Here is a 53,492-nt window from a genome sequence, read left to right as displayed (position 1 = left end):
GCTGGACTGCTCGCATCCTGTCTTCGTACGAATACATGAACTACCTCCTGGTAGTCCAAGTTTTCGTCCGCATCCCCACTGGGTCAGTTTTCAGTGGAAGACAACACTCGTGGCCGATGAGTGCTATCGTAGCCGAGGCTCGAAATGGGCCCAGAGCTACCATCCGTATGCCGAGATCGGCCGCCGCGAAGCCGTCGTTGCGAGCCGCGGCATCCGCTCTGACACACATGCGGCGCAACTGATTCTGGCCCATTTCCTCAGAGACTCCGAGCGCGATGCGGTTGTGCACCGGCCGCCTCGAACATTTCGGGCATTGGTACAGGCGGAACTTTGCCGAACGCTCTGTTCAGGGCGACCCAAGCGCGCTGCTCCATATCGCGCAGTTGGTCCAGAAACTCCTCGTCGTCACGAGGTAAATTCAACTCAGCGCGCAGCGCACCAACTAGAGTGCACAGCGAGCGTTGCACAGTCCGCATCTCACCGAAGGTTGCCCGGTACGCCTCAAAGGCGGCAGGCATTGCCTCAGAGCGAGCGACTTGCTGTACCCGCTTCAATTTATCGATGAATTCTTGGGTTTCCTGGAGAAGTTCACCCAGCCGACGTCGCTCGGCCTCGGGGGCATTCTTCATTCTTGCGTCGTTGAATTGGGCATAGATGCGCAGCGCTTCTGACTCGTTGTGCTCGATCATCTTTGACCTAACTCGTATAGGCTCCATCGCAAGTCGAGCAGGCATGCTTGCAGCCACCGAAAGCAGGAACAACTCGGAGATCTGGCTGGCGAAATCGCGCGAGAGGTGTGCGGCTTCGGACTCTGCGACTAACCAGACCTTTGCGTTCGCTTTCAAGAAGGCTTGTAACGGTTCGGCATCGGTCGAGGTGTCGAGGCCCCTTTGGGTAAGGCCTCCAATCGCCCCCAGTAGCGCATGAGCCTGTTCCACTGCCGCCAAATACACCTCTCTGCGGATGCTCAGCTTACGGTCTTCACGCTTTTCGGATGCGTCGTGCTTCAGCTGTTCAGTCTGCCGCCGGAAGTTCTGCCAATTCGAAATCACGAGCGTGGCGATTGCGACTGAAGCGGTGATGCCGCTGCCGATCAAGCCTGACCAAAAAATCCAAGGTGCGCCTAGCCAGCCATCCGACACGGCATGTACGACTGTGCCCATGATTCCTCCCGAAAATCGTTATTGACTGGAAAACGCGAAAGTGCTCTGAGATTTGGAGCGAATACCCGCCAATAAGCAGTCGTTCATGACCGGCGGCTTCTGGCCGAGGACCGTCATGCGAGGTGCTGTGTCACTTGGCAGATTTTTTTGGTGGTCTCAAGTCGGTCACGGTTTGCGCACTGACATGAAGCGACGTACGGTGAGGATGTCGGTCTGTAGGGTAGTCGCCGCAGTGAGCAAAAATCTCGATGTGGTCCACGAATCCGTTTAAATCGAAGAATAGTGTCGTTGAGGCGCCCGCTTCCAGCTCAATTGAGCGAATCTCCGGGCCGTCGATTGCGACATATCCACTGGCAATCAAGCCCTCCAAAGGAGCCTTTCGGGCAGCGGGCTTGAGCTCAACGAACACGCCGCCTCCGTTCGTGAACTCCCGGTGCGAGACCTTCGCCCCCAGAAGTTGCGACCTCAAGGACTCGACGTATTCAGAAGAGTGCCCCACAAACCACTCGCAGATTGCGCGCTCAAGGTCTTCCAAGACGTCTCCCAATGTCGGCTACTGGCCGATGACCGCCATGCGAGCTGAGGCAGTGGTGGGCCATGAACGAACATCGTCAGGGTTAACTTCTACAAGCTGATCGAATGGCCTGCTCCCGCGAGCTCTTCTTGGTAGTGGGTCAAGGCGTTCAAGAAGAAGCCTCGTCGCTCCTGCGGGACAAAGAGGATCAGCGCGCGCAATGCCTGTCCATCGCGCTCCAGCACTTTGATCGGCGCAAGCAGGCTGTCTGGCAGATGATGGCAAGCAAAGTCGATTCCTTCCAAGTAATCTTCTGCCAACCGCTCAGCAATGAATGCGTTGGTCGGATCGAGCCGCAACGCACTCAGCAAGAGATTTCTCGGGTCGGAAACTTCTTGGGCGGCACGTACGGGAGGAAGCAACGCCAGCCACACATGGGGCCAAGGATCGTCGGGAAAATCCTTGCGCCGTTGCATTAGCGACCTGTAGACAATGGATTCAAGGTAGTCGAACGGCAACCCTGGAACTGGGGATGAGCCGTGTGCTCGGCCTCGCCAGTTGACTGAACGGCACTGAGCATCAATGAGCTCGGCCAGCTCAACTGGCGTTGCATCCCTCAACTGGGCAAGGAAGGGGCGGAGGAATTGATGCACAGCCACCGTCCTTTGCTCCGCTGCAAGTGCTTCCAGGTAGCAGCCATAAAGTGGAAAGCGCACACATAGGTCGGCGTGCTGGTTCCATTGCGCCAGCAGCCTTTGGGCTTCGAGTACTCGTTCAGGATTCATTTTGACTTTGTAGCTCGTGGCGTGAAGGCGATTGCGACGATGTCCGCTTCTGGCCGATGACCGTCATGCTAGCCGAGACTGGCGCGGGCCCCAAGCGGTTCACCGGAACACCTGCGACTGGACCTTAAGAAGATGCCTTCCGACACTGCCAAACGACCACCGATGCAGTCGTCCTGGCGTCCACAACAAGCGCGAGTTGTCGCAACCAAGTTTGAGTGCGCTGCGGACGCGGATACCCCCGGCTCCTGCGATTCGATCGGCGTCACCTCCACTTCCGTTGACTTGCGGCAGTAGAGGAAGTAACGCATTGGGCCGCATCATCCGTTCCACGCTGCGGTCGACGCAGCAACTTGCGCATCGCGTCGATGCACCAAACACCTAGGAGTGCCGCACCCGGCGATACGCCCCGGATGTGCGCAGTTGCCCTAGGGACACTGACCCGATCCGTTTTTCCACTCCGGAACTCGCCTTCCCCGCACTATTTCAGAAGGTTGTAGATGAATACGCAATCCCAATGCACACCGGTCTTCCACTTTTCCTCAACCTCTGTGTTCTGCCAAGCCCAATCCTCATTGGCAGTCTGACCACCAAGCATGATGGAACACTTCTCGCGCGCCGCATCAAACACGCGCTTGTCTTTGCCCAAGTGCAGATAGAGATAGAAAGGGTTCTTCGGCTGGCGACTAGCCAAAACTGCCGCCGCCTTGTCGAGCGCGACGTGCTTCACATCGAGGCGACGAGCAAGCAGGATCTGAATCCCGGTCAGGTGCAAGCGATAGCCCGCCGGGTTCATTGCGGCTTGCCAGTAAATTGCGTCAGGACCGAAACCGTAGCGAGTGGGTACATCACGTTCGGCCGCGGGCACTAGGTCGAGTAGATTTAGCTTTCTCGCGAGGAGGTTCATCCAATACCAATCGGGCCCGCCAGCGTAGCAGGTCATCTGCCCGTCGTCGCAGAACCTGTACACGGTATCGAGAGGTTTTTCTCTCGAGGGTACTGGTTTCGAGTGCCGTGTGAGGTAGTGGAGGTACGCCTTGAGTGACTCCGCGTCTCCCGCCTTGAGCAGGTAGGCCACGTAGCCGTTCATTTGATCTCCCGAAAACGAATCCTTTTGACCCTTCCGCTGCTCGGGAGGGAGAAGGTCTCCTCGGAGGTCTGGAGACCGCCACATGCGCCCTCCGGTGAAGAGAGTCTCAGGACCCGTATGAGGTGTCTGAGCCCTCTTTACAGCTTCACAGCCTTGCTGTTCTCCAGACAAGCACAGCAAGCCTGCATAGATGACCACATCACGGTCACGCCAACCACCCTTTTCATCCTTCGCCGCAGGGAAGACGAATCCCGAGTGGAGCGTGCTCGGCTTGCGCACCGCTTGTGCGGCCTCGAGCGACCGCTTGCGTTCGGCTTCAAGTTCTCGTGACGAGATCCGCCCGGCCTTTGTCGGCACCGCCTTCAGGAGTTTGTGGACATGCGCACGCCACGCCTCCTTGAAATCCCATGAGAGTTCGACACATAGGGACGGCCTTCCCATAGAGTCGCAATAGCGACCTTGAACATGGCCAGTGTTCATGAAAGCCGCCCATTGCGGATCCTTCCGCGCCCAGTCATCAAATTTGTCAGAGCCGACGCCGGACCCCTCAAACGACTTTTCAATCATGTCGACAAGTGCATCGCTGATACCTTTGCCGATGGCGTTCTGCGCCCCACCGACTGAGGCAAGCACTGAACGATCGTCGCAATCAGGATCTACTTTTCCGATTTGCGCTTGGAACTCGAGGGGTCGAGCATGCGGAATCCAGAAGCGAACCTTTGAATTGCATCGCACAGCAAACGAATCGATCCCAATGATCAGACCAAGTGAGGGTGAGTCGTTCGCATAGTCTAGGAAGTCGAGCCGAGTTAACCGGCCAAACCCCATCGCCTTGTTCAGCGAAGATCGAATCGACTCTGCCGCTACTTCCTCAACACTCTCCAAGGGAAGTACCAATCGAATCGGCGTGAGCGCATCCGGGTCAAACTCCACGTGATAGAGGCCAGGCGTTGTGGCCTTGAACTTGGGGAGAGACTTCTCGACCGGTGACGTCCCGTCGTAGCGCAAAAGGCTCGATTCGGCCGTTGTGACGAGGAATGCGCCGTCCACCTTCGCGTTCTTCCTGCGATTGGTGTAGCCGGACTTGCTCCGGACAAATACGGAGTTGCACGCCGTACGGGGTTCCTTCACCCCAGGTTGTATGTCCACGAAGTCGGAGAAGTCGATCCAGCATTGCGCAAACTGTTCACCTGATGTCGTGCAACCGCTGACCTTGCTCAGCGACTGAGCTATGAAGTCCCCCTCTGAGGCAGTGGTGCACGACCTCACGCCTTTCGACTTGCTGTCGCCCCCACTGCCGGTGCGCTTGTTGGCACCAAGGGCTGAGGGGTACGCCTCAGTGTTCACGTACCACTCTTCAGACTCTCCTGGCTGCTCCTCAACGAGTGGCGGCATTGGATCGGGGTTCGCCGAGCCATTGGCATACGCACAACCAATACTTGACGTCATAGCGGCGAGGACATAGAGCCACGCTCGAAGGCGGCCCGGCATTGAAGGCGTCGAGCGAGGCGTCATACTTCCCTCTCGCAAAGTTGCTTTTGGCGGCGGCGAGTCGGTGTCAACGCCGCGACCAACCGTCCCTGATCTTCGGACTTTGCCGCGCGGCGAGTCCACGATCGCCAGAGTGTAGGATTTTGCGAAGAGTGCCGCAACAGGGAGCGGCACTAGGGGGTGGCAGGCGACGGGGCATCAACACGCGCGAGTATGAACAGCCGTCACGGCTACCGTTGGAGCCCGCAAACTGGTCGTCGTTGATTCCTTCCATTCTCTACGACTTGGACTTCCCTTGCTACTGCGGCGGGGAGGGCGCGCTACCGCAAATGGCAGGATTCGGGTACGTCGCGGAAGGTTTGTTACTGGCCGAGGCTGTGTGGAAACGCCTTCGGAGCACCAGTATGCCGAACTGGCGCGCCGTGAGTGCCTGGTAGACCTCAAGGCATCCATTGGTCGTGATCGCGGCTTTGAGGGGTTTGAGACCCGCAACGATGCCGTTGCACGCCGGTTTGGCTGCGTAAAGAGGCTCACGCCCCCACCTGCCGCACCGCCTTCATCGCTATTGTCATGCCCAGGATGGCGATCACCCGCTTGAGGTTGTAAGCCAGCACGTGCAGGCTCATCTCGGTGCTCACATGCGCCAGCGTCTTGGTCAGGAAGTGCGTCGAGCCCATCCAGTGCTTCAACGTACCGAAGACATGCTCCACAGTGCGCCGTCGCAATGTCATGGCATCGGGCTTGTGGTCCAGCCGCTGCTGCGCGCGCTCGATCACCTCTTCGTGTTCCCAGCGCCGGATGCGCCGGAAGCTACTGGTCGTGCACTGCGCCTTCATCGCGCAGCCCGGGCAGGCGCTGCTCCAGTAGAGATGGACATTGAGCCCGTTCTTCTCCAGCGTGCTGAACCGGCAGATGGCCCGTTCGCCCGCTGGGCACAGGTATTCGTCGTCCTTGGCGATGTAGATGAAGTCGCTCTTGTCGAAGCGTCCCTCGGCCTTCGCATTCGATGTCATCGGCTTGGGTACGAAGGCCGTGATGCCCGCGTCCTCGCAGGCCTTGATCTCCGGTCCGTTGAAGTAGCCGCGATCGGCAAAGGCCTGCAGCCTCTTCGTACCCATGGCCTCGCGGGCCGCTCGGGCCATCTTGCTCAGTTGCGCCCGGTCGTTGCCGACGTTCGTCACCTCATGCGCCACGATGAGATGATTTTGAGCATCCACTGCCGTCTGCACGTTGTAGCCCACCAGCCCTGAGCCCTTGGCCTGCGAGACCATGGAGCGCGCGTCGGGGTCGGTGGTGGAGTGCTGCCCATCGGGCTCGCGCTTCAACTGCTCCTGGGTCTCGTCGAGCTGACGCATCTGTGCGCGCAGAGCCCGAATCTTGTCTTGCAGCCGTTCGGTCTTCGCTTCGGCTTCGGCGGGCTGTGTGCGATCAGCCGTCTCCAGCGCGTCCAGGTAACGCTGGATGCTCTGCTCGATCTGGCGCTGGCGGGCTTCAATCTTGCCAGGCGTGAAGTTGCGGTCGCGGCTGTTGACCGCCTTGAACTTGCTGCCATCGATGGCGACGATGGCCTGGGAGAAGAGCTTGAGCTCGCGGCATAAACCAATGAAGCGCTTGCAGACGTTGCGGATGCCTGCGCCGTTGTGGTGACGGAAGTCGGCAATGGTCTTGAAGTCGGGCGACAGGCGACCGGTGAGCCACATGAGCTCGACGTTGCGCTGCGCCTCACGCTCCAGGCGGCGGCTGGACTGGATGCGGTTCAGATACCCGTAGATGTAGAGCTTGAGCAGAACGCTCGGATGGTACGCCGGGCGACCTGTGGCGGCCGGATCCGCACCCTCGAAACCCAATGCGAGCAAATCCAGTTCCTCGACGAAGGCATCGACAACCCGCACCGGGTTGTCCTCTCCGATATAGTCATCAAGACATTCGGGCAGCAAGGTCACTTGCTGGCGGGACTCGCCTTCGATGAATCTCTTCATGGGCCACCTCGCTCCAAACGGATGGCCTGATTTTATTTTTTGAACGGCAAACGCGGAAGTGTTTTCACACAGCCTCGGCCGAATACTGTCGTCTTAAGTTGGTTCGCGTTACACAGTCAGGTCACATTGAAAAACCTTGACCATAGAGCCATTGCAACAAACGCGCAGCCGGAAACCTGTGCGACCGTGTGGCCAAACTTTGTCCACTTCACCCACCTTGCCTCAAATTCACTTTCTGAAACGTGATCTTTTAAATGCAAAAAAACTACCGTCTTCTTTTCGTGCTTCGAAACGACGTACGACGCGAAGAGCGGAAAGATGCTTATCCCGATCACTGTAAGAGCGAGAGTAAAAACCATAGCAAAGTACATGAGCACCCCTTCGCAAAAGTTGCCACCAATCAAAACCGACGTCCGTTTCTGGCCGATGGGTGTCATCGTAGCTGAGGCTCGAAACTGGCCCAAAGCGGCCGTACAGCGGGCCTGGTAGCGGTCACTTCCGTCGATAGTCAAAGGGTGTGGAGAAGACGATTCGCTGAATTCCTGGAGGGAAGGCCAGAATACACACTAGATTTCGGTATGCTTTGGACGTAGTGAAAATGAAACTCGCACCCCACCTTTCAATTTGGTTGATGGCCGGCTTTTTAGCCGCGGGTGCCGCTAACGCTCAAGCGCCGGCGACGCGGTATCTGACTCTGCCTGATGGATCTTCGTATCCGATGCTGGAAGGGGAGACGCCAGAGCACGCCACGGCTGCAGCGTTGGAAAAGTACCCTGAAGCCTTTGGCCTCAAGCCCGCCCTTGCTCTTTTTGATGCCGACTACTTCAACTCTTGTGTACTCAAGGTGATCAATGGTGCCAAGACCACGTTTGCGGCTGCCCAGATACGTGAGGCGTGCAAGCACAAAGCCACTCCTAAGAAATGCCGCTCAGTTGCTACCGTGACTGAACGTGTTAGCTGTGTCCAGTCCTGCAAGGATGCTGGGTACCTTTCCAGTTCGCTTGGCGACTGCAGCAAGGGCTAGGTGTCGCAAGAATCTAGCGAATGATGACTAAGCCGCCATTGCAGCGGAATGCCTTCGGCAGCCGCTGAACTTCAACATTAAGCGTCACCAGAACAACCGCTCCTCGCCGTAACCTTGAATCCAATGTCATCCTCCGCAGAAGAAATTGCCGAGTCCATCTTCAGCGCCTCGACCCCAGTACTACAGATTCATCGCCTCGAAGCCCCGCTTTGGAAGCGGAGGATCGACAAGAACCCTAAGGACGCGCGCATTGGTCCTTGGCTCCAAGCTCAGTACGAGGTGGTCAACGAGAAGGCGTGGAGGGAAAAAGGTGCCTGCTTGTATTTAGCCAAACAGAAGAACGGGCCGGTGCGTTACGTCGGGATCTCGCGCAATGGTGTCAAGCATCGCTGGCGTACGTCGCCCGCGTACGATGCAAACTCAATGAGCCGTCTATCCCAAGATCAGCTCTTCCACAGTCAATGCTGGCGTCACATGCAGGCAGCAGCGTCGGCGAACCCGGCGATTGATGTGGAAGTGCGCACCATCATGCATGGTGCCCTCGCTGCCAAACTTGCAGTTTTGGGGCCGCCGCTCTCTGGCCTTCTTGCTCTGGGCGAGGATGGTGAAGGCATGTGTGCCGCTGTCGAGCGATGGCTCTGCAATCGCAGCAGTGGCGCATTCTTGTCATGGAACACAGCAATGACGGGTCGTACCGCCGGGTGACGCCTCCCTCAAACATTGAACGTCCGCTTCGGAAGTACCCCACCGGCTACTCCTGGCCGATTGCAGCAGTCTAGTCGTGACCGCAGCAATCACCCCCAGTCGCCAACTCCTGAATGTCTGCAACTTGGTGCAGATCGCACGTTCGGAGCGTTAGCTCAGCCGACAGCACCCAGTCTGAAACAGCCCTTGCGGGCGAGGCACTACGCTGACGTGCCGTTGAACGGGATCAACCCGCCTGATGCGCAGGCCAACAGTTCGCCTTACGCGGGCTTGATTGCGACCGCACCCTTGGCATCGATCACCACCTGTTTCTCAGCGGCTAACCGTTCGGTTTTATGCTCGCAGCGGCAGGCGCTACTGCGTTTGCGATCGCTAAACCCTTCACCCCAAATTGCCCTATAGCCCTGCGAATGCCTATCCCCGACTACGAGTACCAAGCTCGCCGTGCCGCCAAAGTGCTCGGCTCGCGCCTCATTCGCGCTGCACTCAACGAAGACACCACGCTGTACGGCTGGGTTGAGTTCGCGCAATGGAGCGCTGCGTCACCGGACCGGCTCGACCGTCAGCACTGGTATGAGGTGCGCTTTAAACCACTGGGCACGCGTGGGAAAGACGTTTGGAGGTCGATGTCACCAAGCTCAGACACGCAACTCAATCGCCTGCACTTCAGCGTGCTGGAACGCACCGCGGCGCACCCCGAAGGCGCAGTCAGTGTGGCCAAGCTCGGGCCCATCGGCCACATCCGCACGGAGCCGAAATCGATAGGCCTGGGGACGTATCTGCGCGACCAGCTAGTTGACTGGGTCGCGAGTCTTCATCCGGACGCGTCCGTCGCGAAAGGTTCTCTGTCATCTGTCGACGGAGGCGCCGACAACCTCGAACGTCGCAACCGCTTCTACTTGAGCGGCAAGTTTCAATTCAGCGTGCAAGTCGACGGCTCGGGAGCATTCTGGGCGGATCGCCTCGACGGCCTGCGGCGGCACACAGAGAACGGCAACGTGGTCGAGCTCGAAAAAGACGATGTGCATCGACTGCTGCAACGGGTGCTCGAGCAGGAGAAGGCCGAGCTGCGGGCAGCCTGCCTCGAGGACAGGTGCGGGCAGCTGCAAATCACGTCGGTTAAGGCCCAGGCGCACATTTTCTGGGCCAAGCTGTGCGCAGTCGCGCTGTTAATGATGCTACTGTTCGCGACCGCGAAGGGCAAGCTCAGTTGGCATCTGTTCTGAGTGACTCTCGATTTGTCGCGTCCAATATGCTGCCTCGATCAGGGCACACCGGGCGGCGATTGGAGCGCGCCGGTGAGCACGTCCCAAGCGCAGGAGGGCATTAAAGTCCTCCCCAACCTGCTGAGGCCAGCCATTCGTTTGCCCTGCTCGACCGCCGACCGGAGGTACTGCTGCGAGCCCTGCGCACCTTGCAGCGATTCCAACCGAAGGAGGCTGACCAGTATCTTCCTGTCATCGCCACACTTAAGGAAGCCGCCACCGACATCGAGATCAACAAGACGAGGAACTGGGCACCCTCGCTCGCGCCGTATTCCACCGCGTTGCCCAACGCGGAAGGAGACGCCAGTGGCCCATCCTCCGCCGCAGCACTCGGCTCTTACTCTGACGCGGTCGGTCGCGAAGTCACCGCCGATCAGGTACAGCGCATTGCACAGCTGCTGCAGGACTACGACATCACCGTCCGCAGGGGATACGGGCGGTATGCCGTCACCGACCCGTTCGTTCAGCAGAATTGGCACCAGCGCGCTGCTGCACCGGCGCCATTCATCCGCAACAGATCTAATGAAAATCCTGCGGCCAGCCTAGAAGGGACCGATGCGCAAGAGCACCATAGTAACCGCTAGGAATCGTCAACCGCCTGACGTCTCGAATTCGAAGTTCCGAAATCGCTCTGCCCCAACATTCCTTTAGAACTAGACGACCCGGTTCCAGCTCTCGAATATGTGGTCCCTATGTACTGACCGCAGCGGTGCAGAAGGCCCTACTACTACCATGCATAAACCCTCCCTATTCGATGAATGATCGCCAAGGCGTCTGGGGGAATAAGAAATCCATTCATGGTGGTGTGAATCACACCGCTCCCTTCGAGGGCTACCTCAACATCCTCGGCCGAAGACTTGATGTTCCTGTCCGTGTAGGTTAATGATTCGAGGGCGACGCCAGTTCCGCGGAACTCGCGCGCCATCTCAACGGTCAGTTCTTTCGGCTGCTGAGCTGTGATGGTACGAACGACGATGTTGACAAACGTCTGGCGCATGGATGTCGGCATCCACTGGATACAGGAGATCGTTTTTACCAGCTCGCATATGGTTGGAACAATCAGCCGGTAAGTGACCACGTCGCAATAGCAATAGGCTTGACGCGAAAGCAGCATCAGCGAAAGCAAGGCGTCCAGACTTCCTTCTTCGTGGAGAGCTTGAAGCATGTCTGGCACTGGGTGCTGCCAGAAATCTGGAGATCCAGAGGACTGCTTAAAAACCAGCTCCAAGACCGCAGGCCTCATCGCCAGTAAGTCCAGAAAGACTTGTTCCAGCATGTAGCTCGGGAAAAGCCCGAGTGCCCTCCAGATTGGGTGGGCCAACCATATCAAGGTGCCTGGGTAGGCTCTTTCGATCCGAACGGCTTCCCCTGGCGTTCCATCAGCACCCTCAATTTCCGGCCAAGGTCGCCCTTCAGCCAAGCACTTGTTAAACAAGGTTGACTCCCGACCTGTCTTCGATGGATCAAAGAGTTTTCGCGCGTGAGTGCTCTTCCCTCCACAGCGAGTGACAACTGCGGTGGCCCAAACGATCACGCGAAAGCGATCGAGATCCGAATACTGATCAACCCCCATCGTCGGCACTCCTTCTCACCATCTGGCTTTCTGTTGGTGAGATTTTTGACCTCACGCTTCTTCCCAAGCAACAGCAAGCGTTCCAGAATCAAAGTCTTCAGCAATCAACTGACGTGTTGTGACTACGTGTGATGATGAAAGAAGAAGTTGAGACTGTGGCGGCCATGACACGGCAGTACGGCAAGGTTTTGTCGGCGGAGGAAGCGCGCACGCTGCTGAAATTCAAGAGCGCCAGCGCGTTTTGGACGGCGCGCAGAAGAGGCCACTTACAGCTTCAACCGATCAGGGTCCCTGGTCGGAAACAGTTCATGTACGCCACAGAGGATGTGGCGCGCCTTCTAGTGCTCTGGAAGGCGAGCTCTCAGGACCCTCCTGGAAAGGAGTCGCCTATGGCCTGAAAGAAAACGGCGAGAGCCCATTGCTGAGCAGCTCGCCGGAAGTTCCAGGAAAACTATTCCAAGAACTGAGTGCCTTAAGTATCTAAGCCTGGAACTCCCGTGTCAAGGCCGCCTTTCGCCAGCGGCTGGGTCTGCTCGCCCTTACTGACGCAATTGAGTCCTCTTCAGGACTCAGAGGAGATTCTCATGCCTTTCAAATCTGAAAAAGTCGACTGGTACACATTGCCATCCGCCGATGAAGTTGAGCAACGCATCGCGGAGATCTTGTCACCCAGGAAGGTGCGCCCCGTCATTACTCGAAGCGGCCACAGGTCCCGTGGTCGGTTTGCATCCAGCCGGTTCAGTCAGACGCGCTACGAGTCTTTGGTGGAGGAGGACGCCCTGCGCATCATGGAGATCGCGTCCGCTGTCCTTGAATGCAGAAGTCACCCATTTGTGCTTGAGCTCATGGATCCAAGCACCGGGCAACAGTTTCACTACACCCCGGATCTGCACGTTGGGCTGCCACACACATCCCTCGTCATTGAAGTGAAAGGCGACTGGCTTCTCAAGCTCGAGAAGCCGCGCGCTTCATTGCTTCGCACGTGCAGGGCGCTTAAGGATTGCGGTGTTCCTTTCGCCGTCATGGCCGAGGAAGACATCAAGCCAAATGGCCTGCAGGAACGGCTCAAAGAACTGTTGCGCAAACGCCCGGTTGGCGCCAAGCGGCAAACAGGTATCGACAAAACGGTGTGGGATCCGATGAGCAGCACCACTCCTACGGCCAACGACCTTCGTCTCTGGCGAGAGGCTCAAGAGGAGTGCAACGCCTTACTGCGGCGCGTGATGGGTCGAGACCCGGAAGAGTTTGTCGAATGCTTCCAAGAGTGAGGTTGTCATGCTCACCCTGCTCAAGAACCAAACCGTCTACCTTGATGACATTGAATATTGCGTCATCAATGGCTCGCCCACCGAAGATACGCTGCTCGAAAACCGAAAGACCGGCGAACGCGTTCGCATCTCAACATACGGCCTGGTCACGAAGTACCTCTCCGGAGATTTCAAAACTGCTGCGCAGCGCAAGGCCTCACTTCGCAAAGTCTTGGCAACGCTACCTGATTCCAGCCGGTTTCAAATGCTGTCCGAACTATCCCGGACGGAGACACACCGCCGAGTCGACTACATCACTCGCCTTGAACGAGCAGGTGCATTTTTCTTGTCGAAGGAAAAGCTCGCGATAGAGATCACCAAGGTCGCCGCTGAGCGAGGTGAGTATCGCGTGCCCTCAACGTCCACGATCTATCGTTGGCAGCGCAAGTACCTTGGGGCGATGAGTGACGTGCGGGCGCTGATTGCCGGCTTTGACTCACAGGGCGGGAAAGGTGAGAGCCGCATCGACCCGATCATTGAACGGTTCATCGATGACGCCATTGAGACGATTGCGCTCGGCCAACGGAGGTCTTCAGCTCAGCACGTTTTTGACGCGGTCCGGCTTGAAGTTGACCGCGCAAACCAAACGCGGGAGGAGGGGCACAAGCTCGCCCCACCTTCGCTTCGAACTGTTCAGCGCCGAGTCTCTCTGGTCTCAGCGCTCGATCTTGAGATCGCTGAAACGTCGCCAGAGTTCGCGAAACGGAAATTCAAGCATCTGCAACTTTCTCGACGGGTGACGAGGATTCTGGAGTTGGTCGAGATCGACCACACGCCAGCCGACATCATCGTCGTGAATGAGGACTTCGAGACCGTGGGCCGTCCAGACATGACGATCGTTCTCGATCGCCGTTCCAGGTGCGTCCTGGGTTTTCATCTCAGCTTGGCAGGCCATGGCGTGCCAGCCGTCTTTGAAGCTCTCAGACACGCACTGCTTCCCAAGGCGTATCTCAAAGATACGTACGCCGAACTGGGTCTGACATGGCCATGCTTTGGGTGGTTTGAACGGGTGTTGATGGACAACGGCCCGGAGTTCCATGCCGAGGCAGTTGCAGATGCGCTGTTGAGCTTGGGAATCGCGACCGAATTCGCACCTAGCCGCGAACCAAATGCCAAGCCATTCGTGGAGCGGTTTAACCGACGGATCAACTACGAGCTCATTCACACCCTGCCAGGTTCAACACTGGATCATCACCACAAGAGAGTGGGATTTGACCCTTACAAGGAAGCAGCTTTCACTCTCGAAGAGCTTGATCGTGCCTGTCACAAATGGATCTGCGAGAAATACCACCGAAGGCCACACAGAGGCCTGGGAGGCCGATCGCCGCTGGAGGTCTGGGAGGAAGGCGCAAAGATCTGCCCACCCCTGCTCAAGATGAACATGGAGGACATCGACATCGAGTTCTGCGAGGTGACGACCAGCAGGGTTCAACACTACGGTATCGATCTCAACAATTTCCGGTACGACTCCAGCCAGCTGCAGAACCTTCGCGCGTGCCTTCCGCGCGATTCAAAGGTCACCGTCAAGTGGGCACGCCGAGACGTCGGTGTCGTTTCGATCTGGGACCCGATCAACCAAGAGTTCTTCAAAGCCCTGAATCGCGAGCCCGACTACAACGGCGTGACGATTGAGCAAGCCAAAGCCCATCGTTCGAACGTCGCATCCGACGGCGCCAAGGCCGATCTCAGCCCCGCCAGGGCCGATGAGGCGGTGCGTGAAATGGCGAACCAAGCCATGAAGGCCACCAAGCATGCGCAGCGGCGCAAGGGCGCGCGCATGGCCAACAAGACCTCCAAGGATTCTCGCGAGCCCTCTTCAGAAACGCAACCTGTGGCCCGCCCGGTACGCACCCGCGATGCGCGCATGTCGACCGTAGATTCTGTGGGCCTGCATCGCGAGGACATTCCCGACGTGGAGGTTGAACTTCCCGCCGACCTGGAGGAGTCGTCCCATGAACACTGATGTGCACGTTGAGGACATTGCACCCACCATCCGCAAACTCAGGGGCTTCTACGGGAGGTTTCCACAGGTGATCAGGATTGAGAAGGGTCTGAAAGGACTGGTGGACTTTCGATGTGTGGAGGAGGAGCCAGCCGGGATGGCCATCATCGGGGAAACTGGCACGGGCAAGAGTACGGTACTTGCCAAGTTCGCCAGTCGGTATCCCAGGATCGAACACCAAGAGTTCACCGAGATCCCGGTGCTTCTGGTCCCAGTACCTGCGAAGTGCACGATCAAGCTGCTCTGCTCACGAATCCTACGCATCATGGGGTCACCCTTTGCAGGCAGGGGGAACGAGGAGGACTTGACCTACCAGCTGCTGACCCTGCTCAAGAAGTGCAAAACTCGTCTGATCATCTTTGACGAGGTTAATCACCTGGCGGACCGCGGGGGCCAGAAGTCCCACTACATGGTGGGCGACTGGATCAAATCGCTCTCCAGCGAATCCAGAGTCCCCATCGCACTGGCTGGTACTCACGCCGCCAAGGTCCTGTGGATGACCAATGAGCAGTTGGGTGACCGCTTCCATGAGGCCATCCAGCTGCGCCCGCTGTCTCACGGCAAGGAGGATCTCACAGAGCTAAAAACTGTGCTCAAAGCATTCTCGTCATTGATTAAGGGCATCGAAATACTTGACTTCCAGAACGACGCCAACGCAGCCGCGATGGCCATGGCCAGCGGCGGGCGCCTGCGCAACATCCGGGCCCTTTTCGTCAGGGCTGTGGAGATCGGCTCTCGCAAGAGTGGTTCGCCCAAGCCTGGCGAGGTCTTCGCACAAGCTTTTCGTGAGTGCGTCTTCACGGACAGTCCTGACGAACGAAATCCCTTCACAAGCAAGTTCAATGGCAAGGCTCTATCTGGTACCGGTGAGCCGTACGCGCCCAGGAGTCAATGATGGCGCAGTACAACCCGTCACATACGGATTCGCAATCGCTGATCTACAGGCCGCTCAAGGCAGACGAGTGGAACGACACCTACCTTATGGATGTGGCTCATGATCATGGCATCAAGCGACCGTCATGGAACGACGTGAACCGGATACGACATCGCACAAAGACCACAAAGTTAACAGCTCCGCGAGATCAAAATCAGGTCCGCATGGTGAACTCAGGGTACCCCCTGTACGCAGGTATCCCCGCTCCCGATTGGGCGGCATATTCTCGGTTTTCTCCACCTCGATACTGCCCACACTGCCTTGTCGACGATGGTTACTTTCGAGCGAGATGGCGATTGACTGGCTACCACATCTGTTCTCGTCACAGTTGCTTCATACAGCGCGATCCGCAACTTTTCCTGGTACCCGGCAGCCGCACACCGAAGTTCGGGAGGACTCCCAGCCAGATGAGTGAGGGTGAGTTTTTTGAAGGCGCAAAGTACTGCACTCCACAGGAGCTGAGAATCCATCAAGCCGTCTGGGGGGATTTCGAGCAACGCGTTTGCGGGTCGATGCCCTCGACGCTTGAGAGCGCAGAAGCTAGCTCGCAGGCAGCATGGTCCATGTTGACCTGGTCACTCATTGACTACGTGGCGCGAATGGATTGCTACCAGTTGAGCAAGAGAAAGTTCATAGGCTCGGTAGAAAACATCGCGGAATATTTTCAGTCGAACAACCGCGAAGTCGGTGCGTCACACGCCGGGGTACTTGCTTTCTTTCGAGACCTGAAAGAATACCGAGCATATGCGGGCGGCATGCGACATATTCAGCGGATCAACGATCTTGAAAAGCAGAAGCCATCGCTGGCGTCAAGTATTGATCTTGAGCTCCTCCTTCAAGCCATCTTGGCCGGTCGCCCTGAAATCGATATAAGGCCTAGGGCAGGTGCCAAGTGCTTTGTTCGAGATGATCGACTTGGCATGAGCGTGGCCCAGTTCAGCGAAATTCTGGGCGTCAGTAGCCGCACCGCTATTCGGTGGGCCCATTTAGGGATGATACGGACCGAGGATCGTTCCAACACTTCGCACGCTCGATTACGTTTCGTTCCGTCAGAGGAGGTGAGGACACGTCTTCACCTTCGTCGGTCATTGCTCACAAGGGAAGAGTTCTGCAAAGTGAACGCTCTTGATGAGGACACGGGCCATATGCTCTACAACGCAGGAGTCTTGCAGACTATCGAATACGCACGGTGTCGATATGTCACGAAGGAGAGCGCAAGCAACTTGATGCTCAAGCTTGAGCTGCAGTGCGAACCCTTGGATGAACAGGAAGCCAAGTTCAAGTGGCCCCTCTTCGGTCCTGAAGTGAAAAGAGTGGCGACATCCAGAACCATAGAACGTATGTTGTTGTTGGAGGCTGCAATGACTGGGGAAATTCGGCTGTTCCGTTCGCTGAACAGGCCCGGCTTGTCTTCATTCTTCGTGGGGGTAGATGGCTTGGCTTGGCTGCGTCGTCGCGTCAGCCACCTTCGAAGCAAGAACTTGAAATTCGCCGCGAAGAGAGCCGCTGGAGGCGAGAACCTGTTTCAGGATCACTGAAATGAGCTCTTGCAATAAACCGGACCACATCACTAACCTCCGCCAGGAAGGCAGCAGTAGTCCAGCTGCACTGGCCGAAGTGAGTCGGGAGATTTCAGCGGGTGTAGCACCCGATCTGCACGGTCAGTTACTGATTCGTCCAGTGAGGGAGAGCGACGAGTGCCAACTCGGCTACTGGCATCGCGTTGCTCACGAAAACGGCTTGCGCGAGACAAAGCTGCTTGCGAGAACGCTGGGCATTCGGTCTTCTGCGCAGCTTCGGGTCTGTTCAACTTGCTTGCGCGAGGGGTCGGTGCACTGGTCAGAGTCATGGAAGTCGAGTTTTCTGCCGATCTGCCCGATTCACCAGGTCTGGCTTACTGATGAATGCTCCGCCTGTGGGAGCCAGATCAAGTTTGCTTCCAGCAACCTGCAGACGTGCAAGTGTGGTGAGCCATTTGGACGGTTGGGAGACGCCCCTATCGAAGTTGAAGTTGCGCGTGCTCTGCATCGGGGTGACACACCTCATGAAGTTCTGATCTGGCTGGGTGCACTCGCTCACTTTGGGTTAACGGCCAAGCCTCAAAAGCGGGCAGCTGTTCGCCGTGTTGCGGTGCAACGAACCTTGGCCATTGCTGGCGCCAAGATTGCCAACGGGTGGCCCGCATCCTTTTCGGAACTGCTGGATCAGGTTCGCCAGCCACCACTCGCAACCGGTGTGCCCCAACTGGCGAGAGAGGCATTTCCCAATCTGAGCCGGATGGTTCGCGATCTTGCCTCGGACGCGTGGCGCAAGCGGGTGCAGGATGCGATGCACACGTACGTGATCCAGTCAGCCAGATCGATCAATCCCATCAGTACACCCACTGAGAAAGCGACTGAACTTCAGCCCAGTCTCAAGATGTTGGCGCAAGAGCTCAATGTCAGCCTGAAGCGCCTTTCGCGCCTGATCGACTCGGTTCCGGATGGGCATCTGTGCATCCGACGTGCCGGGAAAGGCAGGCGCAAACTGGTTGTCCGAGATGAACATCGCGAGATGTTGAAAGCACATCTCGACGACTCGCTCACCGTCGGACAGGCTGTCGACCTTCTGGGGATTCCACCAAGACGAGTCGCTGTGCTGATCGCCTCGGGCACGCTGCGCGCAAGTGGCGCGAACATCTCGCGAAGCTCGGTGCATGAGCTGACATGCATGGTGCTCGCGCGCGTCAGGACATCCGTCGCGATCGCGGGCACTGTGAGCTTGAGCGAGGCTTTCAGAAAGTGGATCCGCGCGCAGGATACGTGTGAATTCCTGGCGGCCATATGCGCTGGTGAACTTCGTATCTATTCTTCCGAGAAGTCCCCGCATCTGGGCGACTTGGATCTCAGCGTGAGGGAAGTTCGCGCATGGCGGCCGGCCGAAAGACACAAGCGAATGGACTGGCTCACCATCCCTCAGGCTGCGATTGTCTTGAAGCTCAAGCAAGAGGTCTTGTATGACTTGGTGAATCAAGGGTTGATTTCAACCCAGGTAAGGGACACGGGACGACGGGTCTCGCGCATTATTTGGTCGTCCGACCTCCGGAGGTTCCAGGAGCGATACGAGCCACTGGTCAACGCTGCGCGGCGCGCTGGTGTTCTATCGAGAAATGCTCATTCGTGGGCATTGAAAGAGCACCTTGAGCTCATCTCAGGGCCTTCAGTTGACGGTGCCCGGCAGTACTTTGTGCGCACGCAAGCACTGCCCCAGAGCGAGTTGTGGGAATTATCATGAGAGCCGACCTGGTGAACATTCGACGGGTGGATGGTCCCACGCCTCCTCCGACCCGGTCTGCGGGGGAACCATGACAAACCAACCAAATGATGGAGTCGGTGAAGTTGCATCGCCCGCTTGCTACGTTCTGCTGAGCTCCGCAGAGTTCGAGGAACGCTTGGTGCAGTCGCAGGCCAGTGGTCATGAATCAGCCAGGCAGCTTGTTCCTCTGGTGGCCGCCAGGACCACCGTGCGAGAAGAGGGGTACCCGGCGTTTCAGCTGGACAAGCGGCTGAATCAGCCAATGCTCGTGAAGCTGCGCGAGCTCTACAGGCTCCACCAAACTGCCGACGTTTTCGTCTGGGATTTCCTGCGCACCAGGCACAAACCATTGGGAGGCCTCACGGGTGTTGACTTCCTGTTGGACTACTTCACTCCTGAGATCGCAACCATGAGCCCTGGGGACCGAGAGGAGCACTTCCTGGAACTCGCGCTGGAAGAGATCGGTCGGCTCCAACAATAAGCCGGCCCGTCAGTCCCGTTTCACAACACCGTTCAAGATCTTTCGAGTTTCCGACCGCGAGAGCAGAAATCATGAAGATGTACATCTTGGTGCGAGACGACATCCCGCTGGGGTTCGCCATGGTCGCTGTTGCGCATGCATCCCTTGCCGGATACCTCAGGTTTCAGAATGAGCCCGAGGTACAAGAATGGCTCAGCGGCCCATTCTTCAAGGCCGTGTGCAAAGTGAACGCCAAAGAGTTCGCAAATGCGAAGCAGGTTGTTGACCACGTGGTGATCTCTGAATCCGCGCTCAACGGTCAAGAGGTCGCCATCGTCTTCAAGCCACGCCACGAATGGCCAAAGATGTTCAAGTTCTTCAAGCTGTACCGGGATTTTCCCGTGGCGAGTGCAGCTCCGCCAAGATCTAACGAGTAGCGGTCGGTCGAACGACGTTGCGACACTTCATGGGTACTTACGTGGGTCCGCTTTAAATGGAGTTGATTTTCTAACAGTGTCGGTTTTGCGTGAAAGGCCACACTGCGGAAGGCACATCGGTGATGTCAGTGAGCCACTTCTCGTTGGGCGCCGCGGCTTCGAAATCACACTGTTGAAGATCTTCTCAGGCGCTGGACTTATCTCACCGACGTAGGACGTGTAGCCTTCTAAATTCGTGATCCTCTCGGTCACCCAGTAGGAGCTAGGCTGTGCCGTTGATCACCTCGACAAAACGGCTTGACTCATCACGCGTAGCAGACGCCCATGACCCACTGCAACGCGGCCAGAAGACATCAAACTCCCACTCTAGCGATGCGACCGAGCGCTTCATTCGGAGGTAGAGGATTTGGGGACAAAGTCCTCAGGAAGGCGTGGCGCCATAGCTTGGTTAGACGCCCGATGGGCTCTGACAACCGGCGGTGCCCGCTTCGCTCGAACGCACCTTTCGGAATGCCTTCGACGACGGACTAATCCGAGCGGCAGCGCAGTGATTCCGTGATTTAGCGCGACGCATTTTTCCTATGCGCAAGCATGCTGGTAGGCGTCACAGGCTGCAGATCCTGCAACAACTACGACGGAGTTTGAGTATGGAAAAGCGCTGGTGCAGTGCCTGTGGTGAAGCGTTTCACCCTCAGCCTCAGGCCCCTAGTCAAACATATTGTTCGAGAGAAGATTGCCAGCGTGCACGAAAAAGGCTGTGGCAAAGAACCAAGCGAAGAACCGACCATGACTACCACGAGAATCAAGAGCGAGCGCAGGCGAGCTGGCGCCGTAAGAACCCCGACTATTGGCGTCGCTACCGCGAGAGCCATCCAACCTACACGGCGACCAACAGGCAAAAGCAGAAAGCTCGCAATGCAAGGCGCAAGGATGGGGCAATTGCAAACAGTGACGCGTCAGCGCCTTGGTTGCCAGAGACAGGCGTCTTCATACTTACGCAAATCGACGACACCTCGTCAGGCCATCACAGTCAGTGGATAGTTCATCTAGTGCGCTTGTCCTGACGCGATCAACGCGCCCACTCATTTTGCAAAGAGCTTGCAAAGAGAGGACTTTATCGGCGACATGAAGTAGTCCTGATATCTTGGTCCAAGTGACCTTGCACATGCGCGATTCGACTCAAGGGTGCCACCAGCGACGTCTCGAGCTCCTCACTTGAGTCACGCACTTCAAGGTCGGTCGCTGCAGCGCAGAGCAGTGAGAGACATCATGCAAACAGGCGAACTTCGGTCGTTGCAAGAAGGCCAAACAACTGTTCGGGCGGCCGAGTATGTGCGCATGTCTACTGAGCACCAGCAGTACTCAACACAAAACCAGGTTGCACGAATACGCGAATACGCCAAGCACCGAGGAATTGAGGTAGTCAGAACCTACGCCGATGAGGGCAAGAGTGGGCTGCGCATTACAGGGCGCCTAGCGCTTCAGAAGCTGATCAACGATGTTGAATCACGTGCCACCGACTTCTCAATGGTGCTTGTTTACGACGTCAGTCGCTGGGGCCGATTCCAGGACGCTGATGAGAGCGCCTACTACGAATACATCTGTAAACGAGCAGGAATTCAAGTCGTCTACTGCGCAGAACAGTTTGAGAATGATGGGTCGCCAGTTTCGACTATTGTGAAGGGGGTCAAGCGGGCCATGGCTGGTGAGTACAGCCGTGAACTCTCTGCCAAGGTCTTCGCTGGGCAATGCCGGTTGATCGAGATGGGCTTTCGACAAGGTGGCCAGGCGGGGTATGGCTTGCGAAGGCTGTTGGTTGACCAAACGGGCGTAGCCAAGGGCCAGCTCGGGCGCGGCGATCACAAGAGCCTGCAGACGGACCGCGTCGTCTTGGTGCCGGGCCCTGACTCAGAGGTCCACCTCGTTAAGACGATCTATCGTTGGTTCGTAGATGACGGTCTGTCAGAAGCAGACATTGCTATCCGCCTGAACGATGCGTGCGAGCGCAACGCACAAGGACGGGAGTGGTCACGCGCGACGGTGCACGAAGTTTTAATCAACGAAAAGTACATCGGCTCCAACGTCTACAACCGGGTCTCGTTCAAGCTGCGAAAGCTACGCGTGGTCAACCCTCCGGAAATGTGGATCCGCAAGGAGAGTGCGTTCAGTCCCATAGTTGACAAGGAGTTGTTCTATACAGCTCAAGGAATCATCCGAGCCCGCTCTAGGCGTTTCACAGATGAGGAGCTCATCGAAAGACTCCGCAATTTGTATCGCCAGAAGAAGTCGCTTTCCGGTTTGATTATCAATTCCACAGAGGGCATGCCCTCCACCTCTGTATACGCCTACCGTTTCGGCAGCCTGATTCGCGCGTACCAGCTTGTAGGATTCACCCCTGCAAGGGATTTTCAGTACGTCGAAATCAATCGACTACTGCGTCGAATGCATCCAACCATCATAGAAGCCATCGAGGCGGAGATGACCGCGTTGGGTGGGGTAATTCAACATGAGCCAGCCTCAGATCTGCTGGTAGTAAACGACGAGTTCAGTGTCTCTCTGGTACTCGCCCGATGTCAGCAGCGCGAGTCGGGTGGCTTGTTCTGGAAAGTGCGCTTTGACAGTAGCCTCAGCCCGGATCTCACGGTCGCTGCACGACTGGCCCCAGGGAATGAAACCGTGCTCGACTACTACCTGCTCCCTCGAATCGACTTGAGCTTTCCCCAGATACACCTTGGGGAACGCAATCCAGTTGAACTAGAGAGCTTCCGTTTTGACAGCTTGGGCTATCTGCATGGCATGGCGGCGCGCACCCGCTTGCGGAGAGCCGCATGACTGAATCGCTCCCTCTGCCAGAGCTTCGGATGATTCCACTGGACAGGATTGAGGTTCTCAATCCTCGCGAGCGCAATCAACGCAAGTTCAACATCATCGTCGACAACATTGAGTCCGTAGGCTTGAAGAAGCCCGTGACCGTGACTCCTCGCCCGGGAAAGGACGGCGCTGAGCGCTATCTGCTGGTTTGCGGCGAAGGCCGCTTGAAAGCGTTTAAGCGTCTTGGAGAAGACCGCATTCCCGCACTTGTGGTTGATGTGTCCGACGAAGACGCGTTCATCATGGGTCTTGCTGAAAACATTGCACGGCGCCGACACAAACCTCTTGAACTTCTTAGAGGAGTCACTCTTCTCCGGGAAAAAGGCTGCTCCGTGAAAGAAATTGGTCAAAAAACAGGCCTACACGATACGTATATTCGCCACCTTCTGGAGCTCATAGCTAAAGGCGAGGAACGGCTCTTGGTAGCCGTGGAGCGAGGCCAAATTCCTATCACCACTGCCGCACTCATTGTCGAAGCCGGAGAGGATGACAAGGCTATCCAGTTGGCGATGCAAGATGCCTATGAAGCGGGCGAGTTGCGAGGGGCGCAATTGATTCATGCGAAGAAGCTCGTCGAGCGACGGCAGTATCTAGGACGATCCATCACACAAGCACCTCCTCGAAAGATGGCCAAGATGACAACCTCGAGTCTCGTGCGGGCGTACAAGAAGGAGGTTGAGCGTCAGCGCGTCATGGTGCGCAAATCGACTTTGGTACAGCAACGGCTGTTTTTTGTCTTCGGTGCGTTGCGCAAAATGTTTGCTGATGAAAATCTGGTCAATGTGCTGCGTATTGAGGGACTAGACACCCTCCCAAAGTACCTCGCCGAACGTGTGACACGAGCAAGCGGACCGCTATGAGCACTGTTGCGCTGGGCTTTCTACCAAAGCCTTTGATCATCCCTGTCACGGCCATTCTTCCCTCGTCGAAACTCGACCCGAGCATCCTGGCGTCACGCAAGTTCGCACAAATTCGCGACTCAATTCTCGAGATCGGGCTCATAGAACCACTGGTTGTGACGGCCGTGGACCGCAAGGCGGGACACCACCTAGTACTGGATGGCCATTTGCGGTTGGAGGCAATGAAGAGTCTAGGACTTGTGGAGGTTCCTTGTCTCATATCTACAGATGACGAGTCTTTCACGTACAACAACAGAGTGAGTCGTTTGTCAACGATTCAAGAACACATGATGATTCGTCGCGCGATAGATCAAGGCATATCGGCAACCAAGCTAGCCAAGGGGCTGTGTGTCGATGTCACTTTGGTCATGAAGAAAAGTAACCTGTTGGACGGCATTTGCTCAGAGGTCGTGGATATTCTCAAAGACTGGACGTTCTCTACGGAGATCGCTCCTGTTCTTCGTCGAATGAAGCCAACTAGACAAGTGGAATGTGCCGAGTTGATGGTCTCGGCAAACAACGTAACGACGAGCTACGCACGCGCACTGCTCGCGGCGACTCCGCCTGAGCTGCGAACGCCAGGAAGAACGCAGATGCGTCCAGCCGGTATGTCTCAAGAGCAACTTGCTAGGATGCAAAACGAAATGTCGAATCTGCTTGGGCAGTACAAGATGGCCGAACAGTCTCATGGCGAGGACATGCTGAACCTGATGCTCGCGCGAGGCTACATCGTGAAGCTGATGGCAAACCCTAGGGTGATGCGCTACTTGCAGAACCACTATCAAGAGGTACTCGAGGAGTTCGCTCGGATTGTGGAAATGACGTCAATCGATGCTTGAACTTGCGGCCGCGCGTGGTCGCGCCCCCCCGCGCTCGACCCCAAACCACCTCTGGACTACGCTGCCCGACCACTCCCACCGCTACCAGCGTGTCGAGGTTGAGTGGCCGCTCAACGACTACCTGCGAAACTCGTGTTGGAACAGCGAGCGATCTATCTGTCGATGGAACTCAAAACCGCAAAAAAATCCTGCTTCCGCAGTTCGCTCCGAAAGCCAAGTCGCAAGAACTTTGGCAGCGAAGTAGGTCAGTCGCACCAACTTTGACCCGGCCCGGGTCAGCGCTTTGGCACGAGGTTCTGAAAGTCCTTGATTTCTAGAGCACGCCAGAGCAACTACTCTGGCGCCCTACGGCCTGGGCCGTTCACCCAGGCTCTTGACGCTTCACGGACAGACCGATCAGCTGTTCGAGTGTCTCGCGGTCCAGGCCGTCCACCGTGTCGATCAGGCGCAGACCATGGGACGTGCATTCGAGTGTGGCCAGGTCGGTGTAGACGCGTTTGACGCAGCCCAAGCCCGTGAGCGGATAGCTGCACTGCGCCACGAGTTTGCTCTGGCCTTGCCGGGTGAGCAAATCCATCATGACCCAGGTCTGGCGCGCGCCGACGGCGAGGTCCATCGCGCCGCCCACCGCGGGGATCGCATCGGGCTCGCCGGTGCTCCAGTTGGCCAGGTCGCCCTGTGCCGACACCTGAAATGCGCCGAGCACGCAGATGTCGATGTGGCCACCGCGCATCATGGCGAAGCTGTCGGCATGGTGAAAGAAACTGCCCCCGGGCAGCAGCGTCACCGGTTCCTTGCCGGCGTTGATGAGGTCGTAGTCCTCTTCACCAGCCGCAGGCGCGCGGCCCATGCCGAGAATGCCGTTCTCGCTGTGCAGCACGACCTCCATGCCCGGCGGAAGGTGGTTGGCGACCAGCGTGGGCATGCCGATGCCCAGGTTGACATAGGCGCCATCGTGGATGTCTCGAGCCACGCGCTGGGCCAGCTCGACCTTGGTGCGTCGTGTGTAGTTCATGGGTGGTTCCTCATTCAGGCCGCGGCTTTGAAACCACCCGCACGCGTCAGGGTGCGCGCGACGCACACCACCTGGCTCACGTGGATGCCCGGCGTGACCACGGTCTCGGGATCCAGTTCGCCAAGTTCGACGATCTCGTGCACGGTCGCCACCGTTGTTCGCGCGGCCGTGGCCATGACCGGGCCGAAATTGCGCGCGGCCTTGCGGTACGTGAGGTTGCCCCAACGGTCGCCGCGCTCGGCCTTGATCAACGCGAAATCGCCGTGAATGGGCGTCTCGAACACATAACCCCTGCCATCGATGACGCGCGTTTCCTTGCCTCTGGCCAGTTCGGTGCCATAGCCGGTCGGCGTGAAGAAACCGCCGATGCCCGCACCGGCCGCACGCAGCCGTTCGGCCAGGTTGCCCTGGGGCACCAGTTCGAGCTCGATCTGCCCCGCCCGGTACAGGCGATCGAAATGCCAGGAGTCGGCCTGGCGCGGGTAGCTGCAGATGATCTTTCGCACCCGGCCCTGGGCCAGCAGCGCCGCCAGGCCCTCGTCGCCGCTGCCGGCGTTGTTGCAGACGATGGTGAGGTCGCGTGCGCCTTGGTCCATCAGCGCGGCAATGAGTTCGGTGGGTTGGCCGGCGGTGCCGAAACCACCCAGCAGCAGCGTGGCGCCATCGGGCACGTCAGCCAATGCCTCGGCGGCCGAGGCAACGGTCTTGTTGATCATGGCGTTTCAGACCCGGTTGATGGGGTGCTCTCGGGGTCCACCACGAGCACGATCTTTCCGATGTGGTTCCCCGCCTCCATCACCCGGTGGGCTTGCGCTGCCTCGGCCAGCGGCAGCGTGCCGTGCACGACAGGGTGCACCCGGCGGCTGTGGATCAGAGGCCAGACGACGGACCGCAGGCGTTCGGCGATGGTGGCCTTTTCGGCATCGGGCAAGGGCCGCAGCAGCGAGCCTGTCACGATCGCCTCCTTGGCCATCAGGGCACGCAGCGGTGCCTGAAACACCGCGCCCGCACCGGGTGACAGGTGAACGATGCGGCCACGCCGTGCCAGCACGTCCACGTTGGCGGCGGAATACTGTCCACCCGACATGTCGAGGATGACATCCACCCCACGTCCCCCGGTGCGCTCACGCAGCACGCCGACGAAGTCCTCGCGGCGGTAGTCGATCGCCTCCCGAGCCCCCAGGCGCCGGGCAGCCGCCACTTTGTCGGGCGAACCACAGGTGACGTACACGGGATGTCCGAGGGCGTTCAGCACCTGGATGGCCAGTGTCCCCACGCCACTGGTGCCGCCATGGATCAGCACCGACTCGCCCGCGCCGAGGCGCGCGACCCCGAAGAAGTTGTGCCACACCGTGAAAGCCGCTTCGGGCAGGGCTGCGGCCTCCACCCAGCTCAGCCCTTGCGGCACCGGCAGCGTCTGGGCCGCTTGCGCGACCGCAAAGGGGGCGTAGCCACCGCCGTCGGTCAACGCGCAGACGGGTTGGCCCATGAGGCCAGCGGCCACACCGTGGCCCACGCCGACCACGGTGCCCGCGACCTCCAGGCCCGGAACGTCGCTGTGGTCTGGCGTGGGTCCGCGCCGCCGCTGGTTGCAGTCGTGCCGGTTGACACCGGCGGCCTTGACAGCGATCAGTACCTCGCCATCGCGCGGCCGTGGCACGGGTGCTCTATCGGGCTGCAGCACGTCGGGCCCACCCGCGGCGGTGATGCGCATCACGGTCTGTTGTTCCTGCGGATCGGCAGCCAGCACGGTCTTCATGCGAGGCCCTCACCGGTCACGAACTGCCGCACCATGGCCGGGATGTCGGCGGCGTGCGCGGCCGAGGCCGCAATGTGCCGGTCGGGACGCAACAACAGGGCTTCGCACCCCGCATCGTGCAACCATTGCTTCACGGCCCCGTCGCCGGCTTCGCGCAACACCAGCCGCTCACTGGCCAGGGCTGCGCACGTCCCCAGCGCCTCGGGCGTGGCCACCAGCGCAAACCGGTCACCCAGTCCGTCGTCGAAGCGACGCCCATCGTCCAGCATCGGCTGGGGCGCCACACGCCCGGCCACGGCGCCCCCTGCGTGCCAGCCCGGCCCCAGCGCGGGCTGGGGCGTCTTGATCACCAAGGGACTGGCGGCCATGCGGGCATCGCGCTCGCGCGCCACGTCCGGGTCCGTCGCCTGGATCACGCCCCCCAGGCGCACCGCCGTCTCGATGAACTCGCGCACGTGGGGCGATCGCTCGCTCTCGTACGTATCCAGCAGACGGGTCGGCAACTGGCCCTTGACCACCGCGGCCAGTTTCCAGGCCAGGTTGAAAGCGTCGCGGATGCCGGCACACATGCCCTGGCCCATGAACGGCGGGGTCTGGTGCGCCGCATCCCCGGCGATCAGCAGACGGTCCCGCCGCCAGCCGCGCGCCACCACCGAGTGGAAGGTGTAGACGGCAGGGCGTTCGAGCGTGGCCTCATGAGGCGCCACCCAGCGGGACAGCAGCGGCCACACCGTCTCGGGCCGCACCATCGCCACAGGATCGTCGCCCGGCATCAACATCAGTTCCCAGCGGCGGCGCTTGCCGACCCCGCGAACGTAGGTCGCGGGGCGCGCCGGGTCGCAGTACTGGATGCTGTGGTCGCCCAGGTCGGGCCGTTCGCCGTGAAGCAGCACGTCCAGCACCAGCCAGCGTTCGTGCGAATGCATGTCATCGAGTTCGGTGCCCATGAAGCGCCGCACCAGCGACCGGGCACCGTCGCAGCCCACCACATAGCGGGCGGCGGTTCTGAGCAGCCGACCCGATCGCATGTCCTCGACCCGCAGGACCACGCGGTCGTCCTGCGGCTCGATGGCGAACAGATCGTGCCTCAGACGAACCTCCACGTTGGCGTGGTCGCGCAGGCGCTTTCGCAGCGTCTCCTCCAGTTGGGGCTGGTGAAACCGGTAGCTGGGATGCCACCCCTGCGGGCCCAGGTCCTGCGGTCGGGTGTAGTCGATCAGCACGCGCCCCGCGGCGTCGACAAACTTCATGCCGGGCGAGACCAGCAGATCCGGGTACAGATCGTCGGCAATGCCCATGGCCTGGAAGGCCCGCATGCACTCGCCATCAAAATGAATGGCGCGGGGCAGGCGGTAGATGTCGGCTTCCTTTTCGAGGACCAGCACCTTGAGGCCCTGCTGGCCCAGCAGATTGGCCAGCGCGGCGCCACAGGGCCCCAGGCCGATGATGGCCACATCGTGCAAGGCATCGCCGCCGAACGCAGCGTCGTTTTCCACTTTCAAGTTCAACCTTTCAGGGCTTGCGGCAGCCACAGCACCAGCACCGGGAACATCAGGAGCACGGCCAGGCGCAGGAAGTTGGAGATCACGTAGGGCATCACGCCCCGGTAAATGGCGCCGATGGGAATCTGGGGCGCCACGCCCTTGACCACGAAGACGTTCATGCCCAGCGGCGGAATCAGCATCCCGAGCTCGATGATCACGACGTTGATCACGCCCCACCAGACCGGATCGAATCCCCAGCTCTTGATCAGCGGCAGCACGAAAGGCATGGAGATCACCATGGCGGCCACTTCGTCGAACACCGCGCCGGCCACGATGAACATCGCCATCAGCGCCACCACCGCCGCCCAGACCGGGATGCCCGAGGCCTGCACGCCTTCCACCAGGGCCTGAGGGGCCTGGGTCACGGCGGCGAAGTAGCCGAACAGCGAGGCACCGATGATGAGCACGTAAATCATGCCGCTGGTGGTGGCGGTGCTGAGCAGCGCCTGCCTCAGCGATTCCCAGGTGAGCGCGCGGCGCCCCACAGCGAACGCAAAGGCCAGCGCGGCGCCCACGGCCGCGCTTTCGGTGGCGGTGAACACGCCCACGGCCATGCCGCCGATCACGATCGCCGCCAAGGCCACCACCGGCCAGCTCATGCGCGCGGCCTGCCACCGCTCTGCCGCCGTGGCGCGTGGGCCGATGGGTGCGTCCTGCGGGTGCCAGCGTGTGTAAAGGGTGATGGCACACAGGTGCAGCACCACCGCGATCAGCGCCGGCACCAGCGCGGCAATGTAGAGCGTGATGATCAGCTCCTGCGCCAGCACCGCGTAGATCACCATGATGGACGAAGGTGGAATCAGGATGCCCAGCGTGCCACCCGATGCCACGGTGCCAGCGGCGAATCCCGGGCTGTAGCCGCGCGACAGCATGGAGGGCAACGAAGCCTTGCCGAAGGTCGCCGCGGTGGCCACCGAGCTGCCGCACACGGCCCCGAACCCGGCGCAGCCACCGATCGTGGCCATGGCCAGGCCGCCGCGCCGGTGGCCCACCAGCGCATAGGCCAGTCGGTACAGGTCCTCCGACAGGCCGGCGACGCCGGCAAAGGAACCCATGAGCACGAACAGCGGAATCGTTGCCAGCTCCAGCGAGGACAGGTTGTTGGAGGTTTCCGAGGCAATCATGGCCAGCGCGGGGTCGAAACCGGCGAACAGACCGAAGCCCACCACGCCGGCAATGCCCATGGCCACGCCCACCGGCACATGCAAGGCAATCAGCACGAAGGTCGCGAGCAGCCCCAGCAAAGTCAGGACGACCGGGTTACTCATGGTCTGTCTCCTCGGGCTGGCGCTGCCAGGCCGTGAGCACCGCTGCGGCCGCCGCCAGCACGATGAACAGGGCCACCGCCGCCCACCAGGGCCAGACGCTCCAGCGCAGCACGGGGATGACCTGCGCCGTCTCTTGCATTTCCAGTGCAAAGCGCACGTACTGCCAGGCCATCAGCACGAAGAACGCCGCCGTGACCACCGCGGCGAAGCGGTCCAGCGCGGTCTTGAATCCGCCGCCCAGGCGGCGCCCCAGCACGTCCACCGAAATATTGGATCGAACCACCAGCACGTACGGAAAACAGGCCGCCAGCAGCACCGCACCGGCCAGCGAGGCAATGTCGACGAACCCCCTCAGAGGACTCGAGAACACGTAGCGGAGCAGCACGTCCAGCGCCGTGGCCAGGGCCAGCAACAGCAGGCCGATGACCGCGGCCAGGGCGAGCCCGGCCGCCGCGCGTTCCACACGCGCGGACCAAGGTTGGCGCGCCATGTCAGGCGCCGGCGCGGATGCGCTTGAGTTGCTCGGCGAACGCCGCGTGAATGCGCTCGTTGCGCGGCTTGGCCTGGCGCCAGCTCTCATTCACCGGATCGATGGCTTTTCTCCACTCGGCCACGTCCGCTTCGCTCGCCTTGACCACCGTGTTCTTGCCGGACGCGGAGACGCGCTCCCGGACTTCCTTCTCCTGGCGGTCGAAGGCCTCGCCCAGCTTGCGCGCCAGTGCCTCGCCGCTGACCTGCTGCAGTGCCGCCCGCGCTTCCGGCGGCAGCCCGTCAAAGCGGTCCTGGCGCATCACGATGCCCACGGCCACCGCACCCAGCGGCAGGTCCAGGTGGTGCGAGCTGACCTCGTTGACCTTGAAGTCGCCCACGAAGCCCCAGTTGTTGAGCGTCATGTCGACCACGCCGCGCGACAGCGCTTCGGCGATCTGGCCCCCGCCCACCTGCACCGGCGCGCCACCGAGCGTCTCGATCACCCGCGTGAGGTGGTCGCCCGATGCGCGCACGCGCTTGCCCTTGAGGTCGGCGGGCAAGCGCACCGGCTTGTTGGCATGAATGACCACCGGTGGCGTGGCGCCCACGGCCAGCATCTTCAAGCCTTCAAAACCCACCAGCGCACCCGACGCGTAAAGCCGGTGCAAGGCCACGCTGGCTTCCACGGCGTTCTGCGTCATGAACGGCAGCCCGACGATCTCCGTGTCGTCGAACCGGCCCGGCGTGTAGGGCAGCACCACCCAACCCAGGTCGGCCACGCCATCGGTCACCAGCTTGAGCTGCTGCAGCGGGTTGCGGCCCAGGGTGCCGCCCGCGAACATGTCGATCTGCAAGCGGCCCTTGGACGCGGCCGAGGCATCGCGCGCCAGCGGCGTCAGCACGTTCGCGGTGATGTTCGCCATCGGCGGCTCGAAGCTGGTGAACTTGAGCTTCACCGGATCGTTCGCGCGCGCAGCGGGCCAGACGGCCGCCGCCGCGATGGCGGTCACGGCCTGGCGCCGGCTCATGAGGGAATGGGTCATGGTGGTCTCCTGTGTGGTTGGGTCTTGTAGGGACAGCTCAGGGGTTGCTCAGGCCGAGGCGCTGGATCGTGGCGGCCTTGAGCCGGCTGTCCTCGCGCAGGTTGCGCTCGAAGTCCTGGCCCGACCGGAAGTCCACCACCTGGTTGGCGCCGCGCGCCCAGGCCTGGTACTTGGGCGAAGCCACGGCGGCGCGGCAGGCGCCTTCCAGCTTGCTGACGACGGCGTCCGGCGTGTTGGCCGGCGCGAGCACGCCACCGAAGCTGGCCTGCACCACGGGAACGCCGGCCTCCTTGAGGGTGGGCACGTCCGGAAACGAGGGGTGGCGCCGGTCGGCGTAGACCGTGATCAGCCGCAGCGCGCCGCTGTTCAGATGGCCCGTGATCGAACTGACCAGCACCGCGCCGAAACCCAGGCGCTCACTGAGCAGGTCCTGCAGCATCGGTGCATCGCCCCGGTAGGGCACGTGCGTGAGCGCGATCCTGGTGGAGGCCTCGATGTCCGAGGTGCCCAGGTGCGGAATGGAGCCCGTTCCGGACGTGCCGTAACTCAGCTTGCCCGGCTCCTTGCGGGCCGCCGCGAGGATGTCGGCCAGACTGCGGTACGGCGAGCCGCCCGGCACGGCGATGGCGAAGATGTTGTCGAAGACCTGGCAGACGTAACGGAACGACCCGAGCTGGTAGGTGAGCGACTTCAATCGATGCGGCTCGCTCGACAGCGGCACGGCCGGCGTGAACGCCAGCGTGTAGCCATCCGGCCGGGCGCCGGCCACCGCAGCAAGGCCGATGGTGCCGGCAGCGCCATCCCGATTGACGACGGCGATGGACTGGCCCAGGTTCTCGGCCATGGCTTCGGCCAGGTTGCGGGCGTTCAGGTCCAGGCCACCGCCGGCAGCGAAGGGCACCAGCATCTGGATCGGTCGCGACGGGAAGTCCTGCGCCGCACTGCCCAGCGCCACAGACGCCAGGCACAGGCCGAGCCAGAACCGGCCATGGCGGCGCAGGAAGGGCTTCACCGAGTGGAAGGAGGCATCCATGGGCCTCAAGCCTCGTCGGCGATAGGGTTGCGCAGCACGCCCACGCGATCGACCTCGATCTCGCACACGTCGCCGGCCTTCATCCAGACCGGCGGCGTGCGGCGAGCCCCCACACCACCCGGCGTGCCGGTGACGATGACGTCGCCCGGCTCCAGCGGCGCGATGGTGGAGACGTAGGCGATCTGGCGCGCGATGCTGTGGATCAGCATGTCGGTGGTGGCGCGCTGCATTTCCACGCCGTTGAGGCGGGTGGTCAGCGTCATCACGGTGTCGAACGGAATCTCGTCGGCCGTCACCATCCAGGGGCCGAAGCCGCCGGTGCGCCAGAAGTTCTTGCCCGGCACCCATTGCGAAGTGTGGCGTTGCCAGTCGCGCACGCTGCCGTCGTTGTAGCAGGCGTAACCCGCCACATGCTGGCCGGCGTCTGCCTCGGCAATGCGCCGACCCGGGCGGCCGATGACCACGGCGATCTCCGCTTCGTAGTCGAACTGCACCGATTCCGGTGGCCGCACCATGGCCTGGTCATGCCCCACCTGCGAGTCGGCCACGCGCAGGAAGAACGTGGGCTGTTCGGTCACCTCGCGGTTGGTCTCGCGCACGTGCTCGCCGTAGTTCAGGCCGCAGCACCAGATCTTGCCGGGGTTGGGAATCACGGGCAGCAGCACGGCATCGGCGAGGGCGAAATCGGGCGCGCGCTGGGCCGCCACGGTGGCCGCCTCGGCCAACGCATCCGCCGCCAGCAGCGCCTTGAGATCGGCGAAGCGGGCGCCCATCACAGCGCTCAGATCGACCACACCCTGGTCGGTCACCGCACCGTAGCCTTCGCGGCCATTCCTGGAAAAACTGACGAGTCGCATGGGTTGTCCTGTCGTTTTGACGTTGTTGCAAAATCTTGAATAACGAGATTTAATCACGGCAAGATTTGGACTGTCAACACGCACTTTTTGAGGGAAAACCATGAGCCGACCCGGATTCAGCTTCAGCCACTTCGGCATGTTCGTCACCGACATCGCCCGGCTCGAAGACTTCTACACACGCATCCTCGAGTTCACCGTCACCGACCGGGGCGAGCTGCCCGGCCCCCACGGACCCATGAACCTCGTGTTCCTCAGCCGCGACCCGGATGAGCACCACCAGATCGTGCTGATCACCGGCCGGCCGGCCGACATGGCGTTCAACCCGATCAACCAGATTTCGCTCAAGGCCGACAGCCTGGCCACCCTGCGCGCCATGCACCAGACGTTGCTTCGAGAAGGCGCGGCCGACATCACACCCGTCACCCACGGCAACGCGGTCTCCCTCTACGTTCGCGACCCCGAGGGCAATCGGCTGGAGCTCTACATCGACTTGCCCTGGTACGTCTCGCAACCCATGCGGGTGCCGGTCGATCTGTCCGGCGATGAGTCCGCACTCATGCAGCGGCTGGAAGAACACGCGCGATCGCTGCCGGGCTTCCGATCACGCGCGCAATGGCGCGCCGAAATGGCGCAGCGCATGGGCCTGACCTGAGCAGACCCTAGAATCTGGCGACCATCTTCCATCGCCACGCACGCATGAGCAGTTCCTCCAAGGTGTTTGCCATCCTCGGGTTGTTCACACAGGAACGCCCGGTGTGGCAACCGGACGAGATCAACGAGGCCCTGGGCTACACGCGCCCCACCGGCTACCGCTACGTCAAGGAGCTGGTCGAGGCCGGCATGCTGCACAAAATCTCGGCCGGGCACTATGCGCTGGGCGGCCGCATCATCGAACTCGACTACCAGTTGCGCCAGACCGACCCCGTGCTGCTGGCCTCCATGCCGGCCATGATGGCGGTGGCCAAACGCAGCGGCTACGACCTCGTGCTCAGCGTGTTGTATGCCGGCCCCCGCGTGATCGATATCTACCGCGCCAGTGGCGCGGAAAAGCTCGAACTGACCTACGGCCGGGGCCGGCCGCGTCCCATGTTCCGATCGGGTGCGCCCAAGGTGCTGCTGGCCTGGATGGAGCGCGGCCCGCTCGTGAAAATCCACGAGCAGCTGTCGGAGGACATCGCGGCCAACGGCATGGGCCGCAACTGGCCGGAATTCCGCGCCTACCTCACAGACATCCGGCGCCGTGGCTTTTACCGCTCGCTGGGCGAGCTGCAGCCCGGCGTCGGTGCCATGGCCGTCCCCGTCTTCAACGCCGACGAAGACTGCGTGGGCGCGCTCGCCATCGTGGGCTCGGCCTCGCGCATCGCAGAAGAGCCGGAGGCCCGGCTGCTCAAGTGGCTGAACGCCGCCACCACCGACATCCAGGCCCGCTTGCGCGACACTCAGGGAAATCACTAAATCTCAATAATCGAGATTTATCTATCATCGGACGATCCCCTCACGGTGTGCTCCGGCGCGCCACGTCCATGAAAGAGTCACGTGAAAACTCCCTTCGTCCATGACGCCTGGTATGTCATTGCCTGGGCGGAAGAACTGTCGGGCACCGCGCCCGTTGCCCGCACCGTGTTGTCGCGCCCCCTCGTGGTGTTCAAGGACGCCGAGGGGGTGGTGCACGCACTGGAAGACCGCTGCCCCCACCGGGGTGTGCCACTGAGCATGGGCCAGGTCGTGGGTGGGCACCTTCGCTGCGCGTACCACGGGCTGGAGTTCGACGGGCGCGGCGTCTGCGTGCGCAACCCGCATGTGCGCGCCGATCCCGGCCGGCTCCAGGTGCGCCGCTACCCTGTGGCGCAGCGCCACGACGCGGTCTGGGTCTGGATGGGCGAGGCCGAGCGCGCCGACCTCTCGAGCATCCCCGACTACAGCCTGTTCGCCGCCGGCACGCCGAACTACCGCGCCATCCGGGGCTACCTCGGTGTGGCCGCCGACTACCGGCTGGTGATCGACAACCTGCTCGACCTCAGCCACGCCGAATACCTGCACGCCAACACGGTGGGCACCTCGGGTTCGGCGGGCTCGGTCAAAACCTCGCTCGACGCCGAGGAAGACCGCGTGACGGTGCTGCGCAAGGTGTTCGACCTGGCGCCCTCGGCGGTGTTCAAACCCGTGTGGACACGCACCGAGCGCATCGACCAGCAGGCCAACATGACCTGGCGGCCGCCGTCCCACCTGATGCTGGACCTCGGCATCATGCCCCCCGGCGGCGAACTGAGCGAAGGCCTGCATTTCCCCAGCGCACACATCCTCACGCCCGAGACGGAGCGCTCCACCCACTACTTCTATGCCGTGGCGCGCAACTTCTCGCAGGACGACGCGGCGCTCGACGACACCGTGCGAGCCACTTTTGTGAAAGCCTTCGCCGGCGAGGACCGCCCCATCATCGAGGCCATCCAGCGCGCGGTGGTGGACGCCGACGACGGCTTCCGCTTCGTGGACTTCACCTCGGGCGACGCTGCCGCACGGCGCGTGCGGCGCGCACTGGAACGTTTGACCGAGGCGGCCCAACCCGCGTCGGCCTGATGTCGGGACCCGCCGTCATGGACCGGCTTGGTGTGCCGAATCCCAGGACAGCACGCACAGCTTGACGGCGATCCTCGCGTCGTACCAGGGGATCGCTCCGCTGGGCTGGTGGATCGAAAGCCCCAGGACCTTGTCTTCCAGGCGGCTCTCGGCCTTGAAGAAGTGCGCCGCCGCTTCGGTGGAGACCAGCGCTGGCGACAACAGGAAGCCGGTCTGGCCCGCCTCGCGCAGAAACCGGTAATCGGTGCTCCCCATCGGGGTGGCGACCGTCATGCGAAGCGCGGGGGGACCGGCCAACACGCTCAGGATCCGTCCGGACCAGGTGGGTGCGATGGCCATCTCGGCCCACACCGCCTGATCCGGGCCCACCGAGGGAATCGACACGGGCAGATCGAACTCCGTTTCAGACGTGCGGCACTGCTCGGACTGGGCCAGCGGCGCAGCACGGCGCGTCAACAGCAGGGCGTGCGGCGTCTGCCTGTCGACCTGGTACTGCCGTCGGTAGGCGCCCAGGGTGAGCGGGTCTTCCTGGGCGGCGTAGCGGCCATCGATGGGGATGACGCTGAAAATCACCGACCGCGGCGCCAGCGGGCTGGCGAGGAAATCCGCGTTGCGCGCCGACATGTGGCGGCTGGTGGCAAAGTAGGACTGAAAGGCGGGCCGTGAGGCGATCGGCAAGCCAGACGCGTAAGCCCAACTGAACTCGAAGGGGAAGACGTCGACGGGGCCTTCGATGCCCACGAATGGAATGGTGGAGCGCTCCTCCGCGAGCGCCGTCGCGTAGCGACTGCGCAAGTCGGCATCCGAAGCGGCCCGGTACCCAGGGTCCAGCGCATAGCGGATGCGTTGCTCCACCGCGTGGACAGATCCGCGGATAAACCCTCCCTGCGGGTGCAAGGATGCCGAGATGTAGGTGGCAAACGAAGCCGCTGCCATCGCCACAGCAGCGATCACAAGCCGGTGGTTGCGGCTCGGGACGGCGGCGCTGGGGCTCCAGAGTTGCACGACGCACACCACGGTCAGCGCGAGAAACGCAGCACCGGAATACGCCCCATGCCGAACAAAACCCATCTTGTAGGCGACCAGCAGACACCCCAGCGTGAGCAGGCCCAGCACGGCGCTGGCAGGACTGGTGATGCGCAGCGTCGTGGCGACCACGATGGCCGCGCCCACGATGTAGGCGCTGTGCAGCGCGAACGGCGCGGGCAGCCCCATGTCCGCGTTGTAGGCCAGCGAGACATCGACATAACCACGCAGAAAGCCGAACACGCCTGAGACATCCTGGCCCGACAACCCGAACAGCAGGACGAAGGACACCACAAAGCACACGGGGACAATGGGCCGGTAGTCCCGCACGGTGAAGCGGTAGATGCTCGCCAGGACGATGGCGGGCACGGTGAAGAACAAGGCATTCGCCTTGACCAGGCATGCAAACGCAGCGGCGAAGGCGAGCAGCACCGACAGCGCGAGTTGCGCCGCATCGCCCTGCTGTCGGCGGCATTCGTGGTGACACAGCAGCAAGGCCGGCAGGAGCAGGTACACATCCCGCCAGATGCTCAGGAGCAGCGTCAAGCCACCCCAGACCAGCCAGGCCCATGCACGCCGGATTTTCAATACCGAGAAGCAGCCAATGCCCAGCACCAGCAGGAAGGCGCCTTTGAAGAGCAGCCTTTCCTGATGGAATTGCTCAACGTAAATGACCGACTCGACGAAAGACAACGGCCCGTAGTTGAATATGATCTGATTACCGTGCTGGAGTTTGTTTTCATGGGCATGGCCCAGCATCGCATGCCAGGACAAATCGAGCCCGCGCATCGACAATGCGAAATCCCCGTAAATCAAATACCCCAGCATGAGCAGTGCGCCGGCCAGCGGCACCGCGAAAGAGAGAATTCGGGATTTCATGAGGGGATAGATGTCGGGCGAGAACGGATCTGTATCGGCAAAAACTCTCATGTTAGCATCGCCATCATGCGTTCATCTTGCCCCCCAATCACCGCTGCACCCGGGGCAGTCTGATGGAGTTGCATGGCTGGGGCCGTTATCCGCGGCAGGAAGCCCGTGTGGCCGAGCCCTTGTCGAGACAGCAGTGCATGCGTGCGGTGCCAGGCGCCTTGCCCCTGATCGCTCGCGGACAGGGTCGAAGCTACGGTGACAGTGCGCTGGGCCCAGAGGTTCTTTCCACCCGCTATCTGGATCAGTTTCATGACTTTGATCCAAAGACAGGTGTGCTTTCCTGCGCAGCAGGTGTGTCGCTGGACGACATTCTGCGAACCTTTGTGCCCCGTGGCTGGTTCCTGCCCGTCATGCCCGGCACACGCTTCGTCACCGTGGGCGGTGCCATTGCCAGCGACGTTCACGGCAAGAACCACCACCGTGACGGCGCCTTCAGCGCGCATGTGGCTTCGATCCGGATTCTTCTGGGCAATGGGGAGTGCGTGGACGCTTCCCCCTCCGACAAGGCGGAGCTTTTCTGCGCCACCTGTGGCGGGATGGGACTGACCGGCGTCATCGTGTCCGCCGTCTTGCGGCTCAAGGCCATTACCGCCAGCGACATCCTGGAGACCAGGATCAAGACACCCAGCCTCGACGCCGTGCTCGAGGCATTCGACGCCAATGCTGCCAGCGCCTATTCGGTCGCGTGGATCGATTGCATGGCGCGCGGCAGCAGCCTGGGCCGCTCCATTCTGGTCATGGGGGAGCCATGCACCGAGGGCCCGCTTGTGACACGGCAGGCCAAGGCTTTTGGAATACCCGCCGAAATGCCTTCGGGCCTGCTCAATCGATCGGTGGCCAGGATGTTCAATGCCGCCTATTACGGCCGGGCACGCTCGAATGCGCAAAGCGCGCGAAAGCCATTTGAATCATTCATTTCCCCGCTGGATGCCATTAGCGGGTGGAGCAGTTTGTATGGCCGACCTGGGTTTCTGCAATACCAGTTTGTATTGCCCAGGGCATCCGGCGCCGACGGATTGCGGAAAATACTCCAACACATCGGCCAATCCCGACTCGGCGCCTTCCTCGCTGTCCTGAAATTGTTCGGCGACGCCAATGCCAATCCCTTGAGTTTCCCCCTGAAGGGTTATTCATTGGCCGTGGATTTCAAGGCGGAGGCCGCCACATTTGAACTGCTTGACGTGTTGGACGGCATCGTTGCAGCGCATGGCGGGCGCCTGTATCTCGCCAAGGATGCGCGGATGAGCGAAGCCATGTTCAAGGCGGGTTACCCACGGTGGCAGGCGTTCGAGGAGGTGCGTGCGCGCTGGCATGCCCACGGCAAATTCAGCTCGACCCAGTCCCGCCGACTGGGCCTGGCATAAGCGCTGCGCACAGGCACGCCCTTCCCATTCATCCCTACCCAAGAAATCATGACGAGAATTTTGATCATCGGTGCGACTTCAGCCATCGCGAAAGCGGCCGCGCGTCGCTGGGCAAGCGAGGGGCATGAGCTCTACCTCGTCGGGCGCGACATCGACCGTCTGCACGAGATCGCGGGCGACCTGAAGGTGCGCGGCGCCCGGGCGGTCCAGTATGCGGTGCTGGACGTGAACGACTTTGCCCAGCACGCCGCCGTGATCGACACTGCCGCAGGCGCACTCGGGGGGCTCGACGTGGCCCTGATTGCCCACGGCACCCTGGGAGATCAAAAAGCCTGTGAGCAGGATTTCCAGGCCGCGCTCCAGGAACTGAACACCAACGCCATCAGCGTCATCTCCTTGCTCACGCATCTGGCCAACCGGTTTGAAGCACAGAAGCAGGGCTCCCTCGTCGTCCTCGGTTCGGTGGCCGGCGATCGCGGCCGGCAGTCCAACTACGTGTACGGCACCGCGAAAAGTGCCGTGGCGACCTTCCTGCAAGGCATGCGCAACCGATTGCACAAGGCGGGCGTCCAGGTCTTGACGATCAAGCCGGGGTTTGTGGACACCCCGATGACGGCCGCATTTGACAAGAAGGGGCCGCTGTGGAGTTCGCCCGATGTCATCGCCCAGCAGATTCTTCGCGGCATCGCCAAGCGACGCGATGTCGTTTACGCGCCCTGGTACTGGTGGGGCGTGATGGCCATCATCAAGTCGATTCCTGAGCGCCTCTTCAAGCGGCTGTCGCTCTAGCTGCAGGTGCTCAGCGCGCTGCCCACGCGCGCGCGGGTCTGCTCGATCAGGTAGTCCAGAAACACCTCGGTGCGGCGCGGCATGAACTTGCGGCTGGGCAGGGCCGCGTACATGGTGAGGCGGTCGGTGATCCAGGGGTTGAGCACGCGCACCAGCTCACCGCTTTCCAGGTAGGGCGCAGCCAGACCGATGGCGCTGGCACCGATGCCAGCACCGTCGAGCGCGGCGTGCATCAGGGTGTCGGGGTGGTTGACCCACAGCACGGGCTGCACCTCGACGTCGACGAACCGCGAGTCGTCCGTTTCGTGCAGCAGGCGCCAGTGGCGACCGCGGTTCGTCACGGGCTTGAAGCGCAGGCAGTCGTGCTGCGCCAGGTCTTCGGGGCGCTGGGGCGTTCCCCGGCGCCGGAGGTACTTGGGCGAAGCCAGCAACACGGTGATGCTGGAGAGCACCTTGCGCGCGATCACGTTGGCATCGAACGAGGTCTGCGCGCCCATGAGCGTGATGTCGTAGTCCTGGATGGGCGGCTCGCGGGGCGAGTCCACATCGATGTCGAGCAGGATCTTGGGATAGGCCTGCCGGAAACCGCTGACCAGGGGCGCGAGCACGTGGGTGGCGAGCACGGGCGGCGCCAGCAGGCGCAGCACGCCCGCGAGCTCGCTGGTCTGCGAGCTCACCAGGGCATTCGCTTCTTCCAGGTCCTGCAGGATCAGGCGCACCCGGTCGAGGTAGTTCTCGCCCGCGTCGGTGAGCGAGACGCGGCGGGTCGTGCGGTGCAGCAGGCGGGTGCCCAGGTGGTCTTCGAGGTCGGCCACCAGCCGGGTGACCACGGCGGGCGACAGGTCCATGGCGCGCGCCGCGGCCGCGAAGCCCCCTTCGTCGGTCACTTTCTGAAAAACACGCATTGAGGTCAGACGGTCCATGGAAACCCAATTTACAGGGTTTTCCCGGGTAAATTTGCCCTCATTGTTTCTATTTCAGCAATGCAATAGTGGTTTGAATGCTGTTTTTCTTCAGGATCAGAAACTTTACAGTTCATCCCATCGATGCACGCAAACCCCTCCGCAGAGGCATCGAAGCCGGTCAGACCGCACAACGGACCGACCGGCATGTTCAACCCTCTTAAGGAACTGTCATGAAAAAGCTGTCTGTTGTTGCCATCGCTCTCTCCACCCTCGTTGCCGGCCACGCCCTGGCCGCCGACGCCTCCGTCGCCAAGACCCGCGAACAGGTTCGCGCCGAAGTGATCGCCGCCCAGCGCAGCGGTGACCTGGTCGCCGACGGCCAGACCGGTGCCAAGTTCAACCAGGTGTTCCCCGCCCAGTACGCCCAGCCTGTGGCTGTGCAAGGCAAGACCCGCGCCGAAGTGAAGGCCGAGCTGGCCGAAGCGATCCGCACGGGCGACATCGTGGCCGACGGCGCCACCGGCGCCAAGGCCAACGAACTGGCCCCCGCCCAGTACGCCGCTGCCCGCGCTGACAAGTCGGCCAACACCGTCGCCGTGGGCAAGACCCGCGCTGAAGTGAAGGCCGAGCTGGCCGAAGCCATCCGCACGGGTGACATCGTGGCCGACGGCGCCACCGGTGCCAAGGCCAACGAACTGTTCCCCGCCCAGTACGAAGCCCAGCCCGTGCTGGCTGGCAAGAGCCGCGACGAAGTCCGCGCCGAGCTGGTCCAGTCGCGCCGCGCCAACGGCGGCTAAGCCGTCCTCCTGAGTCCGCCACCAAGGCGGACGACAGGACCCCCTGGCCGATGGCCGCCGATGGAGGTGAACTCCACGGCGGCCATCGGCTTTTTCCATGGCGGTATGCTGGCCTTTCGCCCTCGCCCGCAGGGCCCACGAAAGGCATCGAGTGAGGAACCCATCGCAGCGGCTCATGGCCGCGCTGCGCTTTCGCCAGCTGGAGCTGCTCAGCACGCTGGCCGACACCGGCAACATGCGGGCCGCGGCGCAGCGACTTCACATGACCACGGCCGCGGTCAGCAAGGGCCTCAAGGACGTGGAGGCGCTGTTCGAGCAGCCGCTGTTTCACCGCCTGCCGCGCGGCGTCGTGCCGACCGTGGCCGGCACGCTGGTGGTGCAACGCGGGCGCGTGCTCCTCGCGGAGATGGAGCAGCTCTCCGACGAACTGGCCGCGCCGCTGCGCCCCCTGCACGAGCGGCTGAAGATCGGCGCCACGCCGTTCCTGACCTGGACCGTGCTGCCGCGCATCCTGTCGGCGCTCGCGGCACAGGGCGAACTGCCCGGCGTGCTGCTGCTCGAAGGGCGGCTGGCCGACATCTCGCGCCAGCTGGAGGCGGGCGAGGTGGACGCGCTCATCACCATGGACACACCCTCGGAGCTCGGCAGCCTGTCGGCCCAGGGCTTCACCATCGAGCACATCGGGCTGGAGCAATGGCGCGTGGTCTGCTCACCGCACCATGCCCTGGCCGCGCAGCGCAGCGCCCATAGCCCGCGCCTGCGCTGGGCCGAGGTGGCGCAAGCCCCCTGGATCCTGCCGCCCAGGCCGACCAACTCGCGCATGATGCTGGAGCACACGCTGCGTGAGCAGGGGCTGCCCGCGCTCATCCCGTTCATCGAGACCATGAGCGCGATCACCCACCTGGCGCTGGCGGAGCAGAACCTGGGCCTCACGCTGGCGGCCCAGGGCACACTGACCGAACGGCTGCAGCGCGGCAGCCTGGTGGAGCTACCGATGGAGAGCCTGCCGCCGCCCGTGCCCATCGCCATGGTCCACCGCCGCAGCGGCAGCGGCCGGGGGGCTCAGTTGGCCGGGCTGGCCGCCGCCGCGCAGCGGTTGAGCAGCGCCTCGGCGCCGCCGCCCGCGACGTCCAGCGCGTCGAGCAGGAAGTTGTCGGCGCGGAAGTCGCGCCCGTAGGCCACCGCCAGCAGGCTGAGGCAGGCCGAGAGCACCGGCGTGTGGACCCCGGCGGCGCGCCCGAGCGCCTCCAGAAAGGCCAGTCCGAACGGCGCGTCTTCCAGCACGTAGCGGTGCTGCAGCGAGGCCGGCCCGTTCGGGCTCATGCCGTTGGCGGTGATCGCGGCCGCCATGGTGTGCAGCGGCCCCTCAGGCAAGTGGTAGGAGCGCGCGTAGTGCTGCCGCAGCGAGGGCACTTCGAGCCCGAAGCCCTGCGCCACCGCGCGGCGCTCGACGTCCAGCGCCTCGGCCATGCGGCCCACCACCGCCGTGAAGTGACCGAACAGCGACCAGGCTTCGCCGGCCTCCATGCGCGTCAGGTTCGGGATCACCTCGGCCGCGTGCGCGATCGGGTTGATGTTCGCCAGCGTGGGCGTCAGCAGGTTGTCCGCGGCGACGAAGCGGTCCCCGAACAGCTCCGCGCACATCTGCCGCGCCTCCGACGGCTCCAGGGGACCCACCGTGGCCATGTCGATGCGGCTGCGCAGCGGATTGATGTGCAGGCTGCCGTCGGGCTGGAAGTGCGTGGTCGTGAGCGTGGTGCCCCAGCCGCTGACCTGCACGCCGTCGGCCGCCGCGGCGATCCACAGCGGCGCCAGCGACAGGGCCCCGCTCACGATCACGTGCTGGCCGGGTCGCCAGCGCGCATTCAGCGGCCCGAGCACCGCGGCATAGGCGTCGGCCGGCAGGCAGACCAGCACCGCGTCGAACTCGGCGAGCCGGTCCGGCGAGGCGAGCCATTCGACCTCGACCTCGCCGCTGACGGCCCCCGAGCAGGTGAAGCTGGCGCGGTCTGCGTGGCGCCGCACCCGGCGCCCGGTGGGCGACCACAGGGCCGGCGCGATGCCGTCCCGCACGAGAAAGGCGGCGGCGGCGCAGCCGATCGGCCCCGCGCCCACGATGGCGATGCGCGGCGTCATGCGGCGCATCAGTCCAGCGAGAGCTTGCGCTCGCTGATCAGCCGGCCCCACCGCGCCAGATCGTCGGCCGCGTCCTTGCGCAGTTCCGCCGGTCCGGTGGCCACCAGCTCGATGCCTTGCTGGCGCAGCCGGTCCTTCAGTTCCTCGTTCTTCTGGACGCTGCGCACCGCCTCGGCCAGGCGCTCGATGACGGCCGGCGGGGTGCCGGCCGGCGCGAACAGGGCGAACTTGGTGGCCGACTCGAAGCGCGGCACGCCCGCTTCTTCGACGGTGGGCACCTGGGGCAGGATCGGGCTGCGCGCGCTGCCCGACACGGCCACCGCCTTCAGGCGGCCGGCGCGGATCAGCGGCACGGCCACGCCGATGTCGACAAAGCCCAGGTCGACCTCACCGGAGGCCACCGCCAGCGTGGCCGGGCCACCGCCCTTGTAGGGGATGTGCGTGATGGAGGTGCGCGTCAGGTCCTTGAACAGCTCGCTGGCCAGGTGGCTGGTGGCACCGTTGCCGCCCGACGAGTAGTTCAGCCGGCCGGGTTGCTGCCGCGCGAGCGCGATCACGTCCTTGACGCTCTGCACGTTGAGCGCGGGCTTGACGGTGAGGATCAGCGGGCTGGTGCCGACCAGCGAGATCGGCGCGAGCGCATCGGGCCCGTAGGGCAGCGGCTTGATCAGGTGCGGCGCGATCGCGTAGGTGCTGTTGGTGGCCAGGATGAGGGTGTAGCCGTCCGGCTTCGCGCGGCTGGCTTCGCTGTGGGCAATGGTGCCCACGGCGCCCGCGCGGTTGTCCACCACCACCGGCTGTTCCAGCTGCTTGGCCATGTGCGCGGCCAGGTGGCGCGCCAGCAGGTCGGTGGCGCCGCCCGCCGTCCAGCCGACGAGCAGCTTGATGGTCTGGTTCGGGTAGCCGGGGGCCTGGGCCTGGGCCGCCGGGGCGGTCAGGACCGCGATCGCGGTCATGCTCACCGCCAGTGCATGTTTCAGTGTCATCGTCGCCAACCTCGTGGTGTTTCGCTGCGGGCAAGTCTAGGCAGCGATGTCGGCGCCCGCCAGCGAAGCCTTCTCAAGAGGTCTTAACCGCCGGTGAACGCGGGCTCTCAGGCGGCGGTTTCCAGCGCCGCCGAAATCGCCTGTGCGCAGCGCCTCACCTCGGCCGCGAAGCCCGCCTCGTCGTAGCGCGCGAGCTCGAACACCAGGCTCACGCCCGCCACCACCTGGCCGTCGCCGAACACCGGGGCTGCGATGCCCACCCGGCCCTGGGCCACCTCCGAATCGGTGCAGGCAAAGCCGGTCTCGCGGATCGCCTTCATCTGTTTGGCAAAGTCCTTCCAGCCCGCCAGGCCGGCGGACTCGCGGATCTCCTGCTCGTGGTTGAGGTAGAGCTGCTTGAGCGCGCGGTCGCCGAGGTTCGCCAGGATCGCCTTGGACGTCGCGCCCTTGAACATGGGCAAGGCCACGCCGCGCTCGTAGGTGGACGAGGGCGGGTGGTCGCTGCCCTTCTCCTGGTGCACGCACATCACCTGGTCGCGGAAACGGCGGCTGATCAACACCACCGCGTGCTGCGTGGTGCGCGCCAGCAGTTCGCGCATCGGCCCCGACGCGGCCTTCACCAGCGGGTCGCCCTGGCGCATCAGCAGGTCGTAGCGGATGAAGGCCGGGCCAAGCATGTACTCGGAGCGCGTCGACGGCGCCAGAAAACCCAGATTGCTCAGCTCCTTGACGTCCCGGTAGGCGGAACTGATGGACACGCCCATCTCGGCGGCGATCGCCTCCACGGTCCACAGCGTGCGCCGCTCGAACAGCTGAAGGATGTGCAGCGTCCGGTTGCGCGTGCGGATGCCCGCACCCTCGCCCGAACGAACTTGTTTCGCATTTGCTTCCATTTTGATACTATTCGCACTTGTTGCGAAAAATGATGCACCACAAGCAGGTGCGATTTTCACCAAGGAGAGCCATTATGAGTTCCGATCGTGTGCGCTTGCCGGTCGCCTTGCTGACCGGCTTTCTGGGCAGCGGCAAGACCAGCCTGCTCAACCGCTGGCTGCGCGAGCCCGCGCTGGCAAACGCGGCGGTGGTGGTCAACGAATTCGGCGACATCGGCATCGACCACAACCTGATCGCCAGCAGCAACGACAACACCATCGAGCTGAGCACGGGTTGCCTGTGCTGCAGCGTGCAGGGCGATCTGGTCGAGACCCTGCGCGAGCTGCTGGACAAGCGCAGCCGGGGCCTGGTGCGCGCCTTCGACCGCGTCGTGATCGAGACCACCGGCATGGCCGACCCCGGCCCGGTGCTGCAGGCCCTCATGACCTTCCCGGTCTCCAACGGCTACCGCCTGGCCCAGGTGATCACCACGGTGGACGGGGTCAACGGCGCCACCACGCTGGACGGCTTCGAGGAAGCCACCAAGCAGGTGGCCGTCGCGGACCAGCTCATCGTCACCAAGATGGACCTGGCCGACCCGCCGCAGGCCCAGGCGCTGCAGCAGCGGCTGCAGGCGCTCAACCCGGGCGCCACGGTGAGCTGGGCCACGCCGACCCAGGTGCCCTGCCTGGAGGTGCTCACCGAACTCGACGTGTACGCCGCCGCGACGCCAATCCCCGCGGTGCGGCGCTGGCTCAACGCCGAGGCCCACGCCGACCAGCCCGCGCGCTACCGCCCGATCGGCGCGGCGGCCTCGCCGCACCACACCGAGGGCATCGAGACCTTCTCGCTCGTGTACGACGAACCCCTGGCCTGGCAGGAACTCGCCGCCTGGCTCGACGCGCTGGTGCTCGCGCACGGCGACGACCTGCTGCGCGTCAAGGGCATCCTGAACATCGCCGGCGAGGCCCGGCCCATCGTCGTGCACGCGGTGCAACGCCTGTTCCATCCGCCCGCACCGCTGGCCGAATGGCCCTACGAGGACCGGCGTTCGCGGCTGGTCTTCATCACCCGCGGGCTCGACCGTGCCTTCGTCGAACACATCTTCGACGTGATCCGCGGCCGCGCGCCCAGCCCCATCCCCTCTTCCACCACCCCCCTCGCTCACAAGGAGAACATTGCATGGACACATTGATCCGCCACGGGCTGATCGTCACACCGCAAGGGCGCCGCGTCGCCTCGATCGGCATCCAGGGCGGCCGCATCGCCGGCATCTACGACGTCGGGTCCGAACCCGAGGCCCGCGAGGTCATCGAGGCCGACGGCCTGGCCGTCGTGCCCGGCGCCATCGACATGCACTCGCACCACCGCCAGGGCTCGCTGCCGGGCTTCGAGTACAAGGACACGATCCACACCTCCACGCTGCAGTGCGCGGCCGGCGGCGTGACCACCAGCGTGGCCATGCCCAACGTGCAGCCGCCGCCGAACTCGCTGGAGCTGCTGGAGCGCCAGTACGACATCTACCGCAGCGACGCGGTCGTGGACTGGAATTTCAACCCCGCGCCCACCATCAGCGAAGAGATGCCCGGCATGGCGGACACCGGCATCGCCGCATTCAAGATCTTCATGGTCGTCGACACCGGGCGCGACTACCCGCACATGCCCGGCATCGGCGTGCACGACCACGGCAAGATCCTGGAGATCATGCAGCGCTGCGCCGAGCTGAACGTGCCGCTGATGGTGCACCCGCACGACCAGGCGCTGATGGACGTGATCGAGCAGAAGTTCTGGGACCGCGGCGAGCGCGACGCCCTGGCCTACGCCAAGGCCTATGCCGCGCACGACGGCGTGATCTGGGAAACCGCCATCGCGACGCTGCTGCGCCTGCAGCGCGCTTCGGGCTGCCACCTGCACATCCTGCACACCCAGACCGCCGGCAGCGTGGAACTGATCCGCCAGGCCAAGGCGGCCGGCCAGAAGGTGACCTGCGAGATCAACCCCTGGGCGCTGTTCCTGGGCTGCGAATGGTCGGCCATCCAGCGCCTGGGCTCCTACGCGCTCTCGTACTGGGTGCCCGAGAAGAACGTGCCCGGCCTGTGGGAAGGCCTGCGCGACGGCACCATCGACATCGTCGCGACCGACCACGCGCCGCACACGCGCGAAGAGAAGGAAATCGGCTGGACGGACGGCTGGAAGGCCCACACCGGCACGCCCTCGACCCAGTTCTACTACAGCATGTTCATGACCGCCGCGCTGGAAGGCAAGATCAGCCTGGAGCGCGTGGTCGAGGCCTGCAGCGCCAAACCGGCCGAGCTGTTCAAGCTCGCGAACAAAGGCGCCCTGAAGGTCGGCGCGGACGCGGACCTGGTGCTGGTCGACCTGAACCGCGAGTACGAGGTGCGCGATGAAGACGTGCTCAGCATGATCGGCTGGAGCCCCTACGCCGGCCGCAAGCTCAAGGCCAAACCGGTGCGCACCATCGTGCGCGGCACCACCGTCTACCTCAACGACCAAGTGATCGGCCAGAAGGGCTTCGGCCGTCAGGCCAAGGCCGTGCGCGAAGCGGCCGCCGCCCTGGCCTGAACGCCTTCCCCATCCATGCCCCGAAAGGACTTGCCATGAAACGACGTTCCTTCGTACAGCGCACCCTGCTGCTGCCCACCCTGGGCGGCCTGGGCCTGGCCGCCACCGGCGCGGCGCGCGCCCAGGCCGGCTGGCCCGAGCGCCCCATCAACATGGTGGTGCCCTACCCGGCGGGCGGCAACACCGACTTCGTCGCCCGCATGACGGCGGACTACCTGAACCGCGCGCTCGGCGTGCCGGTGGTGGTGGACAACCGCGCCGGCGCGGGCGGCACCATCGCCTCCATGCACGCGGCCAAGCTGCCGGCCGACGGCTACTCGGTGTTCCTCGCCTCCATCGCCCAGATCTCGCTCGCGCCCTTCCTCTACAAGATCCGCTACGACCCGTTCAAGGACTTCCTGCCCATCGCCAACGTGGCCGGCAATCCCCAGGTCGTGGTGGTGCCGGCCGCCTCGCCGCACAAGACCTTGAAGGACCTGGTGGACCATGGCCGTGCGAACCCGGGCAAGCTGCTGATGGCGCACGCGGGCACCGGCTCCATGTCCTTCCTCGCGGGCGCGGCGTTCCTGAAACGCGCGGGCATCGATGCGGTGATGGTGCCCTACAAGGGCGGCGCGGCGGCCATCGCCGACACCATCGCGGGCATGACCGAGGTCTACACGGCCAACATCTCGGAGACCCTGCCCTACCTGCAGGGCGACCGCCTGCGCCTGCTCGGCGTGACCAGCCCGCAGCCGGTGGCCATGCTGCCGGGCGTGCCCACCATCGCCTCGCTGTTCCCCGGTTTCCAGACCGAAACCTGGAACGGCCTGCTCGCGCCGGCCGGTTTGCCCGCCCCGATCGCCGACCGCCTCGCGGGCGCCGTGGCCAAGATGTTCAGCGACGAAGCGGTGCTGGCGCGCATGGCCAAGGCCGGCCTCATTCCGCAGACCGGCCAGCAGACGCCGAAGGACTTCGCGCGCCGCATCCAGGCCGACGTGGAACTCTGGCGGCCGGTGATCAAGGCCATCGACGTCAAGCCGGAGTAGCCGGCCTCGCGAACAGCTTGAGTTCGGTGGTGGCGTCCCGCTCCAGCACCACCGTGTAGCTGCGGCGGTGCTCGCCGTTCTGCGTGGTGACGTGGTAGGTGCCTGCGGGCAGCACCAGATCGACCACGACCCCCGCATGGGTGAGGCTGAGCAGGCGGTGCCCCGGCAGATCGAAGATTTCCAGCGTGGGCGGGGCGGGCTCGCCGCCCGGAACACCCCGCACACGCGCCAGCGCGCGCCGCCACAGGACCGGCAGGGTCCAGCGATCGTTGTCGTCGTCGGCGATGGTGCGAATCAGCAGCCGCGACGGGGTGGGCGCGTCCGTCATGGGCGCATCTTCTGCCGTGCGTCGCCGCGCCATGTTTCGCGCGCGCGGCCCTTGTGTGCCATCTGACACAAACGGAGGGCCGGGCGTTGGCTCAGGGGATCAGCTCGGCCAGGGCACGCGCCAGTTCGTCGCGCCGCAGCGGCTTCGTCAACACCCGGTCAACGCCGGCGTCGCCGGCTCGGCGGGCCAGCTGTGCGCCACCGTAGCCGCTCACCAGCACCACCGGCAGGTCCAAGCTCTGCGCACGCAAGGCACCGGCGAGTTCGGTGCCGCTCAGGCCGGGCATCCGCTCATCGGTGATCACGGCGGCAAACCGCCCGGGCGCCTCGGCCACCGCCTGCAGCGCCGCGCCGGCATCGGCAAAGCCCACCGGCGCGTAGCCCAGGCCGGTCAGCAGCTCCTGGGCCAGCGCCAGCAGCGCCGGCTCGTCATCGACCACCAGCACGCACTGGCCGGCACCACCGGGCGCCGTCGGCACCGCCTTCTCCGCCGCGGGAAGCTCATCGGTGCACTCGGGCAGGTACAAGGTGAAGCGGGCGCCCTGGCCCGGCCGGCTGTCGACGTCGATGCCGCCGCCGAACTCCGCCACCACACCGAACACCACCGCCAGACCCAGCCCCGTGCCCGACTGCGTGCTGCGCGCGGTGAAGAAGGGCTCGAACAGGTGCTCCATGACCTCGGGCGTGATGCCCACCCCCTGGTCGGCCACGCTCAGCACCAGGTAGCGGCCGGCGGGCAGCGGCGAGTGGGACAGCACCTGGGGCGCGGTGACCTGCCTGCGTTCGAGCTGGACGCTGAGCATGCCGCCCTCGGGCATGGCCTGCACGGCGTTGGTGCACAGGTTCATGACCGCCTCGAAGACCTGTGTCGCGTCGCCGCGCAGCCGCGCGCCGGGAGCGCCGAACACGCGCTCCAGCACCACGCCCGGGCGCAGCGATGCGGTCATCAGCGTCAGCACCTCTTCGACGACGGGCTCCAGCTCGAAGACGGTCGAGGCGCGCGCGCCACCGCGGCTGAACGACAGGATGCGCTCGATCAACGACTGGCCGCGCTCGGCCGCCTGCAGCACCTTGCCCAGGTGCCGGGCCTGGGCACTGCCGGGCACGGCGGCGTCCTGGGCCATTTCGCCGTACCCGACGATCCCGGCCAGCACATTGTTGAAGTCGTGCGACACGCCGCCGGCCAGCGCGCCCAGGGCTTCCAGCCGGCTGGTGCGGGCCAGTTGCACCTGCAGGGCCTGTTGGGCCGCCAGCCGCTGCCGCTCGGACCGCGTCACGATGTACACGGCGGCGACCAGGGTGACCAGCAGGAAGCCCAACGCAACGACCGACAACTTCAATGCACCTCGCCAGCCTTCCAGCACCGCCCCGAGTTCGCGCGACAGCACCACCTCGAGGCCGTAGCGCGCCACGCGGTGCGATGCCACCAGGTTGTCGCTGCCGTCGCTGAAGCGCCGCATGCCGAGGCGCGGCTTTGCGGCCAGTGCGGCTTCGTCGGCGCCGAGGAGCCCGACGTTGACCGCGGCGAGCCTGACGCCGTCGCGGCGAAAGATGGCCATGCGCGCATCGGCCGCGGGCAGGGCCACGCCGAAAGCCCCCAGCAGGTGGTTCGCCGGCATGGCGGCGATGATCCAGCCGCCCGGGTGGCCGCGCACGGCGCCCACGCGGTACGCCAGTGCGACGTGCGGCTGGGCATCGCCGTTCTGCGCAAAGGGCTTGCTCAGCGCGATGGCGCCCACGGCGAGCGACTCCAGCCGCGGCAGGAAGGTCTGCAGGTCCGGCGGGGGCAGGGTGTCGGACGCGGCGATCGGCCCGCGGTCTTCGCCCAGCAGCCACAGCGAGGTCACCAGCGGCATCAAGGCGACGCGCGTCTGCAGCGCCTGGACCGTGTCGCTGTCCGACGCGGTCAGCCGGCGCTGCCCGAGCTCCAGGCCCAGGGCCTGCAAGCCCTCTTCGGCGCCCCGCAGGCCACGATCGAGCTCATCGGTCAGGGCCAGCGACAGCAGCTTCATCTCGCGCCCCTGGCTCTCCAGCGCGGTGCGGTGCAACTGCCAGAGCGCCAGCGAGGTGATCACCACCAGCAGCAACCACAGCGCCAGGGCGAACAGCCACGGAACCCAGGCGACCGGCGGGCGGGGTGAGGTGTCGGTGTTCAAGGGTTTCAACCGGGGGTTTCGCGTCGGCATCCAGTATGCCCGCGGGATGGCCTGCGCTACCATGGCCCACGATGAGCACCGCCCACGTCCCCCACATTCTCGTGATCGACGACGATGCCGATGTGCGTGATCTGGTGGTCGAGTACCTCGGCAAGAACGACATGCGCGTGAGCGCCGGTGGCTCGGGCGCGGAGATGTTCGCGCTGTTCGATCAGGAGGCCATCGACCTCGTGCTGCTGGACCTCAGATTGCCCGGCGAAGACGGCATGCACCTCGCGCGCGCCTTGCGCGAGCGGGCCACGGTGCCCATCGTGCTGCTGACCGGCCGCAGCGAAGAGGCCGATCGCGTCATGGGCCTGGAACTGGGCGCCGACGACTACGTCACCAAGCCTTTCAGCCCGCGCGAGCTGCTCGCCCGCGTGCGGGCGGTGCTGCGCCGCTACCAGGTACAGGCCACCTTGCCCGAGCGCGACAACACGCGGCGGGCCTACCGCTTCTCGGGCTGGGAGCTGAACCTGCGCACGCGCCGCCTGGTGTCGCCGGCGGGCGGATCGGTGGAGCTGTCCAATGGGGAATTCAGCCTGCTCAATGCGCTGTGCCGGGCGCCCCAGCGCGTCCTGAGCCGCGACCAGCTGCTGTCCATGTCGCGCCTGCACGAGGCCGAGGTCTACGACCGCACGATCGATGTGCAGATTCGCCGCCTGCGCCTCAAGGTCGAGTCCGACCCCACCAACCCGCGGTTGATCCTCACCGAACGGGGGGCGGGATACCGCCTGGCCAGCGAGGTCGAGACGCTGTTCTGATTCACGCGGGCGTGGCGTCGTCACCGATCACCAGCTCCGTGGCGCTCGCATACCGGTGCGGCGGCACCTCGAGGTTGCTCGGGGCAGGCTTGTTCTTGAACACCCGCCCGGCGCCATCGAAGGTCGAGCCGTGGCAGGGACAGAAGAAGCCGCCCGGCCAGTCCGCCGGCAAGCCCGGGTTGCCGGTGCCGGCCGGCACCGAGGTGGGCGAGCAGCCCAGGTGCGTGCAGATGCCCACGGCGACGAAGAACTCGGGCTTGATCGAACGGGCCGCGTTGCGGGCGTAGGCCGGCTGCTGGTCGCGGCTCGACGCCGGGTCGGCCAGTTCGGCGTCGTGGCCTTGCAGCGCCGCCACCATCTCCGGCGTGCGATGGACCACCCACACCGGTTTGCCCCGCCACTCGACGATCGCGGTCGCGCCGGGCGGCAGATTCGACACGTCGAACTGCACCGGCCCGCCGGCCGCCTTGGCCCGCTCGCTGGGTGCGAACGACGCGACGAAAGGAAACGCCGTGGCCACCGCCGCCGCGCCGCCCATGGCCGCGGTGGTGGCGATCCAGATGCGCCGCTGGGGGTCGGGGTGATCGGTGGGT

At 63.0% G+C, this 53,492-nt stretch carries 49 protein-coding genes; 25 read left to right on the top strand and 24 right to left on the bottom strand.

Annotation, left to right across the window (positions count from 1 at the left end):
* Positions 1-257 precede the first annotated feature (257 nt).
* The 6 genes from AC07ZS_RS19270 to AC07ZS_RS19245 all read right to left on the bottom strand — a co-directional run bounded on the left by AC07ZS_RS19270 (position 258) and on the right by AC07ZS_RS19245 (position 7,531).
* Entirely contained in the window at positions 258-1,163 is a 906-nt protein-coding gene (locus tag AC07ZS_RS19270; protein WP_494800137.1) for a hypothetical protein, read from the bottom strand.
* Positions 1,164-1,293: 130 nt separating this feature from the next.
* Positions 1,294-1,698, bottom strand: a complete 405-nt coding sequence (locus tag AC07ZS_RS19265) for a hypothetical protein (protein WP_494800136.1) — start codon at positions 1,696-1,698, stop codon at positions 1,294-1,296.
* 89 nt (positions 1,699-1,787) lie between these two features.
* Positions 1,788-2,462 carry a hypothetical protein gene (locus AC07ZS_RS19260; protein ID WP_494800135.1) on the bottom strand — a complete coding sequence of 225 codons (675 nt, stop codon included), beginning with the start codon at positions 2,460-2,462 and terminating at the stop codon, positions 1,788-1,790.
* A gap of 478 nt (positions 2,463-2,940) precedes the next feature.
* Entirely contained in the window at positions 2,941-5,064 is a 2,124-nt protein-coding gene (locus AC07ZS_RS19255; protein ID WP_494800134.1) for a hypothetical protein, read from the bottom strand.
* Between the two features lie 506 nt (positions 5,065-5,570).
* Positions 5,571-7,019 carry an IS1182 family transposase gene (locus tag AC07ZS_RS19250; protein ID WP_494800133.1) on the bottom strand — a complete coding sequence of 483 codons (1,449 nt, stop codon included), beginning with the start codon at positions 7,017-7,019 and terminating at the stop codon, positions 5,571-5,573.
* A gap of 116 nt (positions 7,020-7,135) precedes the next feature.
* Positions 7,136-7,531 (bottom strand): hypothetical protein, encoded by a 396-nt coding sequence (locus AC07ZS_RS19245; RefSeq protein ID WP_494800132.1) that lies wholly within the window; start codon positions 7,529-7,531, stop codon positions 7,136-7,138.
* A gap of 86 nt (positions 7,532-7,617) precedes the next feature.
* On the opposite strand from AC07ZS_RS19245, the gene AC07ZS_RS19240 reads away from it, so the two are divergent.
* From AC07ZS_RS19240 to AC07ZS_RS19225, 4 genes are all read left to right on the top strand, one after another.
* Positions 7,618-8,043 carry a hypothetical protein gene (locus tag AC07ZS_RS19240; RefSeq protein ID WP_494800131.1) on the top strand — a complete coding sequence of 142 codons (426 nt, stop codon included), beginning with the start codon at positions 7,618-7,620 and terminating at the stop codon, positions 8,041-8,043.
* Positions 8,044-8,166: 123 nt separating this feature from the next.
* On the top strand, positions 8,167-8,748 hold the full coding sequence (locus AC07ZS_RS19235) for a hypothetical protein (RefSeq protein ID WP_494800139.1): 582 nt from the start codon (positions 8,167-8,169) through the stop codon (positions 8,746-8,748).
* A gap of 410 nt (positions 8,749-9,158) precedes the next feature.
* Positions 9,159-9,974 (top strand): hypothetical protein, encoded by an 816-nt coding sequence (locus tag AC07ZS_RS19230; protein ID WP_494800130.1) that lies wholly within the window; start codon positions 9,159-9,161, stop codon positions 9,972-9,974.
* Positions 9,975-10,162: 188 nt separating this feature from the next.
* Positions 10,163-10,597 (top strand): hypothetical protein, encoded by a 435-nt coding sequence (locus AC07ZS_RS19225; RefSeq protein WP_494800129.1) that lies wholly within the window; start codon positions 10,163-10,165, stop codon positions 10,595-10,597.
* Positions 10,598-10,740: 143 nt separating this feature from the next.
* Here AC07ZS_RS19225 and AC07ZS_RS19220 read toward each other — a convergent pair whose 3' ends face one another.
* Positions 10,741-11,586, bottom strand: coding sequence for a hypothetical protein (locus AC07ZS_RS19220; RefSeq protein ID WP_494800128.1), 846 nt, complete (start codon positions 11,584-11,586; stop codon positions 10,741-10,743).
* Positions 11,587-12,170: 584 nt separating this feature from the next.
* On the opposite strand from AC07ZS_RS19220, the gene AC07ZS_RS19215 reads away from it, so the two are divergent.
* From AC07ZS_RS19215 to AC07ZS_RS19170, 10 genes are all read left to right on the top strand, one after another.
* Positions 12,171-12,854 (top strand): hypothetical protein, encoded by a 684-nt coding sequence (locus AC07ZS_RS19215; RefSeq protein WP_494800127.1) that lies wholly within the window; start codon positions 12,171-12,173, stop codon positions 12,852-12,854.
* 7 nt (positions 12,855-12,861) lie between these two features.
* Positions 12,862-14,856 carry a TnsB C-terminal domain-containing protein gene (locus tag AC07ZS_RS19210; RefSeq protein WP_494800126.1) on the top strand — a complete coding sequence of 665 codons (1,995 nt, stop codon included), beginning with the start codon at positions 12,862-12,864 and terminating at the stop codon, positions 14,854-14,856.
* Positions 14,846-15,790, top strand: coding sequence for a TniB family NTP-binding protein (locus AC07ZS_RS19205; RefSeq protein ID WP_494800125.1), 945 nt, complete (start codon positions 14,846-14,848; stop codon positions 15,788-15,790). The genes AC07ZS_RS19210 and AC07ZS_RS19205 overlap by 11 nt, the downstream gene beginning before the upstream one ends.
* The gene (locus tag AC07ZS_RS19200; RefSeq protein ID WP_494800124.1) at positions 15,790-17,367 is read left to right on the top strand and encodes a TniQ family protein; all 1,578 of its coding nucleotides are present in this window, start codon (positions 15,790-15,792) and stop codon (positions 17,365-17,367) included. The genes AC07ZS_RS19205 and AC07ZS_RS19200 overlap by 1 nt, the downstream gene beginning before the upstream one ends.
* Position 17,368: 1 nt before the next feature.
* Entirely contained in the window at positions 17,369-19,102 is a 1,734-nt protein-coding gene (locus tag AC07ZS_RS19195) for a helix-turn-helix domain-containing protein (RefSeq protein WP_494800123.1), read from the top strand.
* A 70-nt stretch (positions 19,103-19,172) separates the two neighbouring features.
* The gene (locus tag AC07ZS_RS19190; protein WP_494800122.1) at positions 19,173-19,604 is read left to right on the top strand and encodes a hypothetical protein; all 432 of its coding nucleotides are present in this window, start codon (positions 19,173-19,175) and stop codon (positions 19,602-19,604) included.
* A gap of 71 nt (positions 19,605-19,675) precedes the next feature.
* Entirely contained in the window at positions 19,676-20,020 is a 345-nt protein-coding gene (locus AC07ZS_RS19185; RefSeq protein ID WP_494800121.1) for a peptidyl-tRNA hydrolase, read from the top strand.
* 1,269 nt (positions 20,021-21,289) lie between these two features.
* Positions 21,290-22,852 carry a recombinase family protein gene (locus tag AC07ZS_RS19180; RefSeq protein ID WP_494800120.1) on the top strand — a complete coding sequence of 521 codons (1,563 nt, stop codon included), beginning with the start codon at positions 21,290-21,292 and terminating at the stop codon, positions 22,850-22,852.
* Positions 22,849-23,751 (top strand): ParB N-terminal domain-containing protein, encoded by a 903-nt coding sequence (locus AC07ZS_RS19175; protein ID WP_494800119.1) that lies wholly within the window; start codon positions 22,849-22,851, stop codon positions 23,749-23,751. Before AC07ZS_RS19180 ends, AC07ZS_RS19175 begins: the two co-directional genes overlap by 4 nt.
* A complete protein-coding gene (locus tag AC07ZS_RS19170; protein WP_494800118.1) occupies positions 23,748-24,629 on the top strand; it encodes a plasmid partitioning protein RepB C-terminal domain-containing protein in 882 nt (293 codons plus the stop codon). The genes AC07ZS_RS19175 and AC07ZS_RS19170 overlap by 4 nt, the downstream gene beginning before the upstream one ends.
* A 361-nt stretch (positions 24,630-24,990) precedes the next feature.
* Here the strand turns inward: AC07ZS_RS19170 and AC07ZS_RS19165 are convergent, their stop codons facing one another.
* From AC07ZS_RS19165 to AC07ZS_RS19125, 9 genes are read right to left on the bottom strand one after another with little or no spacing between them, the layout of a single operon-like run.
* Complete coding sequence (locus AC07ZS_RS19165; RefSeq protein ID WP_494800117.1) at positions 24,991-25,644, bottom strand: 3-oxoacid CoA-transferase subunit B; 654 nt, start codon at positions 25,642-25,644, stop codon at positions 24,991-24,993.
* Positions 25,645-25,658: 14 nt separating this feature from the next.
* On the bottom strand, positions 25,659-26,360 hold the full coding sequence (locus AC07ZS_RS19160; protein ID WP_494800116.1) for a 3-oxoacid CoA-transferase subunit A: 702 nt from the start codon (positions 26,358-26,360) through the stop codon (positions 25,659-25,661).
* Complete coding sequence (locus AC07ZS_RS19155) at positions 26,357-27,403, bottom strand: NAD(P)H-quinone oxidoreductase (protein WP_494800115.1); 1,047 nt, start codon at positions 27,401-27,403, stop codon at positions 26,357-26,359. The genes AC07ZS_RS19160 and AC07ZS_RS19155 overlap by 4 nt, the downstream gene beginning before the upstream one ends.
* A complete protein-coding gene (mhpA, locus tag AC07ZS_RS19150) occupies positions 27,400-28,899 on the bottom strand; it encodes a bifunctional 3-(3-hydroxy-phenyl)propionate/3-hydroxycinnamic acid hydroxylase MhpA (protein WP_494800138.1) in 1,500 nt (499 codons plus the stop codon). Before mhpA ends, AC07ZS_RS19155 begins: the two co-directional genes overlap by 4 nt.
* A gap of 8 nt (positions 28,900-28,907) precedes the next feature.
* Complete coding sequence (locus tag AC07ZS_RS19145; RefSeq protein ID WP_494800114.1) at positions 28,908-30,215, bottom strand: TRAP transporter large permease; 1,308 nt, start codon at positions 30,213-30,215, stop codon at positions 28,908-28,910.
* On the bottom strand, positions 30,208-30,705 hold the full coding sequence (locus AC07ZS_RS19140; protein ID WP_494800113.1) for a TRAP transporter small permease: 498 nt from the start codon (positions 30,703-30,705) through the stop codon (positions 30,208-30,210). Before AC07ZS_RS19140 ends, AC07ZS_RS19145 begins: the two co-directional genes overlap by 8 nt.
* Position 30,706: 1 nt before the next feature.
* The gene (locus AC07ZS_RS19135) at positions 30,707-31,729 is read right to left on the bottom strand and encodes a TRAP transporter substrate-binding protein (RefSeq protein ID WP_494800112.1); all 1,023 of its coding nucleotides are present in this window, start codon (positions 31,727-31,729) and stop codon (positions 30,707-30,709) included.
* Between the two features lie 37 nt (positions 31,730-31,766).
* Entirely contained in the window at positions 31,767-32,762 is a 996-nt protein-coding gene (locus AC07ZS_RS19130; RefSeq protein ID WP_494800111.1) for a Bug family tripartite tricarboxylate transporter substrate binding protein, read from the bottom strand.
* A gap of 5 nt (positions 32,763-32,767) precedes the next feature.
* On the bottom strand, positions 32,768-33,619 hold the full coding sequence (locus tag AC07ZS_RS19125) for a fumarylacetoacetate hydrolase family protein (protein ID WP_494800110.1): 852 nt from the start codon (positions 33,617-33,619) through the stop codon (positions 32,768-32,770).
* A gap of 100 nt (positions 33,620-33,719) precedes the next feature.
* On the opposite strand from AC07ZS_RS19125, the gene AC07ZS_RS19120 reads away from it, so the two are divergent.
* The 3 genes from AC07ZS_RS19120 to AC07ZS_RS19110 all read left to right on the top strand — a co-directional run bounded on the left by AC07ZS_RS19120 (position 33,720) and on the right by AC07ZS_RS19110 (position 36,196).
* Entirely contained in the window at positions 33,720-34,271 is a 552-nt protein-coding gene (locus AC07ZS_RS19120; RefSeq protein ID WP_494800109.1) for a VOC family protein, read from the top strand.
* 44 nt (positions 34,272-34,315) lie between these two features.
* The gene (locus tag AC07ZS_RS19115) at positions 34,316-35,074 is read left to right on the top strand and encodes an IclR family transcriptional regulator (RefSeq protein ID WP_494800108.1); all 759 of its coding nucleotides are present in this window, start codon (positions 34,316-34,318) and stop codon (positions 35,072-35,074) included.
* Between the two features lie 81 nt (positions 35,075-35,155).
* Entirely contained in the window at positions 35,156-36,196 is a 1,041-nt protein-coding gene (locus AC07ZS_RS19110) for an aromatic ring-hydroxylating dioxygenase subunit alpha (protein WP_494800107.1), read from the top strand.
* Positions 36,197-36,211: 15 nt separating this feature from the next.
* On the opposite strand, the gene AC07ZS_RS19105 is transcribed toward AC07ZS_RS19110, so the two are convergent.
* Positions 36,212-38,152 carry a hypothetical protein gene (locus AC07ZS_RS19105; protein ID WP_494800106.1) on the bottom strand — a complete coding sequence of 647 codons (1,941 nt, stop codon included), beginning with the start codon at positions 38,150-38,152 and terminating at the stop codon, positions 36,212-36,214.
* A gap of 158 nt (positions 38,153-38,310) precedes the next feature.
* Here AC07ZS_RS19105 and AC07ZS_RS19100 point away from each other — a divergent pair, with 158 nt between their 5' ends.
* Complete coding sequence (locus tag AC07ZS_RS19100) at positions 38,311-39,516, top strand: FAD-binding oxidoreductase (RefSeq protein WP_494800105.1); 1,206 nt, start codon at positions 38,311-38,313, stop codon at positions 39,514-39,516.
* 48 nt (positions 39,517-39,564) lie between these two features.
* The gene (locus AC07ZS_RS19095) at positions 39,565-40,305 is read left to right on the top strand and encodes an SDR family oxidoreductase (RefSeq protein ID WP_494800104.1); all 741 of its coding nucleotides are present in this window, start codon (positions 39,565-39,567) and stop codon (positions 40,303-40,305) included.
* Here AC07ZS_RS19095 and AC07ZS_RS19090 read toward each other — a convergent pair.
* Positions 40,302-41,228, bottom strand: a complete 927-nt coding sequence (locus AC07ZS_RS19090; RefSeq protein WP_494800103.1) for a LysR family transcriptional regulator — start codon at positions 41,226-41,228, stop codon at positions 40,302-40,304. The two genes, AC07ZS_RS19095 and AC07ZS_RS19090, sit on opposite strands and share 4 nt — an antisense overlap.
* 212 nt (positions 41,229-41,440) lie before the next feature.
* On the opposite strand from AC07ZS_RS19090, the gene AC07ZS_RS19085 reads away from it, so the two are divergent.
* Together AC07ZS_RS19085 and AC07ZS_RS19080 are read left to right on the top strand one after the other, a co-directional pair.
* A complete protein-coding gene (locus AC07ZS_RS19085) occupies positions 41,441-42,007 on the top strand; it encodes a DUF4148 domain-containing protein (RefSeq protein ID WP_494800102.1) in 567 nt (188 codons plus the stop codon).
* Positions 42,008-42,158: 151 nt separating this feature from the next.
* Positions 42,159-43,184, top strand: coding sequence for a LysR family transcriptional regulator (locus AC07ZS_RS19080; protein WP_494800101.1), 1,026 nt, complete (start codon positions 42,159-42,161; stop codon positions 43,182-43,184).
* Here AC07ZS_RS19080 and AC07ZS_RS19075 read toward each other — a convergent pair.
* The 3 genes from AC07ZS_RS19075 to AC07ZS_RS19065 form a co-directional block, all read right to left on the bottom strand.
* Entirely contained in the window at positions 43,070-44,143 is a 1,074-nt protein-coding gene (locus AC07ZS_RS19075) for an NAD/NADP octopine/nopaline dehydrogenase family protein (RefSeq protein ID WP_494800100.1), read from the bottom strand. The genes AC07ZS_RS19080 and AC07ZS_RS19075 overlap by 115 nt on opposite strands.
* Positions 44,144-44,151: 8 nt before the next feature.
* A complete protein-coding gene (locus AC07ZS_RS19070) occupies positions 44,152-45,129 on the bottom strand; it encodes a Bug family tripartite tricarboxylate transporter substrate binding protein (RefSeq protein WP_494800099.1) in 978 nt (325 codons plus the stop codon).
* A 107-nt stretch (positions 45,130-45,236) separates the two neighbouring features.
* Entirely contained in the window at positions 45,237-46,022 is a 786-nt protein-coding gene (locus AC07ZS_RS19065; protein ID WP_494800098.1) for an IclR family transcriptional regulator, read from the bottom strand.
* A gap of 74 nt (positions 46,023-46,096) precedes the next feature.
* On the opposite strand from AC07ZS_RS19065, the gene AC07ZS_RS19060 reads away from it, so the two are divergent.
* The 3 genes from AC07ZS_RS19060 to AC07ZS_RS19050 are packed head-to-tail and all read left to right on the top strand — an operon-like array spanning position 46,097 to position 49,613.
* A complete protein-coding gene (locus AC07ZS_RS19060) occupies positions 46,097-47,197 on the top strand; it encodes a CobW family GTP-binding protein (protein ID WP_494800097.1) in 1,101 nt (366 codons plus the stop codon).
* Positions 47,185-48,585, top strand: a complete 1,401-nt coding sequence (locus AC07ZS_RS19055) for a dihydroorotase (RefSeq protein WP_494800096.1) — start codon at positions 47,185-47,187, stop codon at positions 48,583-48,585. The genes AC07ZS_RS19060 and AC07ZS_RS19055 overlap by 13 nt, the downstream gene beginning before the upstream one ends.
* A 35-nt stretch (positions 48,586-48,620) precedes the next feature.
* Positions 48,621-49,613: a Bug family tripartite tricarboxylate transporter substrate binding protein gene (locus tag AC07ZS_RS19050; RefSeq protein ID WP_494800095.1), complete on the top strand. Its 993-nt coding sequence runs from the start codon at positions 48,621-48,623 to the stop codon at positions 49,611-49,613.
* Here the strand turns inward: AC07ZS_RS19050 and AC07ZS_RS19045 are convergent.
* The gene (locus tag AC07ZS_RS19045; RefSeq protein WP_494800094.1) at positions 49,600-49,941 is read right to left on the bottom strand and encodes a hypothetical protein; all 342 of its coding nucleotides are present in this window, start codon (positions 49,939-49,941) and stop codon (positions 49,600-49,602) included. The genes AC07ZS_RS19050 and AC07ZS_RS19045 overlap by 14 nt on opposite strands.
* A 91-nt stretch (positions 49,942-50,032) precedes the next feature.
* The gene (locus AC07ZS_RS19040; RefSeq protein WP_494800093.1) at positions 50,033-52,096 is read right to left on the bottom strand and encodes an ATP-binding protein; all 2,064 of its coding nucleotides are present in this window, start codon (positions 52,094-52,096) and stop codon (positions 50,033-50,035) included.
* 71 nt (positions 52,097-52,167) lie between these two features.
* Here AC07ZS_RS19040 and AC07ZS_RS19035 point away from each other — a divergent pair, with 71 nt between their 5' ends.
* Complete coding sequence (locus tag AC07ZS_RS19035; RefSeq protein ID WP_494800092.1) at positions 52,168-52,899, top strand: response regulator; 732 nt, start codon at positions 52,168-52,170, stop codon at positions 52,897-52,899.
* Position 52,900: 1 nt separating this feature from the next.
* Here the strand turns inward: AC07ZS_RS19035 and petA are convergent.
* Positions 52,901-53,492: ubiquinol-cytochrome c reductase iron-sulfur subunit (gene petA, locus AC07ZS_RS19030; protein WP_494800091.1), on the bottom strand; the 592-nt coding region annotated here is incomplete at its 5' end.

The organism is Hydrogenophaga sp. GW456-12-10-14-TSB4 (assembly GCF_059424305.1).
The sequence above is the reverse complement of the archived record's forward strand: the minus strand, read 5'-3'. Positions and strand labels throughout refer to the sequence as shown.

What these genes read in the sequence shown, in the direction of transcription:
- AC07ZS_RS19125 (WP_494800110.1), bottom strand. Translation starts at nt 33,619, where the DNA reads ATGCGACTCGTCAGTTTTTCCAGGAATGGCCGCGAAGGCTACGGTGCG.
- AC07ZS_RS19235 (WP_494800139.1), top strand. Translation starts at nt 8,167, where the DNA reads ATGTCATCCTCCGCAGAAGAAATTGCCGAGTCCATCTTCAGCGCCTCG.
- AC07ZS_RS19170 (WP_494800118.1), top strand. Translation starts at nt 23,748, where the DNA reads ATGAGCACTGTTGCGCTGGGCTTTCTACCAAAGCCTTTGATCATCCCT.
- AC07ZS_RS19140 (WP_494800113.1), bottom strand. Translation starts at nt 30,705, where the DNA reads ATGGCGCGCCAACCTTGGTCCGCGCGTGTGGAACGCGCGGCGGCCGGG.
- AC07ZS_RS19200 (WP_494800124.1), top strand. Translation starts at nt 15,790, where the DNA reads ATGGCGCAGTACAACCCGTCACATACGGATTCGCAATCGCTGATCTAC.
- AC07ZS_RS19045 (WP_494800094.1), bottom strand. Translation starts at nt 49,941, where the DNA reads ATGACGGACGCGCCCACCCCGTCGCGGCTGCTGATTCGCACCATCGCC.
- AC07ZS_RS19120 (WP_494800109.1), top strand. Translation starts at nt 33,720, where the DNA reads ATGAGCCGACCCGGATTCAGCTTCAGCCACTTCGGCATGTTCGTCACC.
- AC07ZS_RS19070 (WP_494800099.1), bottom strand. Translation starts at nt 45,129, where the DNA reads ATGACACTGAAACATGCACTGGCGGTGAGCATGACCGCGATCGCGGTC.
- AC07ZS_RS19035 (WP_494800092.1), top strand. Translation starts at nt 52,168, where the DNA reads ATGAGCACCGCCCACGTCCCCCACATTCTCGTGATCGACGACGATGCC.
- AC07ZS_RS19165 (WP_494800117.1), bottom strand. Translation starts at nt 25,644, where the DNA reads ATGAACTACACACGACGCACCAAGGTCGAGCTGGCCCAGCGCGTGGCT.
- AC07ZS_RS19250 (WP_494800133.1), bottom strand. Translation starts at nt 7,019, where the DNA reads ATGAAGAGATTCATCGAAGGCGAGTCCCGCCAGCAAGTGACCTTGCTG.
- AC07ZS_RS19060 (WP_494800097.1), top strand. Translation starts at nt 46,097, where the DNA reads ATGAGTTCCGATCGTGTGCGCTTGCCGGTCGCCTTGCTGACCGGCTTT.
- AC07ZS_RS19185 (WP_494800121.1), top strand. Translation starts at nt 19,676, where the DNA reads ATGAAGATGTACATCTTGGTGCGAGACGACATCCCGCTGGGGTTCGCC.
- AC07ZS_RS19090 (WP_494800103.1), bottom strand. Translation starts at nt 41,228, where the DNA reads ATGGACCGTCTGACCTCAATGCGTGTTTTTCAGAAAGTGACCGACGAA.
- AC07ZS_RS19210 (WP_494800126.1), top strand. Translation starts at nt 12,862, where the DNA reads ATGCTCACCCTGCTCAAGAACCAAACCGTCTACCTTGATGACATTGAA.
- AC07ZS_RS19075 (WP_494800100.1), bottom strand. Translation starts at nt 44,143, where the DNA reads ATGACGCCGCGCATCGCCATCGTGGGCGCGGGGCCGATCGGCTGCGCC.
- AC07ZS_RS19175 (WP_494800119.1), top strand. Translation starts at nt 22,849, where the DNA reads ATGACTGAATCGCTCCCTCTGCCAGAGCTTCGGATGATTCCACTGGAC.
- AC07ZS_RS19145 (WP_494800114.1), bottom strand. Translation starts at nt 30,215, where the DNA reads ATGAGTAACCCGGTCGTCCTGACTTTGCTGGGGCTGCTCGCGACCTTC.
- AC07ZS_RS19220 (WP_494800128.1), bottom strand. Translation starts at nt 11,586, where the DNA reads ATGGGGGTTGATCAGTATTCGGATCTCGATCGCTTTCGCGTGATCGTT.
- AC07ZS_RS19135 (WP_494800112.1), bottom strand. Translation starts at nt 31,729, where the DNA reads ATGACCCATTCCCTCATGAGCCGGCGCCAGGCCGTGACCGCCATCGCG.
- AC07ZS_RS19105 (WP_494800106.1), bottom strand. Translation starts at nt 38,152, where the DNA reads ATGAGAGTTTTTGCCGATACAGATCCGTTCTCGCCCGACATCTATCCC.
- AC07ZS_RS19050 (WP_494800095.1), top strand. Translation starts at nt 48,621, where the DNA reads ATGAAACGACGTTCCTTCGTACAGCGCACCCTGCTGCTGCCCACCCTG.
- AC07ZS_RS19095 (WP_494800104.1), top strand. Translation starts at nt 39,565, where the DNA reads ATGACGAGAATTTTGATCATCGGTGCGACTTCAGCCATCGCGAAAGCG.
- AC07ZS_RS19230 (WP_494800130.1), top strand. Translation starts at nt 9,159, where the DNA reads ATGCCTATCCCCGACTACGAGTACCAAGCTCGCCGTGCCGCCAAAGTG.
- AC07ZS_RS19130 (WP_494800111.1), bottom strand. Translation starts at nt 32,762, where the DNA reads ATGGATGCCTCCTTCCACTCGGTGAAGCCCTTCCTGCGCCGCCATGGC.
- AC07ZS_RS19260 (WP_494800135.1), bottom strand. Translation starts at nt 2,462, where the DNA reads ATGAATCCTGAACGAGTACTCGAAGCCCAAAGGCTGCTGGCGCAATGG.
- AC07ZS_RS19180 (WP_494800120.1), top strand. Translation starts at nt 21,290, where the DNA reads ATGCAAACAGGCGAACTTCGGTCGTTGCAAGAAGGCCAAACAACTGTT.
- AC07ZS_RS19065 (WP_494800098.1), bottom strand. Translation starts at nt 46,022, where the DNA reads ATGGAAGCAAATGCGAAACAAGTTCGTTCGGGCGAGGGTGCGGGCATC.
- AC07ZS_RS19190 (WP_494800122.1), top strand. Translation starts at nt 19,173, where the DNA reads ATGACAAACCAACCAAATGATGGAGTCGGTGAAGTTGCATCGCCCGCT.
- AC07ZS_RS19270 (WP_494800137.1), bottom strand. Translation starts at nt 1,163, where the DNA reads ATGGGCACAGTCGTACATGCCGTGTCGGATGGCTGGCTAGGCGCACCT.
- AC07ZS_RS19085 (WP_494800102.1), top strand. Translation starts at nt 41,441, where the DNA reads ATGAAAAAGCTGTCTGTTGTTGCCATCGCTCTCTCCACCCTCGTTGCC.
- AC07ZS_RS19115 (WP_494800108.1), top strand. Translation starts at nt 34,316, where the DNA reads ATGAGCAGTTCCTCCAAGGTGTTTGCCATCCTCGGGTTGTTCACACAG.
- AC07ZS_RS19255 (WP_494800134.1), bottom strand. Translation starts at nt 5,064, where the DNA reads ATGACGCCTCGCTCGACGCCTTCAATGCCGGGCCGCCTTCGAGCGTGG.
- AC07ZS_RS19155 (WP_494800115.1), bottom strand. Translation starts at nt 27,403, where the DNA reads ATGAAGACCGTGCTGGCTGCCGATCCGCAGGAACAACAGACCGTGATG.
- AC07ZS_RS19240 (WP_494800131.1), top strand. Translation starts at nt 7,618, where the DNA reads ATGAAACTCGCACCCCACCTTTCAATTTGGTTGATGGCCGGCTTTTTA.
- AC07ZS_RS19055 (WP_494800096.1), top strand. Translation starts at nt 47,185, where the DNA reads ATGGACACATTGATCCGCCACGGGCTGATCGTCACACCGCAAGGGCGC.
- AC07ZS_RS19215 (WP_494800127.1), top strand. Translation starts at nt 12,171, where the DNA reads ATGCCTTTCAAATCTGAAAAAGTCGACTGGTACACATTGCCATCCGCC.
- AC07ZS_RS19195 (WP_494800123.1), top strand. Translation starts at nt 17,369, where the DNA reads ATGAGCTCTTGCAATAAACCGGACCACATCACTAACCTCCGCCAGGAA.
- AC07ZS_RS19160 (WP_494800116.1), bottom strand. Translation starts at nt 26,360, where the DNA reads ATGATCAACAAGACCGTTGCCTCGGCCGCCGAGGCATTGGCTGACGTG.
- AC07ZS_RS19205 (WP_494800125.1), top strand. Translation starts at nt 14,846, where the DNA reads ATGAACACTGATGTGCACGTTGAGGACATTGCACCCACCATCCGCAAA.